Here is a 56,948-nt window from a genome sequence, read left to right as displayed (position 1 = left end):
ACGGCGACGGAGCCGCCCTCGATCATCTGTGCCGGACCCTGGAGCACAACGGCCGCGCCGACGAGGCCGTGGCGCTCTGGCGCCGGGCCAGGGCAGCGGGAGACGAGCAGGCCCGGACCTCGCTGATCGGTCTCCTCGAACGGCTGGGCCGTGAGGAGGAGTTGCTGGCTCTGCTCCGCGAGGAGACCCGGCCCTTGGGCAAGTACGACGCACGGCGGCTCGCGCAGCTGCTCGTCAAGAGGGGCCTCCTCGCCGAACTGGCGGACCGGGCCGCCGCGGGCGACGTGCACGCGGACACCGAACTGGTCCATCACCTCGCGGACGCGGGCCGGTTCGACGACCTGCGCCGCCGCGCCGTCGCGGGCAGCGGCTCGGCCACCCGGGCCCTGCCGTACGCGGCCGAGCAGGAGCCCGTGGCCGCCGCGGCCCTGAGGGGCCTGACCGAATACGGTCTGCGGCTCGACGGCACGGTCGCCGCGCCCCGCGAGGGCGGCTGACTCCCCGGGGGCGACGACCAGGAGGCCCGGCTGGACCGCGGAACGTCGACGTCACAGCCCCGTCGTGGCCGGAGGCGACTGGCCCGCCCGGGAGCGGTCGGTGTCCCGGAGCCGCCGCAGAGCGAGCAGGCCGCCGACTCCCGGGACGACGGACCGCCGACGGGCGCCCGGCGCGGCGGCGCCGGGGGCCGGCCACGTGGCCGCGACGACGACGAGATAGGCGGTGCCGTGGATCGGGCCGACGAGCGTCGAGACCGCGGCTGTGTGCGTGGTGAGCAGATTGGCCGGCAGGATCAGGAGCGAGGCCGCCTCGGCGGCGGCCGCGATGCGCAGCGTGCGCACCGCCCTCACGCTCCGGTGGTCGAGCCGGGGCGGACGATCATGAGGACGACGACGACCGCCCAGAGCGTGTTGAAGACACCGGTCAGCATGGACAGCCGGGCCGCGCCGGCCGCCGCCTCGGCCGGGCCCCCGAGGAGAAGGCGCTGCTGGCGGGGCAGGATCGCCAGAGCGAGGACGGCCGCGGCGATCGCGGTCAGCGCCAGCGACGTGAGAAGCCAGGCGTCGGTCAGGACGCCGAGCTGGGCGGCGGTGGCGAGCCCGAAGACCGGGACGGCGACACCGGCGACGGCGTACCCGCGGCAGATCCGGTGCAGCAGTGCGGCGACGGACGCGGCACGCCCCTCCGGTTCCGGTTTCGGTTCCGCTCCGCCCAAGGCCGACTGCCGCGCATGGCGCGGGAACAGCGACGCGGCCACGGCGATCGGCCCGACCACCAGAATCGCCGCGAGTACGTGTATGGACAGCAGCACCTTGGTCACTGCGGGCCCTCCAGCCGAGATCCATCGATCACCAATATGTTGGCTGCCAATAGATAGTACGCCTACACCTCCATTGAGTAGGCTGCCTACCTATGAGGACGGATGCGGTACGAGGACACCTGGACGGCCTGCTGCTGGCCGTCCTCGAACAGGGCCCGCTGCACGGGTACGCGATCATCGCCGCGGTCCAGCAGCGCAGCGGAGGCGTACTGGACCTGCGGACAGGCACGATCTATCCGGCGCTCAACCGGCTGGAACGGCTCGGACTGCTGAGCAGCAGCTGGGAATCGGTCGGCGAACGCCGCCGGCGCTGCTACGCGCTCACGGACGCGGGACGCGGCGCCCTGGCCGGTGAGCGTACGGCCTGGCACGAGTTCACGACGGCCATCGGTTCGGTCCTCAACCCGTCCGTCACACCCCGGCCCGCCTCATGAGCGCCGTCGCCCCGGCAGCGGGAGACGCCATCGAGGAGTACGTCGTGGAACTGACGGGCACCCTGCACGGCCCGACCCAGGCCAAGACGCGCCTGATCGAGGAGATACGCGACGGCCTCGCCGACACGGCGGAGGCCCTCACCCACGAGGGCCTGGCCTACGCCGACGCCGTCCGCCACGCGGTGCGGGACTTCGGCACCCCCGGCGAACTCGCGCCCGCCTGCCAGCGGGAACTGACCATCGCCCAGGCCCGGCACACCGCCCGGTCCGTCGTCCTCACCGCACCCCTCCTGATCGCCTGCTGGTACACCCTCCTCGGGACCGGTGCCGCCGCCGGGCACGACGGACCACTGCAGCGCACGGCTCACCTCCTGGCCGTCTGTCTGGCCGGCGCCGCCGGCGGCGCCGCACTCCTCGCCGCGGCCACGCTGGCCGCCACCGGAGCCCTCGCCCGCCGACTGCCCACCCCGCACCGACTGCCCCTCGTCGTCGCCTGGGCGGGCACCACCACAAGCGTCGCCATGGCCCTCGCGGCGCTCACGCTCGCCGTCGCCGCCCTCATGGCCGCGAACTGGCCCCTCATCGCGCTCGCCTGCTCCCTCGCGGCCGCGTCACACGCCCTGACGGCCCCCTCGGCCCGCGCCTGCCGACGCGTCGCCCGTCTGCCTGCCTGACGGTCCACCGCCACCGCGGACACGGAAAAAGCGCCTGACTGCGAGCCCGTCACGGCGCTGTCGTCGGCGCTCCCGACCAGCCGCTTCGCGGCAACCGACCTGCGATGAGTGATTCCCATGACCAGCCTGCAGACCACGACGACGACCTTGTGGCGCCCGACCGGCCCCGAGGAGCTGGACCTGGTCCGGGAGCTGAACTGGCGTGCGTGGCCGCCCCGTCTGCCCGAGCAGCCGATCTTCTACCCCGTCCTCGACGAGGACTACGCGATCAAGATCGCCAGGGACTGGAACGTCAAGCACAGCGGAGCCGGCTTCGTGACGCGCTTCGAGGTCGAGTCGGAGTTCCTGCGCCGGTACCCGGTCCAGCAGGCCGGCGGACGGACGATCCTCGAGCTGTGGGTTCCGGCCGAGGAGCTCGACGACTTCAACGCCCACATCGTCGGAGAGATCCAGGTGGTCCACGAGTTCCGCTGACGGTCACGCCGTCGGTGACGGCGAGACCCTGACCTGGAGAGGTGCCCGGAACGACAACAGGTCCAGGACCGGCGGTGGCGGCGCTTCGGGGGTGAGGCGGACGCCAGGAAGGCGGCGGGCCGCCGCGCGAAGGGCGACGGCAGCCTCCGTACGGGCCAGGGACGCGCCCGGGCAACGGTGGCGGCCCACGCCGAAGGCCAGATGGTGCCGGGCGTTGGCGCGGTAGGGCCGCATCTGCTCGGGGGCGTCGAAGACCTCGGGGTCGGAGCCGCTGCCCATGAGCATGAGCAGCAGCTCGGCGCCGGCAGGAAGCGGGACGCCGCCCAGCTCCACCGGCCGCGCCGTCACCCGGCGCCACGTGGTCACGGGCGGCTCGCGCCGCAGCACCTCCTCGACCCACGCCTTGGCCAGGCCCTCCTCGTCCGCCGCCCGCCGCCACAGGCCGGGCTCGGCGAGCGCGCTGCGCAGGACGGTGGAGATGAGCTGACCGGTCGTGGACTGCCCCGCGATGAACACGAAGAAGCACGCGCCGACCACGGTCTGCAGGTCCACCAGCTCCCCGTCCGGCAGACGGTGGCGGACCAGCGCGCCGACGAAACTGTCCGGTGGGACCGTCCGGTCACCGACGACCGACGTGAGCCACTGGTGGAACTCGCCGACCAGCGCCGCCAGTTCGAGCGCCCGCTCCGGCGTCGGGCGCCCCCAGAAGAGCTCAAGCGAGGCGTCGCTCCAGCGGACCAGGGTCGTGGTGTCCAGCCCGTCGATGCCCAGCAGCTCCATCATGACGCGGCAGGGCAGGGAGTGCGCGAACGCGCCGAACAGGTCGCTGCCGTCGTGCGCGTCCAGCTCCGCCCGTACGGTGTCCAGCAGTTCGTCGGCGACCCGCTCGATCACCGGCACCGCCGCCGCGACACGCTGGGCGTTGAAGAACCGGGTGACCACCCGGCGCAGCCCGGCATGCCCGGGGCCCGCGTTGTTGGCCAGCGCGGGACGGAGCCGGAAGCCCGCCCGCGCCAGCACCCGCAGGACGGGAACACTCAAGGGGGTGACCGCGTGCTGCGCGTTGTCCGGCCGGAACACCGCCGGATCGAGCAGCACCCGGCGGATGTCGTCGTAGCGGCTGACCAGCCACAGCCCCGTCGCGGGATCGTGACGCACCGGCGCCTCGGCCCGCAGCCCGTCCAGCCAGGGGTACGGGTCGCGGACGAAGTCCTCACCGAACAGGTCCAGCAGCCCGAACGGATCCTGACCGCGGGTCGAGGCCGCGAGGGACGAGTCGGCGGCGCCGGTCGCCTGACCGTACGGGCAGGGGCCGGCCGTTCCCGTGGGGGACGCGGGCCCGGTGAGGGCGGAAGTCACGCTCGCGGACGCTAGCACGCGGCCGTACGCCTACCGGCCGGTCTGTGCGAGGGATCACGCCGGGATCAGCGCAGGCCAGGACAGGTGACGCACGAGGAGGCGCCGCCCCGGAGCGCGGCGGCGTGGCGCTCGAGCGGGGGGTGGGCTTCCGGCAGGAGGACCCGGCCGTCGTCCTCGGGCTGAGACGCCGTGCAGCCGTTCCGGCCACGCAGCAGGGCGCGGCGACGGGCCGTGACGGCCCGTCGCCGCCGGGCTGAGGGCGAGCGTCGGCGACGCGACCGCCCCCCACCCCCCCCGGCTCACCGGTCCTGGGAGAGAGCCAGGAGTTCCGCGAAGGTGCCGCCGGCGCGGACGAGATCGTCGTACCGGCCCTGCTCGGTGATGCGGCCGTTCTCCATGCAGACGACACGGTCGGCGATCTTGGTGTTCTCCAGGCGGTGCGTCACCACGATGGTGATGCGGTCGCCGGCGATGGCTTTGATGCGCTCGAAGATGCCGTGCTCCCCGCGCGGGTCCATCTGCGAGGTCGGCTCGTCCAGGATCAGCAGATCCGGCCGCCGGTACAGCGCCCGAGAGCAGGCGAGTCGCTGCCACTGCCCGCCGGACAGCTCCACACCCCCGAACACCTCCCGGGCCAGCAGCGTGTCGAGGCCGTCCGCCAGGCCCTCCACGGCCTCCCGCATCCCGACCGCGTCGACCGCATCCCACACAGGCCCGTCGTCGAAGGTGCGGGGCTGGCCGAGCGTCACGTTCTCGCGGACACGCAGCGGCCACTGGGCGAAGATCTGCGGGACCAGACCGGTCCGGCCCCAGACCGTCGCCGGGTCGACGGCGGCGAGGTCGGCGCCGTTCCAGGTCACCCGGCCCTTGTCCGCCAGGTAGATCCCGGTGATCAGGCGGGTCAGGGTGCTCTTGCCCGAGCCGTTCACCCCGACGATCGCGAGGATCTCCCCCCGGCGCAGCGTCAGCGAGAGACCGTCGACGGCCGGCCGCTCCTTCCCGGGGTACTGGTAGGTGACCTCCTCCAGCCGGATCTCCTCCACCGGCGCTCCGACGGCGAGTTCGCCCCGCCGTGGCGCCCTGCGACCGGCGTCGTCCAGGAAGGCCTCCATGTCGCTCAGGTAGAGGCTGGTGTGGAAGACCGCGGCGCCGTTGACGACCACCTGCGACAGCGCGGCCAGGGTCGTCTGCACGGCGACGACGGCCGTCGCGGCGACGGCGAGCCCGATCCGGCCCGTGACGGCGAGCCAGGCGAGCGCGGCCCAGGCGGCGACGAGGAACACCCCGCCGACCAGCGACGACAGCAGCGCGATGCGCAGCGTCCGCGGGGCGGCGGCGAGCGTACGCCGGTCGACCCGCTCGGAGAGCGACCGGTACCAGTGCAACAGGTAGTCCGTCATGCCGTTGGCCCGGACCTCGTCGGCGTACTTGGGCGTCGTCGACCACCAGCGCATCATGCCCCGCACGTTGCGGTCGGCGACGTTCGCGTAATGGATCTCGTAGTCGACGCGGGCGGTGAGCACGGCGCCGACACCGGCCGGAAGGACCGCGAGGAGGAGCAGCGGCAGCATCAGCACGTTCAGGACCGACAGGACGCCGGCGGCCGTGACCATCCTGATCAGCGCCGACATGAAACGCTGGGCGTCGGCGACCATCACATGCGTACGGATCACCCCCATCTCCGCCGCCTCCTGCCGGTCGGCGAACCCGTCCACCGCGTAGGCCGCGGCCTCGACACGACAGACCGCCTCCACGAGGGCGGTGTCCGTCACGCTCGTCAGCCTGGGCGTGATCCGCCGCTCCGCGTACGTGGCGAGAGCCGCCGCCCCCCGGGCGAGGGCGGCCGCACCGGCCACGACGAGCAGCGCCGGCAGAGCCTCCCGCAGCCGGTCGGCGACGGCCCCACCGCCCAGGACCGGGCCCATGGCCCTGGCCGTGGCGCTCAACAGCACGGCGGCCGCCACGCCGGTGACCGACTGGCAGACCAGGAGCAGCAGCACCGCCCGGCGGTCGATGGCCCAGGACATGACGGCGATGCGCCGCAGAACCGAGGGGAGCCGACCGCACATCGCGCGGAAGGAGACGTCCCCGAGGGGGTTCACGGAGTATTCACCCGAGTACCTGATCTCGGCGGGCGGCGGCGGTGGCGGTGTCGGCAGCGGAGGGGGTGATGCCGGGCGTGGTGTCCGGTCCTGCGTGGTGTTCTCGGTGTCGGCTGAGGTCAACTCGACTTCTCCTGCACGGTCGTTGGGTCCACTCGGCGTGGGTCACCGGGGTCAACGACGACGACAGGGATATCGAACACACGTCTTTGAGCCGGAGCGCGATCCGTGGGGGAGCGCACCGGCTGCCGGATGCGGGGTGCATCCATCCTTGGAGCGAACGGGGCGACGCGTCGTACGACGATGGCCGAAACGCCGACCTCGATACGCGTGGGACGGATGGGGTTACGGTCGCGGGGCCGGCCGGCCCTTCAGCCGCTCCGTCAGCTCCTCGACATCGTCGAGGAACCACGTCTGCCGACCCCGGTTGCACTCACGGACGAAGTCCCGCAGCGCCGGACTGGCGGCCGTGTGACGGGAGATGTCACCGACGACGGCGAGCCCCACCCGGTAGTTCACGAACTTCTGGATGATGTCCCCGGCGACCCGCGTCCGCAGCCTGAAGAACCCCTCGTCGAACCGCCCCACCGGGACCACGACCCACGCGGCGCCCTGCCACGCGGCATTGCCGACCAGATCCATGACGTCGCCTTCACCGCCGATGGCCTCGCCCTCGGAGCCGCACATCAGGACCGGTACATCGTGGATCGTCCGCAGGATGCTCATGGACACCGAGGCTAGTTCGGAACGCGGACACGGTCGACGCGATATTCCGATGTCCCCGACGGGAGGCGGCGAGCCTCACCGCGCCCACGGGCCCCACCACTTCGGTGCGAGCGGCTCCGCCGGACGCGATGTCGGTTGATCAGGATGGAGTCCGTGCCGTCGCAGGACGTCCGCGCGGACGCGGACCACGATCGTGCCGTGCCAGTGTCCGTCCGCCCGCACCCCGCACATGAGGTCGATCACGATGTCGCGATCGTCGAAGAGGCGCCAGTCGATGCCCCGGTCACGCAGTCACACCGCCATCAGATGTCCCGGCCGCGGGCAGCCGGGGACGTTGTCGAAGCTGAACAGAGTCACCCAGTCGGAAGTGTGTTCGCCCATGTCCGCCATCATGCCGGAGCCCACGATGACGGCGCGAGCCACCGAGACGACCGTCGCCGAAACCCTTTGAAGGAGCCCCGGGCTGACGGCCATGATGACGGCATGATCCCTGGCGTGACTCCCGTGGAAGCACTGCTCGTCGTGGACGTCCAGTCGGCCTTCGTCTCCGGCGAGGGTTCCGTACCCGAGGCGGACCGGCTCGTGGACCGGACCGCGGACCTCATCGCGCGGGCGCGGCGGAGCGGAGCGCTCGTCGTCCACGTACAGAACGACGGACCGCCCGGATCGGACTGCGAGCCCCACACGCCCGGCTGGGAACTCCACCACCCCGTCGAGCCCGGACCCACGGAGACGCTGATCCGCAAGCGCCGGGACGACAGCTTCGAAGGGACGCCGCTGAAAGGCCTGTTGACCGACGCGGGCGTACGGGCGGTCGCCGTCTGCGGAATGATGTCCGAGATGTGCGTCCAGGCGACGGCCCGTACGGCCCTGGAACTGGGGTATCGCGTCGTCCTCCCGTACGACGCCCACGCGACGCACGACATCCCACCGGCCCCGGGAATCGGCGACACGGTCCCGGCCGCCACGGTCTCGAGGGTCGCCGCCTGGGCCCTCAGCAGGGAGGCCGAGACCACCCTTCTGTCCTCGGCCGTGACCTTCACGGCCAGCCCCATCCGCTCCGGCGCCCTGAAGCCCTGAGCGGCCCGCCTGAACGGTCAGTGATCGACGCGGTCCACGACGGGCTGGAAGGCGCCGGTGCGCGGGCCGGAGGCGACGAACGCCTCTGCCCGGCGCAGCCGATGGTGAAGCCGCGCATGTTCCGCCCGGCCGTGGTCGCCATCGGGGGAGGGGCCGCCGGAGGTGAGCGTCCCGGCCAGGACCACCACGCCCGGACCGGCGACGGCGTCGAGGACGAACTAGGCGCCCCGTCCGCCGGTCAGGCCGAGGACGCTCGGCGATGTCCTCCTCGTCGGTGTAGATCACGTCGGCCGCTCCCGCCTCGCGGCGAGGCCCACGCTGCCGGAGGCGGCGGTCAGCACGACCGTGTCGCCGGCCGCGTCCAGGGAGTCCGGGCGACGGACCACCGCGGACGCGGGGACGATCGCGCGCTCCGCGCAGACGCCGTAGTCGTTCATGGAGAACACTCCCCGTCACGTGCGCTCCCACCGTCTCGACCTCTCCCGCGGCCTCGGCGCCGAGCCGGGCGGGGAACTTCTTCACCGGCTCGATGTACCGGTCGCCGCGGAAGGGCACCTCGGCGCGGTTGAGGCCGATCACGTCCACGCGGATCGACAACTCGTCCGGACCGGGCTCGTCGAGCTCCACCTCCTCCAGCCGCAGCACGTCCGGAGTCTGACCATCGCGCAGGACGCGCCACCGCGATTCACCCAAGCGGAAATGATGCGCGTCGAACTTTGAGGGGTGTCCTACGATGTCGGCGGGAGGTCGACGGACGATGGTGGCGGCACAGCGAAGCGGGCGGGGACGCGTCCCACCCCACCCGGACGTCCGGACGATCAGCCCCCAGCAGGTGCTCGAGGCCCTCGTCGACCCGGTACGCCGCCGCATCGCGCGCGAGCTGTACGCCACGGAACAGGACCTCGGCCGCGACACGATCGACCTGCCGGCGAGCACGTCGTTCCCGGGGCTCCTCGAAGCCCTGGTGACCAAGGAGTAGGCGCGATGGCGGTGCTCTCCCTGCGTATCGTCGGCCGTGATCTGCCGGGGCGCGCATGCGGTCCGTACCGGGACGTCCATGTGGCGATCCAGCGCGGACGTGACCCGGAGGATGCCGTGCCGGCGGACGCGGCCGAAGCGGTATGGGAGCTCACGGTGGAGACGGCCGGCGCCCCGGACGGGACGAGGGACTTCCGCGGCCCGCACGTCCACGGCCGGCGAGGGGCGCGGTTCCTGTATCTGACCTGGGGCGAGCAGCCGCCGGGCGGGACGTTCGAGATGTTCCGGCGGGCCAAGCTCTTCCTCGACGACCTTCCGGCACAGGCCGTCGAACGAGGGAGCGCAGAGGGGAGACTCGGCCTGACCGACGCGTGCGGCATGCCTCTGTGCGCCGCGGTACGCCCTCCCGCGATCCGCTGGACCTGACAGGCGCCGGCCGAGCGGCGGCGAGGTGTGACGACATCGCGATCGCGCCGACCGCCTGACCGCCCGACCCCACCCCCACCCCACCCCCACACAAGCAGTCACCCGCTCGATCGCGACGTCAGAGCGGCGCGCCGCCGACCAGTCGCCGTATCTCCTCTGCGGAACCGGCCGCGAGCCGGTAGATCCCCTGCACGCCGACCGAGTGGATCAGCCGCCCGTCCTCGACATGCTTGAGCGTCCGCTCACCCCTTCGGGAGGTGTACGTGAGCCGCTCCAGCAGCCCGCCCGGAACCACGGTGTCGAAACGGAGCGACGCTCCCGGCGGACCGATCACCACCTCACCGACACACCCCGCCTTCAACGGCCTCCAGTGCAGCAACTTCACGTAGTCGTCGTCATGCAGCAGCGATCCGGCGTCCTCGTACGGGAGGATCCCCGCCACCTCCAACGCGCCCAGGACGCACATCCGCGTGCGATGGACGCGCACCGGATAGATCCAGTCACCAGGCCGAACACCGGCTCTCACAAAGCTCGGCAACGACTGGTGACTCCCGCCGAACAACAGGGTCAGGCGCTGCCCGCCGTAGCCCGAGCGCTCAAGATACCGGCACAGGTCGTTGGTCCAGAAAGCCGTGTAGGAGTTCGACACCACGCCACCGTAGCCACACCCACTGACAACGCCCCGTACCCGCTCATGCGAGGGGATCGACCCGCCCCGCCACGACAGGGATCAACGCGGCCGACCGCCCCCGCGGGCGTACCGTATGACTGCGCGACGCCGTCCCTTCCGTCAACAGCCCCCGGCCGGGCGGCCGGGCGGCCGTGCGCCGCGACCCCGACGAACGACCAGGAGCCCCCGGACCGTGTACGACCGCATCCCTCGCCCCCTCCGCAGCGCACTGCCGGCCCTCGCCCTGGTCGGCGTCCTCGCGGCCTCGGCCGCCGGATGCGCGGCGACCGGCGACCGGCAGGGCACGGGCGACTCCGCCCCCTCCTCCACACGTCCGCCGACAACCGAGGCGCAGGTGGTACCGCCCGAGCCCCACGTCGGCTTCGACTACCAGATCGGCGGCCCCTACCCACCAGCCCCAGGCGTCGGCGCGGTCTCCCGCGACCGTACGGCGAAGCCCGCGCCCGGGCTGTACAACATCTGCTACGTCAACGCCTTCCAGGCACAGCCCGACGCCCTCGACTGGTGGCAGGCGAACCATCCCGACCTCCTCCTCCGCGACGCCACCGGCTCACCGGTCATCGACGAGGACTGGGACGAGGCCCTGCTGGACGTCTCCACACCGGCCAAGCGCGAGAGGCTCGCCACGATCGTCGGCGCCTGGATCGACAGCTGCGCCGCAGACGGCTACCAGGCGGTCGAGGCCGACAACCTCGACTCCTACGAGAGATCCCAGGGCCGCCTCGCACCCGAGCACGACCTCGCCTTCGCACGGCTCCTCGTCGCCCGCGCCCACACGGCCGGACTCGCCATCGGCCAGAAGAACGCCGCCGACCTCGCGGAGCGGGGGCGGAGCCTGGGCTTCGACTTCGCGGTCGCCGAGGAGTGCGGCCAGTACGAGGAGTGCGGTCCGTACGCGACCGCCTACGACAACCGCGTCCTGGTCATCGAGTACGAAGCGGCCGGCTTCCGCAGAGCGTGCGCGACCTGGGGCCGCACCCTCTCGATCGTCCTGCGCGACGCGGACGTCCGCCCCGCCGGCGAACCGGGCCACCTCCGCCGCACCTGCTGACACGCCCTGCGGGCCGAAGCCCAGATCGGGCGAAGCACCGTCAATCCGCTTTCCGCGCTGGCAAGATGGCCGCACAGCAAGCGCCACGAGCGCGGTACGCCGAGGGGAGCGCGATGGCAGAGCCGACCACGACGGGACCGGGTCTCGGCACCACATCACGTACGACGTCAGGCATGGCGTCCGCGGCGGTGCCGGACACGCGCCCCGGGCCCGTCGTCCGCGTCGAGACCGTGGAACTGGAACCGGGCGGGGCCCGCCAGATCGCCCGCCGCTCGCGTACCACCTCCTCCCTCGCCGACCGGTCGGACGAGATCAGCGCCGCGATCGTCCAGGCCTCCGAGATCGCGCAGGGCTCCCTCGCCCAGGTCCCCGAGGAAGGCGGCTGGAGGGTCTCGTCGCTGGAGGTCACCTTCGGCCTGACACTCGCCGCCGAGGCCGGGGTGATCCTCTCCAAGGCGTCGGCGGAGGCCTCCTTCGAGGTGACGCTGACCCTGGAACGACAGCCGACCAGCGAAGCCGCCGCACCGCCCTCAGCCCCTCCTTCAGTCCCTCCCTCAGTCCCGCCGGCCCGCACCGAAGGTGTCCCGAGCACACCATGACCCCCGAACCCTGGGTACGGATCCACGAACAGGACGTGCTGCTGGGCGCAGGGCTCATGGTCACCCGGGGATTCGTCCTCACCGCGCTGCACTGTCTGCGGTACGCCTCCGCCGACGACGCGGCGCTGTCCATCGAACTCTCCGACGGGCGGCGGGTACCCGGGCGGCTCTGCGATGCCATCAAGGACGCGGACCTCGCGCTGCTCACGGTGGAATGGGCCCACGCCCAAGGCCTGCCCCCGGCGCCCCCGACCGACTGGGCGCGTCCCCGCGTCCGGTGGCGCGGCCCGTACCGGCCGCCCGGCGAGACCTCCCGTCTCAGCGGCTGGGTGACGCACGCCCCCATCGACCATCAGAGCCTCGCGGGAGGCACGTTCACGGCGATGCAGCTCACCGTGGACCAACTGCTCGGCGACTACTCCGGATACTCCGGATCGCCTGTCGAACACGCCGAGGAATGCGAACAGCCCTCGGTCGTAGGGATGCTGATGGAGCAGCAGCTCAGCCGACAGAACGCGGACGACGGCACGAACGTGCTCTACGCGGCCACCGTTCGGGGAATCATGGAGCGTTTCCCGCACTTCGGGACCGAACAGCTCCTGAGGCGGGCCCGAGGCGAAACTCTGCCCGATCGGACACCGACGGCTGCCCACGCGGTCCCACGGGCGAGACGGGAGTACGAGCAGACACCCGCACCTCAGGCCCGGCCCGCCCTCGTGGAGGACGCGAGTGACTTCCTCCGATCCTTGCGTCAATGGGAGGAGGCCGGGCTGATCAGCGCCGCCGAGGCCCAGGAGCAGCGAAGACTGACCATCGAGGCTGTACGGGAACGGATCCTGGGGGGCGGACCGAACCATGACCAGCAGTGAACGCGCTCCCGAACCCGAGCCGTGGGCGCAGGCCATCGCGCGGGCCGAGCAGGCCGTCAGAGGCGAAACGAGCACGGCCGTCGATCTCGACGACCTGCGAGGCCTCCTCGCCGCCGCCGAGACCTGGAGCACACCGGAGGCGTTGACCCGGTTCGGCTACTACGGCGCCTTGTTGAGGGAGGCCGGCGCCGACGTGGCATGGCGCACGCTCAGGGACGGCGCCGAGAGCATCCTCGACCACAGGACCGGCGATCCGGAGCGTCTGGCCGACCTACGGCTGCGGCTGGGCAGTGTCTTCCTCGAAGCCGGCGAGTCCGAGGCCGCCCGGCGCGTCCTGACCCGGCTGCTGAACGCTCCGCTCACCTCCGAACAGGCCGCCCAGACCCACGCCCGCCTTGCCCTCCTCGCCGCCGAGGCGGGGGAGTGGGCGGTCGCGGTGCCTGACGCCGAGCGGGCGCGCGAGCTGTCGGCGGCCTTCAAGGACGCCGCACACACCGACGCCAGACTGCGCGCCACCACCGTGCTCTTCCAGGACGCCCGGCGTCGCGCGGACACCCACGACGCCCGTACCTTCGTCCGCGAACTCGAGCCGCTGTGCGTCCGGCTCATCGACCACTGGGGCGAGGAACACCCCCGCTCCGTCGCCGCGTTGGCGACCCTCGCCTCCGCACGCCACGAGATCGCCCGGCAGGACGGCGACGAGGAGGGCATGGCCCGCCTCACGGACGTACTGGCGGTGGCCGCGCAGCGCACCGCCACGATGCTCGGAGCGCGCCACCCACAGACACGGGCGGTACGCGAGACCCTGGAGCGGGCCCACGCCGCCACCGAGCACGCCGCGACCGAGCACACCGTGAACAGGCGCGGCAGCCGGTCCGCACCGGAGGCAAGGGAGACTCCGAACCCGAGACGACCTCCCCGCCCCCCAGCGCCCGACCCCGCCGAGCCACTCCACCGGATCTCCCTCGAACTCCTCGTCCACGGCGTCAACGGCCCCACCCCCGAGTCCGCGCTCGGCGACCCGAAGGTCACCCAGGTCGGCGGGGACGACATCGCCGGCGTCTACCGCAAGGTCGAGGACGTCGACGCCGAATCCCGCCCCGAGCAGTACCAGGACCGGCCGGTGACCGAGGCGTACAGCTGGTCCCCTCTCGTCACCGGCGACCGCAGCCGCGCCCTGTGGCTGATCCTCTTCCCCTTCCTCGCCGTCAACCTCGCCTTCTGGATGGTGCCCACCACCAAGGGGCCGCGCTACGCCCACCGCGTGCACCGCGCGCTCGTCCGGCTCACCGCCCTCACCCTCACCGTCCTGCTGGTCGCAGCCGCCTGCGAGGTGGCGATGGACCTGGTGGCCTGGCAGTGCGCGGGGAGCTCCTCCTGCGCCCGGGAGCAGAGCTTCTGGATCGGCTTCATGTCGGCCGACAGCGGCGGCTGGTGGAGCACACCGGGGCGACGGCTCGTGGTCGCGTCCGTGATCCCGCTCGCCCTCACCGCCCTGCTGTGGTGGCTCTCCCGGCGTACGTGGGCCGCCTACGAGGGACTGCCACCGATCCGGGAGGATCCCGAGTACGACATGGCCGACGACGCCGGGCTGTCGGACGTCGGCTTCTGGTACGGCAGGCGCCAGGTCGCCCGGCTGCGCGCCGCCCACACCGCGGCCGCCCTGCTCACGGTGGCCGCCGCCCTCACCTCCGCGACCGAACGCGCCGACCACGGCGGAACCGCCGCCGTCACGCGCAACGCCCTCCTGGCCGCCATCGCTCTCTGCGCGGGCGCCGTCCTCGTCCTGACGCTCCATCAACGGGGAACGCGCGGCTGGTCCGTCTTCCGCCCCCGGGCGGGGAAGGCGCTGCAGAGAGCCGTCGCCGCCGGCTCCCTCGTCTGCCTCCTCGGGGCCGTCCTCCACGCCGCCGCGCCCCGGCCCGGCTGGATCTCCTCAGGCGCGCTGCCGGCCGCACGGTTCCTCACCCTCGTACCGCTGACACAGAGCGTGCTGATCGTGGGGATCGCCTTCACCGGATGGCGCCTGCACCACGCCCTGCCCAGCGTGGCCACCGCCCTGCGCGGCTTCGCCCCCGCCGCCGTCGCCCTCATCGGCTGCGGCACCGCGGCGCTCATGGCCAGCGGGGCATCCCAGGGCGCCGCCGACTGGCTGCGCCGCACCTCGGGCGACGACGTCCACACCCTCCCCGGCGTGCCCGCTCTCGTCACCTGGCAGGTGGCGGCCCTCCCGGCGGTGCTGTCCCTGCTGGTCATCCTCTACGGGACGTCCGCCGTGCGCCTGAAACTCCGCGAGCGGCAGCTCGCCCGGACGGTCGAGCACGAGTACCCCGACGAGAGCCCGGACCGGATCCGTAGCAGCCGTATCGCCTCCGCGCAGGCGCGGGCGGGAAGCACGGACGGTGCGGCGGTGTGGGTGGTGAGCACGGCAGCCACCCTGTGGTGGCTCTTCGGCGTCCTCGCCCCCTTCGGCGCCTGGCTGGGCGGAACCGACCCGGCCGCGGTGATCGACGACACCGACGCCCTCGGCCCGGCGCAGCACATCGGCTCCTGGCTGATCGCCGTCTGCTTCCTGCTCCTCCTCAACTCCGGCTTCCGCGCCTACCGCGACCCCTCGCACCGCTCGATCACCCGAGTCATCTGGGACCTCGGCACGTTCTGGCCCCGCGCCGCACACCCCTTCGCCCCACCCTGCTACGCCGAACGCGCCGTCCCCGACCTCGCCTGGCACATCGAGGCCTGGAAGCACCGGAACCCCTCCGCCGCCCACGTCGTCCTCTCCGGCCACTCCCAGGGCAGCATCCTGGCCGTCGCCGCGCTCGGGCAGCTCGCCCCCCGCACCCGCCACCGCGTCGCCCTGCTCACCTACGGCTCTCCGCTCGCGCGCATCTACGGACGCTGGTTCCCGGCCTACTTCGGCCCGGCGAGGCTGCGCGCACTGGAACACGAAGTTCTCGTCTGGCGCAACCTGTGGCGCCGCACCGACCCCATCGGCGGCCCCATCGGCATCCCGGACCCGCCGGTGGATCACCCACCGCTCAAGGACCCGCTGTCGTACGGACGTACCCTCGCCCACCCCCTGGCGACCCCGATCCGCGGCAACGCCGACTACGAGGCGGACCCCGAATTCGACCGGGCACGCGAAAGACTCCTGGCGCGCATCACCCCGGCAGGCCCACGGCCGCCCGTACACGACCCGCCGGAATGACGTCCCCCCGATCCCGCACACTGTAAGGATGATCAGCGTCCAACCCGTCCTCGAGGTCTACGCCGGCGACGACTTCACCCTCTGGCCGGTCACCATGCGCAGCACGTACGGGTTCCTACCGCTCAGCGGCGAGCTCGATCCCGCCGAGGTCGGTACGGCGGTGATGCGCATCGCCTCCTGCAACGACAGCGACCCCGAGACCGAAGCCCACCCACCGCGGCCCACCGACCCACTCGACGGCTTCCTGCACGGCCTGCTCACCACGGACAGCCTCTACGCGCCCGGCGGCCTGCGCGTCACCGACACCGCCACCGGAACCTCCCTGCTGCCGGGCTGCTGCAACGGCCTGGACGAACGGCGCGACTGGCTCGACGTCCTCGACGGCGACGGCTGGGCCTCCTTCGGCCACGATCCCTTCCCGCTCGCCGAACGCGTCGGCGACATCGTCCGACTCACCGTCGACGCCGATCAGAACGACAGCCCGACGATCGAGCTGCCGGCACCCGAGCTGCGCCGCCTGCTCGCCGAAGCGGAGCGCGACCTGGCGGACTTCCTCCACCTGGCCGCGGCATGGGCAGCCCACCATCTGCCCGACCAGGCCACCCCCGTCACCGCGGCCCTCGCCCGAGCCCTGGACCTGGCCCGCTGAGCCCCGATCTCGCGGAAGTGGACGATCTCGTCGACCTGCTTGTCCAGTTGTGCGCCCGCCGCACCGACGAAGCTGTTGCTCAGGACGCCCAGCCTGGGGTGCTGCACGCCGTCTGGGCCCCTCTACTCGAACCTGGCGTCATGCAGCTCGGCGTCCTCGGGAACCCAGGGGAACGCGATCAAGGGGTACGCAGCCGATCCGGATGCGCGCGGGTCGAAGGCGAGCACGGTGTCGACGAACTCCTGGGGCGGCAGGTAGCCGTGGTCGGCGACGTAGTGTCCGATGAGATCGGGGGCGGCGTACGCGACACCCGGCGCACCAGGTATGCGTATCTCGCCGGCTCCGGCGCTCGCACGGTGGTGTCCCGGCCGGGGATCGAACCGCTGATGGCGCTTCGTCGAGCGGGGTCGGGCAGAGGTCGCATTCGTGGAGGCCCATCGTCTCGTTGACCGCTTGGCACTCCAGGATGGCGAGCAGCGCGTCGACGAAGCCGCCAGGCGCCTCTCCCGCGGTCCACGGCCCCGAAGCCTCCAACCAACCGATGTTGACCCGCTGGTACGTGGGCTGGAAGGAGACGAAACGCATCTGCGTGGTGCGGTCGGTGAAGGTGACTCCGTCGTGTTCCCACATCCACTCGTAGGAGCTGAGGTCTTCGTGACGGACGAGGACATCCCACCACCTCAACAGGTCCACCGCGAACGCGTCTCGGCGCCGCGGCGGACTGGGGCGGGCCAGGGGCTACGACGGCGGCACGGGTCGATCGCCACGATGGCGCCCCAGCGATCCACCGAAACGACGCGTCAGCTCAGGCATGAGGCTCTGCCCCTCGCCGGGGCGGGCCAGGCCGAAGACGTAGCCGGGGAAGTCCAGATCCTTCTGCACCGCCCAGATCGACTCGTGCCGGTCCGGCGGCAGGACCTGCGCCGGGTCGCCGACCGCGACCCACCCGATCGGCACCGTGCTGTCCGGCGGCAGGACCGTGCGCAGGTGTACGACGCCGTTGATGCGCACCTCGGAGCGGGTGCCGATGCGGGCCCCGTTGAAGACGCGGCTGCCGGTGGCCAGGAACACCTCGTCCTCCACCGTGCAGCCGGTCAGATACGAGGTGGGCCCGACCAGGACCTGCCGGCCCACGTGCAACGGGTCGCGGCGGGTCCCGCGCAGGACCGCGTTCTCCATGACGATGCTGTCCTCGCCGAGTTCCACCGGCCCGCCCTCGGCGGTCAGCACCGCCCCGAACAGCACCCGGCATCCGGGGCCCACGCGCACGTCGCCGCACAGGGTCGCATTGGGCGCGACGTAAGCGGACGGGTGGACGCTGGGCGCAGTGCCCTCATGGTCGATCAGCATGACCGTGATGGTGCCTTGTTCAGTCGCGCAGGGGAACGCCATTCCGAGGAGTGAGAGCGACAGCCACCCGAACGCCCCTGACCGACCCGCCCGTCCCGCCCACGCGGCTCACTGATCGCCCTGTACGCGCGCGTGCAGGTGCTCGTCGTGCCACCCGTCGGCGTGGAGAAGAGCGCTGCGCATCGTCCCCTCGAGGAGGAATCCCGCCGCCGTCGCCACCCGGCACGACGCCGGATTCGCGACGGAGTGAGTGATACGGAGCCGGTGCAGGCCCAGGTCGTCCAGCGCCCACCGACTGATCCGGACCGTAGCCTCCACCATGAGTCCCCGCCCTCGCCCCTCGGGCAGAAGCCAGTAGAGCAACTCGGCGTCGCCTGCCGCAAGATCGAGGTCGCCGAGTCCGATCAGACCGACAGGCCGGGCGCCGGCGACCGGTGCGATCGCCCAGATCGCCGCCTGTTCACTCAGCCATCGTTCACCCCACCGCACGATCCTCGCGCGGGCCTGGTCCAGCGACAGCAGACCGGGCCGGTTCCACATCTGGATGTCCGGGTCGTGGCACGAGCCGACGAGGACATCCACGTCCTGCTGCTCCCACGGACGCAGCACGCAGCCGCTGTCGAGCGTGAAGGCAGGCTGCTCGGTCCGACACATGCCGCCGGCCCGGACCACGGGAGGTATCGCGTTCATCGCGACATCAGATCACACGAGCCACGAGGACATGGGCGGCCCTTCGGTCTCCACCTGCTCAGGAAGCCGCAGTCGCCCCGGGCTGCGAAGGGCGTCGAGAGACAGACGTCAACTTCCCGACGCACCATGCCCTTTCCGAGCAGCGCGCTCAGCCCTGCTCGTACGGGAACCGCGCGAGCGGCGCCTCGCGCCGGAAGAAGGTCGTGGCGCGGATCAGCGCCTGCTCGTCGTCCCGCACCTGACCGGGACGCGAAGCGCTGCCGCACAGCAGCCCGCCGAAACGCATCCCGAGATACGCGGCCGTGTGGTTGAGGGTCGTCTCCAGTCCGCCGGCGACGCTGTCCTCGCGGTGCGCCATCACCGTCACGCCCCACAGAGTCCGGCCCGCCATCCGCTCCTTGAAGTCCGAGCCCGGCGCCGTCAGCCAGCCCGACCAGTAGTCGAGGTAGCGCTTGGTCTGCGCGGACAGGGTGTACCAGTACAGCGGAGAGGCGAGGACGATGTCGGTGGCCTCCAAGGTCGCCTGACGCAACGTCTCCTCGTTCTCCCCGGCCGACCAGCCGGCGGTCTCGTGCCGCCCGTCCTGGAAGTCCGGCAACGGCAGCCGGGCCAGGTCCACCCACCGCTGCGGGACATCGGCCGGCAACCGCTCGGCGGCCGCCCGCGCGAGTATCTCCGTATTGCCGTCTGCGCGGGAGCTGCCGAGCACGAAGAGGAACGAGCGGGTTCCCGCCGTCCGACTGTCGCGGTGATCGACGATAGAGGTCACAAATTTCTCCTGCGGTGTGGGAACGGCCGTCTCAGGTCAGGACGTTAAAGGTTCACACCGGTGGGAAGGTCAAGTGGGTCTCCCGCCGAACCGGTGCCGGCGCACAGCGACTCCTCGAAGCCCGGCACGGAGCCGAGCCGCAGACGGGCGCATCGCGATGTCCTGCGTGGCCCCCGCAGCCCTGAGAACCCACGCCGCCCGCTACGCACGTGTCGCGTACCGCGCCCGGTACCGCCCCGGCGTCGTCCCGAACTCCCGGCTGAAGGCATGCGAGAGGGCGTACGGGGTTCCGTACCCGACGCGGCGGGCGATGGCGGCCAGGGAGTCCTGGGTGTCGCGGAGCGACGTGGCCGCGAGGGTCAGGCGCCACCAGGTCAGGTACGTCATCGGCGGACGGCCGACGAGGGCAGCGAAACGGCGCGCGAGGGTCGGGCGGGAGACGCCCGCCTCGGCGGCCAGGCGGTCGTTGGTCCACCGGCACCCGGGTCCGCGTGCAGCGCCCGCAGGGCGGCGGCCGTCACCGGATCCCCAAGAACGGCCGGCCACACTCCGCTCGTGTCCTGGGCCACCCACGAACGGATCATGTACACGAGGAGCAGGTCCACGAGCCCGGGAACCGCGATACCGGACCCGGGCCGCCCGGCGCCGAGCTCGCTGCCCAGCAGATCGATGGCGGCACGCAGTTCGGGGTTGCTGCCCACGCGGTTCGGCAGATGGACCAGCGTCGGCAGCTCCGCCATGAGCGGGTGCGCACGAGCGTGGTCGAGCCGGTACTTCCCGCACAGCATCTCCACCCCACCGCCCGCGACGTGTGGCCCGTGGGACGAGCCCCTGTCGTCCCACCGCTCGAACGGCACCGCCCGCGCCACGGTCGCCGCGTCGGCGGGGGAGTCGGCGATCACATGCCCCGTACCGTGCGGCAGAAGTACGGCGTCGCCCGCACCGAGCGAGACCGGCGAACTGCCGTCGGGCAGCAGCCAGCAGCTCCCCTCCAACACCACGTGGAAGCCCGCACCCGCGTACGGGGCGAGCCGTGCGCACCAACTCCCGCTCACCCGCACCCGGTCGGAGAAGGCCCGCCCGATGCGTACCGCCGAGATCGCGTCACTCACCACATCCACCACCGCAGCGTACCCCCGCTCGCCTCACACCTGAGACGTTCGCGTATTCACCAGAGCAAAACAGGCATTGAGCAGCTCACTTCACCTCTCCTACGGTCGACGGCATGAAGAGTCAAAGCCCGCAGAACATGATGCTCGGAGACGTCGAGATCATCCGGGTCGTCGAGTGGCAGGGCGCGTTCGCGCCCGCCCGAGACCTCGTACCGGAATCCGGGACCGCACTGTGGAAGGACAACGAGGACTGGCTGGCACCCGACCACTGGGACCCGGACAGCGACGGGGCCGTCATGGCGCTCCAGACCTGGGCGCTGCGCAGCGGCGGACGGACGGTCCTGGTCGACACCGGAGTGGGCAACGGGCGCGAGCGGCCCGGCTCACCGCAGTTCCACCACTGGCAGGGCGACTTCCTCGGCTGCCTGGCACGCGCCGGCATCCACCCCGAAGACGTCGACGTCGTCGTCAACACCCACCTCCACGCCGACCACGTCGGCTGGAACACCGTCGGCGTCGAGGGGGAGTGGGTCCCCACCTTCCCCCACGCCCAATACCTCATCCCGGCCGCCGACGACGCCTACTTCGGCCCGGACAACGCCCACGACACCGGCCGCCACGAGGACGACCGCCGGGTCTACGAGGACAGCGTCGCGCCCGTCCACCGTTCCGGCCAATCCGTACTGTGGGACGGCTTCCACCGCATCGACGACCACCTCACCCTGGATCCCGCACCCGGCCACACCCCCGGCTCGTGCGTGCTGCGCCTCGAATCCGAAGGCGACCGAGCGGTATTCGTCGGCGACGTCCTGCACAGCCCCGTACAGATCCTCGCCCCGACCTGCAACAGCTGCTTCTGCCGGGACGCCCGAGCAGCGGCGTCCACCCGCCGCCGCATCCTCGAACGGGCCGCCGCTGAACGGGAACTGATCGTGCCCGCCCACTTCGGCGGCGCGGGCTTCGCGGAAGTACGGCGGGAGGGCGACGGATTCACGTGTCACATCCGGGAAGGCCGTCCGGTCCCTTAGGGGGGTGTACCTGTCCGCCGCGCGGATCCGGGGACCGCGACCGTGCCCCGCACGGAGGCAATGACCCGTGACGCATCGGATTCCGCTGACGAGCGGTACCGGCAGACTCAGCCGTGCCCGCAGCCCGCGTGCTGAGCCGCACGCACACCGCGGCAGCGCTGCGCCGACGTACCCTTCCAGCTCTCGATGAGGGGTCGCAGGGCCGAGCGCACGACACGCCCGGACCCGGGGTGCGCACCCTCACGGCCCCCCGCGGAGTCGGGCGGCAGATCACCGCCAACGAGCAGGGCGAACAGCTCTCTCCGGCGAAGCCGAGCATGCAGCGCGCCGAGACCTTTGGGGCTCGGAGGACAGCGGCAGCGGCCGACGCCACCAGATGCTGAGTCCGGCAGTCGGACTCCTTGGTGGCGACATCGGCACCACAGCCTGCACAGATGAGATGGGGGCCGTCCTGGCCGTCAAGCCCGCAGCAGCCGTCGAGTCGCCCGTGGCCAGGGTGCGGCGCCGTTCCCGGTACGTCGTGTGGAGGGGGTGATCCGATGACCGGACCGCTCTCCCGTGAGCGACCGGCGGCAGGAACAGTGTGCCGTTCGGCCGCACCCGGCACGGAAGGCACCCCCCTGCATGGCAGCATGTGCCCGCCCCTGCCCGCCCCGTCAGCACACCCGAGCCGACGCCTTCCCCCAACCCCGTCAGCTCAGCCGCCGCTCACAGCCGTACGCGACATGCACGACTCTCGTACGGTCGACGTGCGCGATCCGTACGGTCCACGGGGCTAGGCTGTGAGCCAGGAGGTGTTCCATGTCCGAGTTGTTCGACGCGGTCGACGCGCTGGTCGCGTCCCGTTCCGCACTGCCGCCGCCGGAGGAGCGCAAGCGCCTGCGCCAGGCGCACGGTCTCACGCTGGACGAGGTGGCCGCAGCGCTGAAGGTGCGCCGCGCCACGGTGAGTGGCTGGGAGTCGAGCAAGACCAGGACGGAACCGCGGATGCCCGAGCGCGAGGCGTACGCACGGCTGCTGGAGAAGCTCGCGCAGCTCTACCCCGCCCCCACCAACACCGTCACGCCCGCCGCGCAGGACACGGAGCCGGTGCCACCCACCCCCGCCCCGGAGACGCGGACTCCGTCCACAGGCGCGACGTCCGACACTGCGATCGACACTGCGATCCCGATCGACTCGGACAGCACCCAGCCCCATCCCGCCGTCACCACCGCCTCCACCGACACCGTCGCCGCTCCGGCCGCCGTGCCGCGTCCAGCGCGCACCACCAGGCCGTCGCCGACGTCGCGTCGCCCAGGTGCGAGGCAGGCCGCCCCCGCGAGCACCCCCGCCGGCGCCGACCCGCGCTTCGAGAACGGCCCGCTCGCGGTCGTCGACGTCACCGACGACGGCGAGGTCCTCGCGTACTGCGTCGGCGGCCTGGTCCTGGACGTCCCGGCCAAGTCCCTCCCGACCCTGGTCGACTGGACCCTCACGGAGGCCAAGCTCGGGCAGCCGAAGCTGTCCGGGCCCGGCAAGGACGCCGACCCGTTGCTCGTACTCACCGAGGCCGCGCTCGAGCGCTACGGACTCCCAGTCCGCCTCACCGAGGAAGAGCGCCTCGCCGGGCGGCTGCCGGAGGGCCACAAGGCAACCAAGCAGCTGGCGCGCGCGGACTGGAAGCTCACGAAGAGAGGCTTCGGCCCGTGGGCGAGGATCTACCGCCCCGCGCAGGGATCGGAGCGCTCCTGCGTCCAGCTCTGCATCCCCTCGTGGGACGCGCTCGACGCCCGCCACTGGGCCGACGCCGCCCAGCTTCCGCCCGCGGAACTCGCGCGGCTGCTCGGCACGTACGCGGAGCGGGTGATGACCCCGCGCGGCTCGACCGCCGTGACCGGCCTGGAACTGATGACCGCCCTCCACCCGCCGACCCGCGCCTCCGAACCGGGCGCGGACGGCAAACGGCACTCCGAGCACAACCCCGGCTCGCTGGGGAAGGACCCGGTCGACCCCGCGCCGTGCGAGGCCCCGGACGGACACCCTGTCCTCGCCGGCCTCCCGCGCTTCCACAGGCGGACCCCCGCGGAGAGGCTCTTCGAGGAGGCGTACGACTGGGCGAGGCCGCTCACCGACGACGAATGCACCAGGCGGCACCTGGTCGGCATCGACGTCAACATGGCCTTCGCCGCCGGCGCCAACGGACTGATCGTCGGCCTCGGCGCACCCACCCACGTCAAGAACCCCGTCTTCGACCCCAAGCTCCCCGGCTCCTGGCTCGTCGACCTGTCCCACGTCGACCTGTCCCGGGTGAAGTCCGGCAAGGAGTGGGTCCAGCTGGACAGCGAGCTGCTGCCCAGCCCGTTCACGCCGAAGGGCGATCGCCCCGAGGGGCCGGCCTGGTACGCGACGCCGACCATCGCGTACGCCGTCGAGCTCGGCTACCACGTCGCGCCGATCGAGGCGTACATCCGCTACGAGAACGGCCGCTACCTCGACGGCTGGTACAACCGGCTGCGCGACGCGTACATCGCGACGATGGCCGACCTCGGGGTACCGGCCGACGTGAGCCCGGAGGACTTCCTGAAGGCGATGGACGGCTACCGGCAGCGCGACCCGCAGCTGGCGATCGTCGTGTCCGCGATCAAGGCGACCGTGAAGGGCGGCATCGGCAAGCTGCGCGAGCGCCCGCGTGGCGAGGGCTGGAAGCCCGGCGAGCCCTGGCGCGCTCTCGCCCGCCCGACGTGGCGCCCGGACATCCGCGACGCGGTCATCTCCCGCACCCGCGTCAACATGCACCGCAAGATCGTCAAGCACGCCGCCTTCACCGGGCAGTACCCGGTCGCGATCCTCTCCGACTGCGCCGTGTACGCGGCCGACGGCGAGTCCCCGCTGGACTTCCTTCCCTACCGCGAGGGCAAGCCGCTCCCGGGCGGCTTCAAGCTCGGCGTGAACCCGGGGCTGGTCAAACACGAGGGCACCCAGACCGTGCTGTGGGGCGAAGGCGTACGCGAACAGTTCGACGCCCCCGAGCTCAACCTCGCCCGGTACATCAAGGACGGCACCGTCACCAACGTCGACAGCGGGGAGTAGATAGGCGATGAGCATGTTCGGTGACGGCCTGGACCAGGCGGTGCAAAAGGCGTTCACCCGCCCCATCCCGAAGTCGGCAGGGGCGCAGATGCGCTACCTCGTCAAGCAGCTCAAGGGCACGAAGGCCGTCGCCCAGATGCTCCGGGTGTCCCAGCGCACCGTCGAGCGGTACGTGAAGGACCAGATCAAGAAGCCCCGCCCCGACCTCGCCGCCCGGCTGGAGAACGAGGTCAAGCGGCGGTGGCAGCCACAGATCCGTGCCAAGGCCCGGCAGAAGGCGGCGGCCACCGACGGCATCGTCATCGACACCCGCGCGCGGATCGGCTACACCGCTCCGATCGGCTCCACCGACGAGGACCGGATCCGCCACCTCACGGTCGCCCTGCCGCCCCGGTACGCCGCCCGCCTCTTCGCCGCCCAGGAACAGGGCGCCACCGACCAGGAACTCCAGGACATCACCGCCGAAGGACTCAAGGAGGTGTACTTCCAGGACAGCGGCCGCCGCGCCGGCTCCCTGGAAGAGGTCCGCTTCACCGACATCCAGCACCTCGAGTTCGACCTGTAGGGCTCAGGTCTTCTGAACTCAGACGTGCGTGAGAAGGTGCTCCAGCGGCCGGGGCACGCGCTCGAGGTCAACGTGCGCGACCAGCGCCTGCGCGTAGAGCGCCTTACGACCGCTGTGCGTGCCCATGAAGCGTCGCAACTGGTGCTCCACGGGCCGTTCCCGCTGCGCCGGCTGGCCCTGGAAAGTGCGGAAGGGGCGCATCTCGCCCTGGGCGTCGATCACCTGCTGCACCCCCTCGGCCCCGAGAGCGCGGATCAGCTCGTCCTCCAGGTCCGCGACGCACACATGGAACCCGAGCGTCTCCAGCCCGGCCTGCGTGAGACCGGACGCGAGCCCGACCCGCTCCAGATGACGCCGGAAATGCCGCTCCTCGCCGATGTCACAGAGACCGGCCAGCGGGAGGCCGAGCCCAGGAGGACCGCACACATCCAGAAAACGCCCGATGTTCGTCGCACCGCCGAGCGGTACCACCGAGACGCCCTCCGCACCGAGGTCGCGACCGAAGCGCGCGGCCAGCACTTCGAGCGCGACCTGATCACTGCTGCCCTCGACGAGCACGATCTTCCGCACATCACTGGCCGACTCCCGCGCCACCGCGGCCGCCGCACCCGCCCCCGCTCCGCCGGCCGCCCATGCGGCCAGCGCCAGGCGGAATCGCCTCAACTCGTCCACGAGACCTCGCTTCCCGACGCCATCCTGGCACGGCCGAGATCCCGTACGCACGCGCGTTTTCCGCGGGAGGAGATGGCGGTCTGGGTGACTGACCTGCTGGGACGGCTGAGATCCGTTGAGGTTCTGTCCGGCGGATCATGTGATCACTAGGCTGCATCGATGGACCGAGTAACCGACATCCCCGAGAATCTCGCCCGGGCTGCCGATCCGGCCCGCGTGAATGACTACGACAGTTTCGCCGAGGCGTACTCGGCGGAGAACGAGAACAACCTCGTGAACGCGTACTACGAGCGGCCCGGGATGTTGGCCCTCGCCGGAGACGTGGCCGGCCGCCGGATTCTGGACGCGGGCTGTGGCTCGGGCTCTCTGTCCGCTGCACTGCGCGACCGCGGTGCGGTCGTCACCGGCATCGACGCCAGCGCCGGGATGCTGGCGTTGGCCAGGCGGCGACTCGGTGCCGACGCGGCCCTGCACGTGGTCGACCTGCGCGACCGTCTGCCGTTCGCCGCCGGTGCGTTCGACGACGTGGTCGCGTCGCTGGTGCTGCACTACCTGGAGGACTGGGGGCCGACGCTGGCCGAGTTGCGGCGGGTGCTCAGACCTGGCGGCCGTCTGATCGCGTCGGTGGACCACCCTTTCGTCGCCTACACGATCCAGGCTCCTCGGCCCGACTACTTCGCGACCACCAGCTATGGCTTCGACTGGACGTTCAACGGGCAGTCCGTCCCGATGATGTTCTGGCGCAGGCCGTTGCACGCGATGACTGATGCCTTCACCACCGCCGGCTTCCGCCTTTCCGCCATCAGCGAGCCGCAGCCCGACCCGGCCGCCCGCGAGCTGTTCCCCGACGACTTCCATGCCCTTTCGACCAAAACCTGCTTCCTCTTCTTCGTCCTCGAGGTACCGCCGTCGGCTGCGGGCTCGGACGACCGGCCAGCCGGCGGATCATGAGCGGAGCCGGAGCCGGATCGAGGCAACGGTGACTGTGCCGTGGAAGACGTCGGGCGGGCGTCATTCTCCCGGCAGGTAGATCCCGCCATGGCGTCCCGGTGTCCGGGCGCCCGGAAGCCCTGGCCAGAAGCCGGGATGGGAGGATCTTGCCGAAAGTTCTGTGCGAGGAGGCAAGGTGGACGACCGCTCGAAGCAGCATGACCACTCCGGCTGGGACGCGGTCGTGCTCGCAGCTCGGGAGCGTGCCCGCTCGCGGCAGGCACTGATGGTCGAGCGCTTCGGGCTGTCAGGGGACGTGCGGTACGACTGGTCGATGGACGACGCGCAGATCACGTGGTCGCGGCACGGAAAGGTGTTCCTCGTCGGCCGACTCACGATGATCGGCAGCGTCAGCCTTGCCCAGCAGACCTGGCTGTGGTCCTGGGCTAACGAATCACTGCCGCACGCCGTCTTGGGCGACATCGAGCGGGTGCGGCAGTTCGGCGAGGAGAACGACTACCCGGTCCTTCCTTGGCCGGGCTTCAATTACCACCCCGAACTCGTCGCAGAGGCACGGATGGTCGCGGCCTCTGTGCTCGACGCGGAGGGACTGTGGGCGGAGTCGACGGATGACGTGCAACTCCACTTCACGGTCCATGACCTGGTACTCGCTGACGAACGACGGTGACCGTCGGACGTGAACGACAAGCTCGGCTCCATCCGCAGGCCGCCCCGCGGCGCGTCGCCGCTCCGGGAGGAGCTTGTCCGTCAACAGCGGACGAACAAAGGCAAAGGCAAGGAGGTCACCCACTCCTTGCCATGCTCAACATATAGCGCACTGGGGGCCTTGCGGCAAGGCCCGGGTCGTGGCCCAGAATGTTCGGCCAAGGCCAGAACTCGCGGAAATGGCGAGGGTGTTCACTCGGGCGCGTTGCGCGTACTCGCCGCGGAAGTGCGGGTGTGCGCGCCGCCGGACTTACGCGAAGTGGCTGGCCGAAATCCAATCTCGTTGAATGGGCGTTTTGATGATTGACGTGATCGTGGTCGGCGGCGGACCGACCGGCTTGATGCTGGCCGGCGAGTTGCGGTTGCACGGCGTGCACGTGGTCGTGCTGGAGAGGTTGACCGAGCCGACCGAGCAGTCCCGCGGCCAGGGCCTGCACGCCCGCAGCGTCGAGATGATGGATCAGCGCGGCCTGCTGGACCGGTTCCTCGCGGTCAGTGAGAAGTTCCAGGTCGGCGGGCTCTTCGGCGGCATCATCAAGCCGTGGCCGGACCGGTTGGACACGGCTCACCCGTACGGCCTTGCCACCCCACAGCCGGTCACCGAGCGGCTGCTCAACGAACGTGCCCTCGAACTCGGCACCGAGATCCGGCGCGGCTGCGAAGTGGTCGGGCTGAGCCAGGACGAGGACGGGGTGACCGTCGATCTGGCGGACAGCACGCACCTGCGCTCGCGCTACGTCGTCGGATGCGACGGCGGCCGCAGTACGGTGCGCAAGCTGCTCGGCGTCGCCTTCCCCGGCGAGCCCGCCAAGGTCGAGACGCTGCTGGGGGAAATGGAGGTCACCGAGGATCCGGCCACGATCGCCGCCGTCGTCGAGGAAGTCCGCAAGACCCAACTGCGGTTCGGCGTCGCCCCCGGCGAGGACGGAGTGTGCCGCGTCGTGGTGCCCGCCGACGGGGTGTCCGAGGACCGTGCGGCCACGCCGACCCTCGACGAGTTCAAGCAGCAGCTGCGGGCCTTCGCGGGCACCGACTTCGGCGTGCACTCGCCGCGCTGGCTCTCCCGGTTCGGCGACGCCACCCGGCAGGCCGAGCGCTACCGGGTCGGCCGCGTACTGCTGGCCGGCGACGCCGCGCACATCCACCCCCCGACCGGCGGGCAGGGCCTCAACCTCGGCATCCAGGACGCGTTCAACCTCGGCTGGAAGCTGGCTGCCGAGGTCAACGGCTGGGCGCCGGAGGGGCTGCTGGACAGCTACCACACCGAACGGCACCCGGTGGGCGCCCGCGTGCTCGACAACACCCGCGCGCAGATCACGCTGCTGGGAACCGATCCGGGTGCGACCGCGCTGCGGGAGCTGTTCTCGAAGCTGATGGACTTCGAGGAGGTGAACCGGTACGTGACCGAGATGATCACCGCGGTCGGGGTCCACTACGACCTCGGCGAGGGCCACGAACTGCTCGGCCGACGGCTGCGGGACGTAAAGCTGAAGCAGGGCCGCCTCTACGAGCGGATGCACGGCGGCCGCGGACTACTGCTCGACCAGACCGGCCGGCTCTCGGTGGAGGGCTGGGCGGATCGGGTCGACCACGTCGTCGACGTCAGCGAGGAACTGGACGTGCCCGCGGCGCTGCTGCGGCCGGACGGCCACGTGGCGTGGGTCGGTGAAGACCAGCAGGATCTGCTCAGCCAGCTGGCCAAGTGGTTCGGCGCTCCCGTCAGCTGATCGCGCAGCTGCGGCGCGAAACGGCGGGACCTGTCCCCGACCACGTTCGGCGCGGCCCGGTACCACCGGGCCGCGCCCAACCGCGACGCTCAGCGGGGCCAACTCAACAAGGAGCGGGTCCGTGGGCTGTGGAAGCCGCCCGCAAGGAACGCCTTGACGGGCACGGCCCCAGGCCCCGCCCCCCATCGGGGTAGGGCAGGTTGCCAGACACAGGCGTTGGCGACGGTCGGGGCGGCCACGGGAGCGCCGGCGCCGGGGCGGCCGCCAGCCCGCCGGAGCATGTCCATACCTCGTCGCTGGACGCGGACAGGGCGGTGTCCGTCCGCCAGGGGCACCTGACACACGCAAGGATGCGTACTTCCTGAGGCTCGCCAGGACGCAGCGTGGATGTGCGGTGAAACGGCGCTGGCTGCGTCTGGTCTCCAATGCTCACGGTCGTGATGCGCTCCTTTCACATCCAGTGGCGCGCAGCCCCGGCCGCGGTGCCCACCTCTCGTGTGCCAGAAGACCACGACCCCATGCTCAATCCAGTGGCGCGGTGGGCCGGAAGGGCGCGGCAGGCGGTGGGGCCGCCGTTGCGCATCACCTCGGACGGCAGAGGCTTCCGGCGGTCCGCGTAGCGCGCCTCACCATAGCGTTCACCTCCAATCCGTTGCAACGAACCGAGTGAGTGCTGTTGCGTTAGCCTCGAAACCGTTGCAACGATTTCCCCGCATCTACCTGCGGTGATGGCAATCATGCGCAACGAGTATGTTGCTCGATCCTTGAACGCAACGTAGCTTTTCCCTCATCGGAAACGACGAGCTCAAGGAGAGCGCGATGCAGAAGTTCACCACCCCCGCCCCGATCACCACCGTCCTGGACATCCCCGCCGGACACATCCGGTTCATCGCCGCCGACCGGGCCGACACCACCGTCGAGGTCCTGCCCGCCGACGCGTCCAAGAACCGCGACGTGAAGGCCGCCGAGCAGATCGAGATCGCCTACGCCGACGGCGTGCTGCGCATCGAGGCCCCGGCGGCGAAGAGCCGGATCCTGGGCCACCCCGGATCGGTCGAGGTGACCGTCCAGCTGCCCGCCGGCTCCCACGTCGAGGCCAAGGCCGCCGCCGCCGAACTGCGCGGCGTCGGACGCCTCGGCGACGTCGCCTTCGACGGCGCACAGGCCACGGTCAAGCTCGACGAGACCGCAACCGCCCACCTCACCCTCCAGGCCGGTGACATCGCGATCGGCCGCCTGAACGGCCCCGGCCGGATCAGCACCCAAAAGGGCGACCTCCACATCACCGAGGCCGTGCACGGCACCCTCACGCTGGCCACCGAGCACGGCGAGATCACGGTCGGCGCCGCCCGTGGCGTCTGCGCGGCCCTGGACGCCGGCACCGCCTACGGCCGCATCAGCAACACGCTCAAGAACACCGACGGCACCGCCGAACTCCACATCCACGCCACCACCGCCTACGGCAACATCACCGCCCGCAGCCTCTAAAAAGAACAGACCTGGGAGAAAGCCCATGACGAAGAACAGCACGTCCGCGACCAGGTCGAAGTGGACCGGCATGGTGCCGGTCGACGACACCGCCCTGGCCGTCACCGACACCGGCGGCGACGGAATCCCCGTGGTCTACCTCAACGGCCAGTTCGCCACCCAGGGCTACTGGCGCCGCGTCATCGCCGAACTGGGCACGGGATGGCGGCACATCACCTACGACGAGCGGGCCCGCGGCGCATCCAAGCGCTCGGCGGACTACTCCTTCGAGGCCGCCGTCCGCGACCTCGACGCCGTACTCGCCGCCCGAGGCGTGGACCGCGCCCTGGTCGTGGGCTGGTCCTACGGCGCGGTCGTCGCGGCGCACTGGGCCGACCGCAATCCGCACCGCGCCCTGGGCGCCGTCCTGGTCGACGGCGCGTTCCCCTACGACTGGCTCGACGAGGCCATGGAGCAGCGCATCCGCAAACTGTTCCGGCGCATGAGCTGGTTCCTGCCACTGCTGCGCCCGACGGGCCTGGCCCCGCGGATGACCGCCGAACAGCAGGCCGACAGCAACATCGAGCTCGGCCGGCTCTCCCGCGAACGCGAGCTGGGCCCCGTCCTGGACGGCATCACCGTCCCGGTGCGGTACGTGGTCGCCTCGGGCGCGTCCTTCGGAAGCAAGGGAGACGAGCACGAGCGGATCCGCACCAGCCTCGACGCGGTCACCGCCCGCAACCCCAACATCCGGATCGGCGCGAAGGTCGCCGGCAACCACGGCGCCCTCCTCAAGAAGGACTTCCCGGCCATCGCCGAATCCGTACGCGACATCGCCGCACCCGACCACCACGGACGCTGAAAACACGACCAGCCCCCGGTGCGCCAGCGCCCAGATGCTCGCCTTCTGTGGTCACGGGATCCTGCGGATGACGGACCCGGCCGACTCGAGGCCGACCCGGTGGCCGCCGAGACCGCGTTCGCCTTCGGCGCGCTGCAGAGCGCGGCAGCAGGTGGCCCCGGAGTGCGAGCGGTGGTCGCTGGCGATGCGCGGCCGCACCGGCGAGCCCGAGAAGGAGGCGCGCCGCGCGTAAGCTACCGAGCGCGGCCGCCGAGGCGCCGCCCGCGAGGTCCGGATGCGGACCCGCCGAGCACCTCCTGGCCGTACGGCTGGAGCAGCTGCGTGGCCAGGCCACCGAGGCGCAAAACGGGCGATCAGCCGCCCCGCCCCCTGGCCGGAGTGGCTGATCGAGCTCGCCGCGCGCCCGCTCGACAGCGAGACGGCCGCGGAGGTGATCGCGTGAGCGCGGAGCTGAAGTTGAGCGGGTCGACCTCGCCCGCCAGGCGCTGATCGCCGACCGCGAGGCGGCGAAGAAGCGCGGTGCCGGCCGCCAGGACAAGCCGCGGCGCCGTACCCGCGTCCTCCAGCGGGACGGGGGCGATCCACTCGGCCTCGGCGCGGCGATCACCCTGGTGATGACCGAGCGCCACCTGGCCACCCTCGTGGCCGACGGCACCGTTATCGCCCAGTTCGAGCTCACCGGGCACGTCCGAGCCATGAACCTCGATCCCGAAACCGGCCGCCTGGACGCCGCCCCCGAAGCTCATGGCGCGGCCCAAAACCGCACTCCAGTAACGATCTGCACGTCACGGCCTCGGTCTCGGCGGGCATCGCCCCGACCGACGGCGGATCTCCGGCTCAGGGCACCAGGTGACCAGGGCGGCGGCGATGTGGGCGGCGGGCCGCCCGAACGGCCATACACTCGCTTCATGGGTCGCACGAGTTCGACGAGGCAGTGCCTGCGGCAGGCCGCGTCCGGAGTGCGTCCGGCGATCGTCGACCCGGCCGCCGCCGCTGACGTCGAGGCGCCCCGGACCCGCCGTATCGCGCTGCACGGCCACGGCTAGCGATCCCTCTCCCGGCGCCCCGCTCTCCATGTCGTACGCCGGGCCCCTCCCCGGCCGAGCCCGCCTCGCCCGCCTTCCGCCGGGCGATCTCCGGGTCTCCGCCCCTGCTCCACGTCACCACAGCAGTCTTCCGGCACTCGCCGGTGCTGCCGCCTGGCTACGGCCGCACGACCGGGCCGGGCCACCTCGAAGGGATCATTGTGAAGCTGAGCGAGTTGCTGGCCGGGCAGGAGCACCACGTACTCCAGGGTGACCCGAGCAGAACACTGATCACCGCGGGGACGACCTTCGACGTGGAGCGGGTGACGCCGGGTTGCCTGTTCATCGCCGTGCCCGGACACCGGGAGGGCGGGCCCGGCTCCGTAGCGCCCGCGCTCGCTCGCGGGGCGGCCGCCGCGCTCGTCGACGGCCTGGAACCAGCGCTGTCGGCGTCGGTGTGGCCGCCGGGCGCGTGTGCCGTGCGGGTGCCGGACATCCGGAGGGCGGCCGCGATCGTGACCTCCCGCTACTTCGGTGAACCGGGGCGGCAGATGGACGTGGTGGCGATCACCGGCACCAACGGCAAGACCTCGGTCTCGTACATGGTCGAGTCAGCCCTGCGGATCTCCGAGGGCACGAAGGTGGGAGTCATCGGGACGGCCGGCAGCCGGATCGGCGACGAGTTGATCCCGATGCCGCGATCGGTGCTGACCACCCCGGAGTCGCCGGACCTGCAGTACCTCCTGGGGTGCATGCGCGACCGCGGGACCGGCAGTGTGGTGATGGAGGCCACGTCGATGGGCCTGCTGACGCACCGGGTGGACCGTACGTTCATCGACGTCGGCGTGTTCACCAACCTGACGCAGGACCACCTCGACGACCACGGAACGATGGCGAACTACCGGGACGCCAAGCTCCGCCTCTTCCAGGGGCTGTGCCGGCGCGCTGTGGTCAACGCCGACGACCCGGTGGGCGCCGGGATCGTGGCGATGATGCCGGGTGCGGTGACCACCTACGCCCTCGATGTTCCGGCGGACTACCGGGCGACCGACCTCGCCGTCAGCGCTTCCGGCACGCGGTTCACCCTCCACCACGGCGGGCGTACGTATCCGGCGTCGATCCCCGTCCCGGGCCGGTTCTCGGTGGCCAACGCGCTCGCCACCCTGGCCACCTGCCACGTCCTCGGACACGAGCTGGCCGCCCTCGTCGCCGCCCTCGACCGAATGCCGCCCGTCCCCGGCCGGTTCGAGCGCTTCGCGACCCCGGCCGGTACCTCCGTGATCGTGGACTACGCCCATTCCCCGGACTCCCTGGACAAGGTCCTGACCACCATCCGCGGCTACGCGCGAGGCCGGGTGATCACCGTCTTCGGCTGCGGCGGCGACCGGGACACGACGAAGCGGGCCGACATGGGGCGGATCGCCGGGGCCCACTCCGACCTGTGCGTCCTCACCTCGGACAACCCGCGCAACGAAGACCCGCACTCCATCCTGGACCAGATCGCCCCCGGCCTCACCGCGACCGGCACACCGTTCGAGCGGATCGCCGACCGCCGCGAGGCCATCTCGTTCGCCCTGTCCGCGGCGGGCCCGGAGGACACCGTCCTGATCGCCGGCAAGGGCAGCGAGCCGCACCAGATCGTCGGCGAGGAGCTGCTGCCCTTCAGCGACATGGCCACCGTGCGTGAACTCACCTTGGAACGGCCGGCCGCCCGGTCCCGCGCCCCTCAGTCTGCCGCTTGATCCGTTCGTAGCCGGGGGAAGACCACTGGCAGGGGCGGCAGGATTCGAACCTGCGGCGTACGGGTTTGGAGTCCGCTGCTCTGGCCAGCTGAGCTACGCCCCTTCGGTGGGGTGAGCTTGGCATGGTGGCGATCCGATGCGCCACCGGATATCGCGGCAGGACATGACTCTGAGCGACGAGACCACACTCGACCGGCTGGATGAATCGGTACGCGCCCTGGTCCTGGCCGTGGCCCCGAGGGGAGCGCGGATGTGGTCACCGTCCTCGCGTCTCTGGGCATGCTCCCGACCCTCGAAGGCCCGGATGGTGATCCCGACGCGTTGCTCACGATCCCGCACGCCCGCATCAGCGTGCTGAACAGCGTCTACGCACCCAGGGGACGTGACACGAGTCGGCGGGGTCACCTCGTCAGTTTTCGCGTACCTCACGGCTGCCCGCGTGTCCGGATCCGGACCGCCGCGTACACACGGCATTGGGGCACCGGAGCGTAGGACCTCGACAGGCCTGCTGTGAGCGCCCTGTTTCGCTGGCTCGGCTCGGTTCTCGCCGCAGAATCCGAAGCGGAGCTCGCGGTCGCACATAAGCACAGAACGATGCTCGGCCCGGTGCTCGAACAGTCAGCGGCCCACCCCGTGAGGTTGACCGGGCCGCAGCCTGTAGATGCGCGCACCTCTAGGCATTGGTCGTCGGCGCGGGTTCCCGGCGATGCTCCAGCCAGGTGCGGCTCAGGTCGTGCCAGATCGTCTGGTACCGGCCGAAGATCTCGTCCAGCTGATCGAACGTGAGCTCGTCGGCGGGCGTCGATGCCACGAGATACTCGAGGTCATCGGCAAGCCGCTGGAACCGGTACTGCGCCTCCTCCATCAGAACCCACCGGGAGCGCCAATTGAAGAACGGTTCGACGGCCCCCAGCAATGTCACCAGCGCCACACAGGCCAAGGCCAGACCGGCCCACGCATTGAGATTCTGCAGGCCCAGGATGACGGTGGACGCAGCGGACAGTCCGAGCGTCGCCATCTTGGTGACGGAGGCGCTTCGACCGAACCGCCTTTTCTTGCCGCGGGCGTAGCCGTTGCCCTGACGAATCTTGTCCAGCAGGAGGGTGGCTGCCTCCCTTGGGCTGAGCCCGACACCTAGTCCACTGTCCGGCTGCACTCCGCCCCCAAAGCTCTGTCGCAACCTTGCAGCTCGCTCCCCGGCAGAAGCTGCTCTGGCATCGCGCGGTTTCTCAGCGTCGCCGCTCGATAGCCCCTACCGCGGAAGGTTATCGAACGGTCAGGTTCTGTTGGCACACGGTCAAGATGCGATGGCACAGGACAGCCGGCTGCTGGACCGGACTGCTCTTGGTCCTGCTGATCATCGTGGTGTGCAGAGCGGCGGTGCCGCTGCTCTGCGGTGGTGAGCAGCCGGCACGGGAGCAGAGTGATGCGGCCATGGCACTGAAGCGGGGCCGAGTTCGATACGCGAGGGTTCGGGTGGTGGGCGCTCGAATGCCCCGAGGGAACCAACGGTCGCCGGCCGGCAGTCTGCTCGGGCATGACCTTCCAGCGGATCGCCCACGGCTGCGCCCAGTTCTGGCGCTTCGGGCTCGACCAGGTGCTGGCTGTCGCCTTCGCCGTAGTCCTCGTCGGCGGCATCGGCGCCTCGCGGTTGCTACCCGGCGACCTGCCGGTCGCGCGCTATGACCTGCTCCTGCTCTACGGCGTGGCACTGACCGTCCTGGCCCGCAAGGTCGGCTGGGACGGCCCCCGGGACACCGCCGTGATCCTGGGCTGCCACCTCGTGGGCTTGCTCTTCGAGCTCGTCAAAGTGCGCATGGGCTCGTGGAGCTACCCGGAGGACGCCATCTCCAAGATCGCGGGAGTTCCTCTCTACGGCGGATTCCTCTACAGCGCCGTGGGCAGCTACTGCTGCCGGGCGTGGAAGATCATGGATCTGTCCCACCGGACGCGACATCGCCGTACGCATCGACGTACACGGCCGGCAAGCGACCTGGTTCCTCGACGGCCGGCAACTCATGCGCACCGACCAGCTGCAACGCTCGAGTGACGGGCACTGGCACTCCTCGTCGACGGGGCGACGGTCTCCTTCGACGACGTGAAGGTCACCGCACTCGACCCCAACCCCTACATCCGCCCCACGAACACCCCCCTCACCGTGATCGCACACCGCGGCGCCTCATCCCTCGCCCCGGAAAACACCATGTTCGCCCAGGAAACCGCGCGCCGCTCCGGAGCAGACTTCATCGAGAACGACGTCCAGCTGAGCAAGGACGGCGTGCCCTACCTGCTCCACGACTCCACCGTGGACCGCACGACCGACGGCACCGGAGACATCACCACCCTCACCGCCGCACAACTCGACACCCTCGACGCCGGCTCCTGGTTCTCACCCCTCTACACCGGCGCCCGCATCCCCACACTCGCCACCCAACTCGCCGACCTGCGCACCCGCGGCGGCAACCTCCTCCTGGAAATCAAGCGAGCCGACACCAAAAACGACGTCGCCGCAATGATCGACGTCGTACGCGCCCACAACATGACCGACCGAGTCATCATGCAGAGCTTCGATACGCGACACCTGCGCTGGGTCCACGACCTCGCCCCCGAACTCCCCCTCGGGCTGCTGCGCAGCACCCTCGACACCGACCCCGTCGCCATCGCCGAAGACCTCCACCTCACCACCTACAACCCCAACGGCAACGCCCTCGACACCACACCCGGAATCGTCGCCGACCTCCACGCCGCAGGCATCGCCGTCATGGCCTGGACCGCCGACACACCCGCAAAGTGGAACAGGTACGACAACTACGGCGTCGACGGGATCATCACCAACCGCCCCGCCGAACTCACCGGCTGGAACTGGGCCCGCAACGGGTCCACACCCTGACACCCCACCCCCTCACACCCACCACCGCCACCGCCACCGCCCCGCACCCGCCACCGCCCCACACCCGCCACCGCCCCACACCCGCCACCGCCCCACACCCGACCACACGCCAGGCCCAGGGCCGAAACACGGCGAAACCGTCGCCACGGGGTCCCATGACTGCGCTGTTCCCAGAAACAGCCGGCCGGCGTGCCGGGGCGTCCAAAGGGCCGATGAGCGGGACGGATACCGTCCGGGCATGACACAAGAGTTCGATCTTGCTGCCTCACTCGCAAGCGGCATCGAAAACCGCAACGGCGCATGGAACTTCATCCAGGGCTTCGCCGCCCACTGGGCGAGCGGCCTGGAGAAACAGTGACGAGTGGACCGAGGCCGATCTGGCAACAGCCGAGGACAGGCTGAGTATCCGGCTACCGGCGGCGATGCGTGAGGCGTATCTACTGCTCGGACGCCGCCGGGATCTGACCAGCAACCACGATGTACTACTCACTCCGGCCGAACTGCATATGGGTGAGGACCAGGAGGCCCTGATCTTCCGGCACGAGAACCAGGGAGCCGCGTCCTGGGGCATCCTCCTCGACAGCCTCCACGACGACGACCCCGCGGTGTTCATCCGGTCCGACCTCGCCGACAAGAACACCGAGCGGTGGGAAGGCTGGCTGGAGCGTCTTTCCCTCTGCTTCGTCGAGATCGTCCTGTCCGAGTCCCTCCAAGCCGATGGCGACCTCTGCGACGTCCTCGACCCCGATCAGAACAGCATCGAGGTGCTGGAAGCGAACTCCCTCCGGCTGCCGTTCCCCGCCTATCCGACCGGCGAGGAACAACACCGGATCCGGGTGGTTCCTGGGACACGACGTCCTCCTGCGCGATGACGACGGCACGGCTGTTCTGGCCCGCGGCCGGACAGCAGAAAACCTCGACCGCGTCCGTGACCTGATCCCGGGCGACTGGCTCAACCACCACCGCTGACCACGTCCAAGACCCCCTGCCCGGCCCAGCCGTCCACGCCCCAGCCGGCCCACAAGCTACCGCCACCGAACCAGAAACGATCGATCCCATGACGGCGCACAGACCGGCGTCGGTGCGCCTGCACCCAGCCGCCGACGAGGCGACGAACAGCCACGAGGCGACGAACAACTACGGGGGCGCGCCGGGTCAGTCACCGGGAAGCAAACGTGCCTCGGCGGCCGGCAGACCCTTGGCCCACCAGTGGCCGTAGCGGCAATAAACACCCGACTCACGACCGGCAAGAAACCCCATCACAGACCTCGCTTCCCCGGCCAAGTCCCGCCAAATGTGACCGGGGAACGGGTCAAACGCGCCCGCCCCGATCCCTCCCACAACACGACGCCAGACACCGACGAGGATGCGGTGGCTGCCGTCGACCAGGCGCTCGTAGCTGAGAGTGCTCCCGCAGTGAGCGAGCCGTTGGCCAGGCGCCTGCTCCAAGGACACCCGATGTGGGGCGCCGAGTACTGGTGGTTCGATACGGACGAGCGAAACTGGATCTGCGAAGGCGATCACAGCCCACGCAAGCCGCCCTTGGGCAACCACCTTCCCCCGCAACCGCGGGCTGCTCTCGAAGCCTGCCTCACTCCTAGCTGACGGGCTCAGACCGCGCTCGCGGCAGCGGCAGCGGCAGCTGGACCAAGACCGAAGGCAAGCGATTCGTCATACGTTCTGCCTGCAGGCGACAGTGGTCGAGCCGGCCGATCATGCAGTTGAACATGTTGCGACGCCGGGCGGCCGCGTGCCAGCCCTCTTGTTCTCGACCGTACCGGTAGTGGGCGTTTGGCCCCGGTAGATGCCCATAGGGAAGCAAAGGCCCACAGGTAGCCAACACGGCTGAACCGGTCGTTCCTCACCCACCGTCCCGTGATGGCGGACCTCTTGCCCGAGGCACGAGTGATGGGTGATGGGTGATGGGTGACAAGCCAACGTAGGCCTGACGCCGCGAGCGCCGGAGAAGCCCGTACGGTCCCCCCGACCTCGGCCAAGACCCAGGCGGCGAGCTGGACGCCAAGCCCGGGAAAGCTCACCAGAATCTCGACGGCCCGGGTGCACCCGGATGCCACGGCCTCTCCCGCTGCACCGCATTCAACCCGTCGGCGATGCCACCACACCTAGGCGCTCCGGGCGTTCGTACCGCCAGTGCCTCCGCGGGCAAACGGGGCTGCCGCGAAGTCGCGGCCGATCCCTGACCACCCTCCCCGGACACCCCTTTCACGGACGCTCGCCCGCAGGGTGGCTTCGCCAGTCAGACCATGGAATGCTCGTCCCGCCACTTCAACAGGCGCCGCCAAGGCGCCCGAGGCGCCACGGCCGAACCAGTGACAGTAGAGAGCGGCGCCGGCGGCCGCCGCACGCGTGACGCGCGATCGGTCTCCTGCACAACCCACTGGACCCCGCCCTTCCCGGCGGCACTCCCCGTCACCTCGTCGAGGGCCACCCGGCCGCGCTGATCCGGCGTGCCCCGGGAACGCGCAACCAGGACGAAGGTAACGCTGATCAACAGAGCCCACGCGCCGAACTTGGTGAGTGGCACGGGTTGCCAGCCGCCGAGTTGGTGGGGGTAACTCCAGGCACCGACGTAGGCGGCCGCGTTCTCCGCAACCCAGAGAAAGAACCCGATCAGCGCGAAGGCCATTCCCAGCGACATCCAGTGGCAGGAGGGGCCCACCGCAAAGCGGACCCAAGCACCGGCCATCGCCACGAACATCAGCAAAGCCAGCAACAGCCGTCCATCCGCCAACCAGTAATGGGTGCCAGCTCACCCCCGTCGACCGCCACCGCCCGCAGGACAAGACCCCCGACAGCACCGGACCACGCCCGACAAGGCCACCACCCCCACACGCGGCCCCCAACAGCCCGACCGTGCCACCCCATCACCACCACGATCGACGCCGGACCAGCACCTGCAGAAGCACCCACCCCACCCACCCTCACCATCGGAAGCACCACATAGCTGCGTAGGTGGCAACAGAGAGCGCTCGTCACCAGGTTCCGCGAGCGAACGATGACCTGGCGCCGGGAACATGCTGTCGAGACCTGGCAGCACCAGCGCGCCAGCAGCCAGCTTCCTGGCCGTGGCCAAGGAAGCAAGCCGGCCAGTCATCCCACGGCTCTGCGAAAGCTCTCACCGCAGAGCCCGGCCCGTAAGACATGATCACCAACATGAGCGAATCAGAACCGGACTTACTCTCACGACTGTGGGACGGGGAACGTGGGGAGCGATGAGCGCGCGAGGACCCGGCGGCCGAAGGTCGCGATCTGGTTCTCGTCGACCGGATCTCGGCGGTGAGCGGGCGGCGCGGAGGCGTGTCCGGAGACGGCACGTGCTGCGGTGAGTACAGCCGGACGCGCGGACGTCGCCGGTACGTAAGCCCGGTAGTGCACCCAACGGCGTGCCCGAAAGGGCACACGCCCGGCACGTGTGGGGTCGACGTATCACCAGCTGCGGTCCAGCACGTACGTGAACAACGCGTCCAAGTCCCCGGCGGCTTCAGGCGCGAGTGGCGTCTCCCGCAGGCAGTGGCGGGCGCTGTCCAGATGACGGCGTGCCTCGGCACGGGTCGCGGCCCGGCCGCCCGCCTCCTCCACGAGTGCAGCGGCATGTGCCGCTGCCGTGCCTTGCAGTTGCCCGGGGGACTCCAGCAGCGCCGTCAGCTCGCGGGCGGCCTTACCGCCTGCGGCCAGCGCGGCGAGGACCGGGTAGGTCTTCTTGTACTGCCGCAGGTCGCTGTGGACGGGCTTGCCAGTCACCTCCGGGTCACCCCAGATGCCGAGCAGGTCGTCCACCGCTTGGAAAGCGACGCCCAGATGACGCCCGGCCCGCTCCAGCACCGACACGGTCCCGGCAGGAGCACCGCCGAGCACCGCACCGAGCCCGATCGCACAGCCCAGCAAGGCCCCCGTCTTCAGTTCCGCCATCGACCGGTACTGCTCCCACTCCACCGCACCGGATCCACTCCACGGGCGCTGCTCGAACCGCAGGTCGTCCGCCTGCCCGTGCACCAGCGCGTTGAGCGTCCCGCACAGGTTCCGGACCGCGGCTGCTGCCCAGGGGCTCGGCGCCTCCGCCAGAGTCTGCACGGCCATGGCGAGGAGGGCGTCACCGGCCAGGACGGCCGGACCTGTTCCGTAGGCCTTCCACACCGCCGGACGCTGCCGCCGCAGGCCGTCGCCGTCCATGATGTCGTCGTGGAGCAAGGAGAAGGTGTGCACCAGTTCCGTGGCCACCGCGCCGGCGACGGCGACGCCGCCGTCCGCTCCCACGGCCTCGGCCCCCAGCACGGCGAGCGCCTGCCTCACTCCCTTGCCCTCAGAGCCGCCCGGATCCGGCGTCCCGGCCGCATCACTCCAGCCCAGCGCGTACGCCGCCATCTCACCGGTCCAGGGATGCAGCCGCCCCACCGCCTCCACCAGTGCGGGCCGCACGAGCTCACGACAGCGCGCCACGGCACAGGCGGCCACGCCCTGTGAGTCGATGGGCGAGGACACCGTCTCCGGCGCCGGTGACGCCGACGTCAAGGAGGAACTCACCGCAGTCCCTCCACATCGGCCGCCCGCAGCGCCTCCACCCCCGCCGCCGGCAGCACCGGCTCCCGTGCGCCCGGCCCGTCTCCGGCCTCGTCCGGCAGCGGCCCCACGCCCAGCTCGGCCGCCGCCTTCTCCACCATCTCCCGGGCGTGCCGCAGCCCGATGCGGTCCAGCATCGAGCGCAGCTCCGCCAGCTCGGCGGCGCTCTGCCCGGCGTCCCGGCCCAACCGGGCACGCGCCTTGACCAGCCCCAGCCTCGAAAGCGCCGTTCCCCGCGGCTCCTCCATCTCGCGGAACTCCTCAAGGGCCCGCGTATACAGCTCACGGGCCTCCGCGTACCGGCCCGCCCGGTAGAGCACGTTGCCACGCATCTTGTGGTTGTAGGCGAGCGCGCTGGACAGCCGCATCTCCAGGCAGGCCTCCTCCGCCTGCGACAACAGCGACAGGGCACGCTCCACGTCCCCGTCTCGCGCGGACACCACATCGGCGACGCCTCGCAGCGCCCATGCCCACCCGCGCCGGTCCTCGGCACGCACCGCCGTCTCGGCCGCCTCCTCGAACAGCGCCAGCGCCTCGTCGTAGGCGCCGGTGTTGCGGTGCATCTGCGCGATGCCCTCCAGCGCCCACACCGTATGCCGGGCCTCACCGCGCCGACGGGCCTCGGCCAGCAGCTGCTCGTGCAGCCTGCCCACAGCCGCGTAATCGCCCTGTATGCGCCCCGTCTCGGCAAGCCCCGCCAGGGAATAGCCCCGCACGACGATGTCACCGCCCCGCTCGCCCATGTCGGCCGCCAGCCGCAGCAAACGGTACGCCAGCCGGAACGCCCCCCGCTGCCGGGCCAGCGTGCCACCGCTCCACAGCGCCCACGCCATCGCCCCCTCGTGACCGGCCGAACGCGCCGCCCGGTAGCTCGCCTTCCACGCCCGGTCGGCCTCCTCGATCCGCCCCAGCCTCCGGCAGGCCTCCGCGACGGCGAGCCCGCAGCGCGCCGCCCCCTGCCGGTCACCGGCTCGCTCCGCCGCCCGTAGCTCCTCGACGCCCCGGGCGAGTACCTCGGCCAGTGGAGCGTTCACCGACAGCGACCCGAGAACCCCCTGGTACTCCGGCGCGGACGCCTTCGTCCGTCCCGCCTCGCCTACCTGACCTGCCATCAGAACCCTCCTTGAGTCGAACTTGGTGATCAAGACGACGACGGAAGGCTGAGGTTCCCTCAAGGCTGCAAAGTCCATCTCCGTACGGGCGCCGGGTCATCCCGAAGTGCTACACAGCCCACCGATGACTCCTCACCAAGACGTACGACACCCTCCGGTCCAGGTGGTGGCTGAACCGCTTCAGGGCGCGGTTGTAGTTGCTGGGATTCCCGGTCTTGCTTGCCGTGCCGGTTGCCGGCGGGCCGAGGTGCCACTGCTCGCGCACCCATGACTGCTGTTCCCTGACGGTCTCCACGACGTCGCGGCCGACGAGAATGTGTTCGGCAGCCCGTCCTCGGGAACGGTGGCGGCGTCCAGGCTGTCAGTGAGGCTCCACCCAGCCGTGTCGGACGGCATAACCGCCGAGCTGCATCCGTGTCCGGACCCCGGCCATGTCCATGAGGTGGCGCAGGCGTCGGTGCAGCGTGCGTGGTGACAGGCCGAGTTGGGTCGCGGCCGTCAGGTCGGTCAGGCCGGCCAGGAGGAGTGCGAGGATCTTTCGGTCGAGGTCGGTCGGGCCTTGCTCGCCGACTTCGACGGTGGGGTCGGCTTCTCCGGCGGGGGCCGACAGTTCGAGCGGGTGGGCGGTGCGCCATACCGTCTCGAACAGGGCGTCCAGGGCGTCCAGCAGGCCGCTGCGGTGCAGCAGGACGGCGCCGGGCTCTCCGTCCGGTGTGACCGCGAGCGGGACGAGGCCCAGGTCGGCGTCGGCCAGGACGAGTTTCATCGGCAGCTGGTCGGCGACACGTAGTTCCACGCCGTTGCGCAGGGACGCGATCGCGTCGTCGATGATGCCGGGCTCTGCCAGCACGGCCCGGTCCAGTACCGCCCGGAAGTGCACGCCGCGGCCGATGGCCACGGGTTCGGCCGTGTTCTCGTCGGGTGGCAGGGCGACGAACGGGGCGGTGATGAAGCTGCGGACCTGCTTGCGGGCCGCCTGCTGTACCTGGAGGAAGCGATGGCGGATCGCGTCGACGCCCGTGACCACCTCGATCAGATCGCTGATGCTGCTCCCGGCCATCGCCGCCCGGTGTTCCTCGGCGAAGGACACCAGTGCCTGCTCGGCCATGCGCAGCCCGTCCCGGCGCTGGCTGATGAGGGCTCCGAGCGCCATGGCCGGCGGCGCGGCGGTGAACCGCTCGTCCGCCGATCTGACCACCAGGCCCCACCCGACGAGGCGGGCCAGGACCTTGTCCACGTCGGCCTGCGATACGAGGAGCAGATCGGACAGCAGCGGCGCGGTGGAGTGGGGTCGTCCGAGCAGGGTCCGGTAGACGAGCTCGTCATCGGGTTCGAGGCCCAGAACACCCAGCATGGGCGACCGCCTCCCTTCCGCCTGCGGCAGCGGGGAGAGTATGCGCCACGGCGGCAGACCCTGAAAAGTCCCTGCTGGGAGCAGGTGGGACGGGGAGGGCCCCGGGGAGTCGCCTCCCCGGGGCCCGATGGTGGAGCTCATCGCAGGCCGTACGCCCGGATGATCTCGTTCTTGACGCCGAAGCCGCTGTCCGTCTCGGCGCTCGCGCGGACCGAGATGAAGCCGCCGGGCTTCTTCGCCGTGGTGAACGACCCCGTCCAGTAGCCGTCGGTGCCCTTGGTCAGGGTCACCTTCTGCCAGGTGGCGCCGTCGTCGTACGACACGTCCAGCGTCACCCCGGTGAGGGTGCCCGGTACGGTGCCGAGGTCCATCGACACCGGCTTGAGCGCGATTCTCTGGGGCGTGTTGGCCTTGACATCGCCGTGCAGGTCCGTCTCGAGCTTGTAGTCCAGGTTCAGTACCGAGAACCGCTCGAAGAAGTCCGAGTCGACGGTGTCGGACATGAAGGTCCACTCCGTGTGGGTGCGCGTCGACAGCCGGAAGGCGTCAGTGGGCCGCTCCGCGTCGAGCACGGCGCGGTAGGGCAGGTTGCCCGCCGGCACCTCCACCCACTGCATGTCCGTGCTGTACGGGTTGTCGTGAATGAGCGTGTCGCCCTGGAAGACCTGGAGGTGGGTCGGCGTCGCAGCCCACGGCAGGAAGCCGCCCAGCCGCATGGTGTCGCTGGAGGAGGCCCACGCCTGCACGTTCCAGATCATGTAGTTCTGCCAACGGGAGTTGTACACGCCGAAGGACTCGCTCTGGCCGGGCCGGATCGCCGGGGCGAACCAGTCGAGCCGGGTGGTGCTGCCCTTGGCGTACGTGTTGTCGCCCGACACCATCACCCACGGCAGGTCTCCGTCGACGCCCTGAGCGTGGAACTCCCTCCAGACCTGACCCGGGGTCACCCATTCGGTGCGGGTGCCCGGGTGCCACTCGAGCTCGGGGAAGTTGAGCGAGGGGCTGAGGGTGAAGTCGGACCGGTAGCCCTCCGCCAGCCCGCCGTCCGTGGCGGAGTAGTAGCGGGCGTCGATCCGGGCGAGGTCGTCCTTGGTCGGCTTGTAGGTGAGGGCCCGGTCCGGCACCTGGCCGGGGTACTCCCGGGTCAGGTCGTAGACGAAGGGCGTGTACTCGGTCTGCTTCGCGGTCAGCTTGAGGGTGCCGGCCTTGGCCATCGCGATGAGGGTCCTGCCCGCGTCGCGGTGCACGGAGGCGACCGGGATGGTGGACTGGCCGACGTACTCCATCAGGGCACCGATTCCGTCGTTGACCACGATCAGCGCCTTGGCACCGGCCGTGGCCGCGGCCGCGGTGCGCTCCTGCGGCGAGACCTCGTCGCTGCGGTCGACGACGACGACCTTGCCCTTGGCGTCGACCTTGTCGTAGTCGGCCGTCGCGCCGTTGCCCGCGTAGACGGCGTCCAGCTTGTCCGTGGCGGTGCCCAGGGCGCTGCCGGCCTGGACGAGTGTCTCGAAGCGGAGCCGACCGCCCGTCGCGCTCAGGCCGAGCAGCGGCTCGCCCTTGCGCCAGCGGGTGATCAGCATGAACTCGCCCCGCGTCATCGGCTCCGTGGGCGAGACGTACACGTCGTCGTACGTCAGCGGCAGGATGTACGCGCCGCGGTAGTCCATCCACGAGTCGAAGCCGTCGTAGTGGACGTTGAAGTCGACCTTGCGCTGGCGGTCCTCGGTGAGCTGCGGCGCCTCGGTCTGCAGCAGGCGTGCCTTGCTCGCGTCCAGGACCACGTCCGCGGAGCCGTCCTTGAGCACGGTCTCCGGGTCGACGAGCACGGCCAGACCCGAGCGGTCCGCCTTCTCGCCGGCCACGTCGAGGTACGCCGTGACGGTGTACAGGCCCGGTGTCATGCGCATGGTGGTCGAGCCGTCGACGTAGAGCGACCACGGCCAGAAGTCACCGGCCAGGTTGACCACGACCCAGCCGGCGGCGGGCTTGCCGTCGCGGCCGACGAGCTTGATGTTCAGGTCGTAGCGCTCCTCCTCCTTGAGGAGCGCGACGGAGGTGCGGGTCACCGGCTGACCGGTGGTCGCGTCGGTGGCTGTCACGTAGCCGACGTGCCGTCCGGCCGAGGCGGTCCGCGGGTCACCGGTCACCGGGACCGCGGCGGTGCCGCCCGCCGGGACGGTCACCGTGGTGGCGCCCAGCGTGAAGGGGCCGTCGGTGCCTGTCAGCGCGAGGTTCAGCGTGACGTCGGCGGAGCCGGTGTTGGTGAAGGTCAGGTCCTTCGTGACGGCTCCGTCGCTTGGCTCGTGCGGCCACGTGTAGTTGCCGAAGAAGAGCGATCCGGTGCCGCGGACCGTGGCGCGCGCGGCGGCGGCCACGTCGAGACGGCCGGTGCCGACCTCGTACGGCGAGTACCCGTCGGCCAGGCCCTTCGCGGTGCTCATCAGGTGTTCCTTGAGCTGCGCGCCGGTCCAGTCCGGGTGCTGCTGGGCCAGGATCGCCGCCGCGCCCGCCACATGCGGGGTGGCCATCGAGGTGCCGCTGATGGTGCGGTAGAGGCCCTGGCCACCGTCGGTCATCTCCTGCGAGCGGGCCGCGGTGATGTCCACGCCGGGAGCCGCGATGTCCGGCTTCATGCCGCCGGAGTGGGCCAGCGGGCCGGTGCTGGAGAAGTACGCGAGCCGGTCCTGCTTGTCCGTGGCGGCCACGGTCAGCGCGGAGGCGGCCGCGCCCGGGGCGGAGATGCTCTCCGGGCCGGAGTTGCCGGCGGCGATGACGAACAGCGTGCCGTACTGGGCGGACAGCGCGTCGACCGTCTGCGACATCGGGTCACTGCCGTCCGTCGGGTAGGAGTCGCCGAGGCTCATGTTGACGACGTCCGCGCCGGATTCGGCGGCCCACTGCATGCCGGCCATGACCCAGGAGTCCTGGCCGTAGCCCTCCGCGCCGCCGAGCACCTTGCCGACGAACAGGTCGGCGTCGGGGGCGACGCCCTTGTGGTCGCCGCCGGAGGCGGCGCCCGAGCCGACTATCGTGCCGGCCACGTGCGTGCCGTGCCCGTTGACGTCGGTGACGGCCTCACCGGGCACGAAGCTGGCCGTGCCGTCGATCAGGCCGGCGAAGTCGGGGTGGTTGGTGTCGATGCCGGTGTCGAGCACCGCGACCTTGACGCCCTTGCCGGTGTGGCCGGCCGCCCAGGCCTCGGGCGCGCCGATCAGCGGCACGCTCTCCTTCAGGTTGGCCTTCACGCGACCGTCGAGCCACAGCTTCGCCACGCCCGCGCTCAGCTTCGCGCTGCCCTGCGGCGCGACGGTGGTCCAGAAGGTGCGGGCCTGGCGCTTGTCGGTGCTGAGCGCGGCACCGCCGATGCCCTTGAGCTTGCGGGTCAGTTTGCTGCCCCGGGGGGCCGTCGGCTCAGCGGCCGCGCGGGACTTCGGCTGGGTGTACGTCGCGATCAGCGGTACCGCGGACGACTTCGTGTCGTCGTAGCCCATCTCGATCAGGTCGGTGACGTTGAACAGCCGCCGGTCCAGCTTGTCCGTGCTCAGCAGCGGCACGGCCTCGTCCGGGATGACGAACAGGTCACCCTTGATCTGCTGGAGTTTCACGCCGCCGACGGCGCTGTCCGGCCGGTCGACTTCGGCGGACTGCTTGCCGTCGGCCATCGTGGTGACCGTGACGACGTCGCCGGTGACCAGGGTGACCTTGTGGGTCGCCGAGGGCTTGGCGGGAACGGTCGGCTTGCTCGGAGCGGCTTGGGCGGGCGCTTGCAGGATGGCGAGCCCCGAGGCCAGCAGCGGCGCCGCGGTGGCGACTGAGATCAGCTGCCAGCGCCTGCGGCGGAAGGCGGAGAGGTGAGAGGGGGAGAACATGCCATGGGTCTATCGACCTGGTGACGCCGGCGTGAAGGCCCGGTGGCGGCAAGTGCTTGCCATGGCGAGGACTTGCCAGCCGTGGGCCGCGCGAATCCGGGCACGATCGGACTTTTCGCACGTGGGGCGGGTGTTCAGTCAGGGGGTGCGGCGCGGGGCCAGCGGGTGTTGGGGGGCTGTCGCCGTCGTGGCGACCGCCCCACCCCGGGGGCTTGCCGTGCAGGTGGTGCGAGGCCGGGCCCCGGACTGCGGCGGGCTCGCCGGGCTGGTCGGCGCCCAGCCACTGCGGCTGACGGCGGGCCTGTGGGAGGAACTCGCCTCGGTGGCCGACGAGATGACCGCCGGCCTCTTGACGATGTGCGTCGGCGGCGGCGAGGGCACGCCGGGCTGCCTGTCCACCGTGTCAGCGACGGGCAGTTCGGGCGGATGTAGGCGCCGCGTACAGCACCGCAGCGTGTACGTCGCCACCCGCCTCAGCCCACGCTCGCGGCGGATGGAGCCGCGGGCCACGGCCTTCGCGTACGCGCTTGGGCCGCCGACAGGCCGTCACCCGATCGGCCCTGTCAGGGCGCCCCGTGTCGGCGGTGAGGGGAGGCTGGTATGACGGCTGTTCACTTCCGGGCGGTACGGGAAGGCGGGGAGGATGACGGTGAGCGGTTCCACGTCCTCGGCAGGTGCCCGCCTGTGGGCGCGGTGCGCGCTGCTCGCTGCCGTGGCGGCGGTTGTCGTACTGCTCCTCGCCATCGGGGACGGCGGGCTGTTGATGCTCGTCAGCGGGCTCGCGGCGCTGGTCGTCTCCGCCTCAGGCACCTGGTGGATGCTGTCGCGCCGTGGGCCGATGCGGTGGGTGGGGGCGTTGCTCATGGTCGGTGCGCCCGTCGGCCTGATCGTGCTGGGGTTGCGGCGTGACCTGTGGGTGACGGCGCTCGTCGCGCTCGCTCTGTGGGGTGCGGCCCTGGTCTGTGCCCGGGCCGCTCTGCGCGGGCCGAGCCATGCGCACTCCGTGCGGGCGGTTCGCCGAGCGCCTCCCGGGCGGCCCGTCGTCATCATGAACCCGAAGTCCGGGGACGGGAAGGTCGAACGTTTCGGGCTGGCGGAGCGGGCCGAGGAGCTGGGTGCTCGGGTGATCCTGCTGGACACGTCGCGGCGGTCCGATGTCACCGCGCTCGCCCGCGAGGCCGTGTCCGAGGGCGCGGACCTGCTGGGGGTCGCGGGCGGCGACGGTACCCAGGCGCTCGTCGCCGCCGTGGCCGTCGAGCACGACCTGCCGTTCCTGGTGGTCGCCGCGGGGACCCGTAACCATTTCGCCATGGACCTCGGACTGGACCGTGCGGATCCGTCCCGCTGCCTCGACGCCCTGACCGACGGCGAGGAGATCCGCGTCGACCTCGGCTGGGTGGCGGGCCGGGCGTTCGTCAACACGGTGTCGTTCGGGGTGTACGCGGAGGTCGTGGAGCGCCCCGAGTACCGCGATGCCAAGGCGGAGACCGCGCTGGGCGCCATGCCCGATCTGCTCGGCGGGTCCGGATCACGCCTCGACGCGGTCGCCGACGGCACCTCGCTCCCTTCGCAGCAGGCGCTGCTGATCAGCAACAACCCGTACGGGACGGGGGATCCCTTCGGGGCGCGCCGCCGTGCCCGCCTCGACCGGGGGAAGCTGGGCGTCATCGGCATCCGTGTGGACAGTGCGGCCGAGGCGGCCGACCTCGCTCTGCGGGGATCGATGTCCAGCGGCCTCAACGTCCTCACGGCCCGCCGGGTCGAGGTCACCGCCCCCGCCGAGACCGTCCCCGTCGCGGTGGACGGCGAGGCTCTGACGTTGCGTACGCCGGTGACGTGCACCATCCGTCCGCGCGCTCTGCGGGTGCTCGTACCGCGGCACCGGCCCGGAGCGCCTGCGGTCGCCGCGCCACTGCGCTGGCGGCGGGTCATCGCACTCGCCTTCGGCCGCGAGGAGGCGGGGCCAGAGTGAACAACCGGAGGAGAGGGAGATGAGTGACGACCCGCACGACCCCGGGCCTGCGAAATCCGCCAAGCACGACAAGCACGACAAGCCCGAGAAGCCTGGGAAGCCTGGGAAGCCCAGGAGCCGGCGTGCCGGGCTCAGGCTGAGGAACGCCGTGGCCTCCGTCCTCACGGACCTTCGCGCCGTCGATGGTGCCGTGTACGCGGCGGTGGCGGCGACGCCCACTCCCGCGCTCGACTCGGGGCTGCGCGGCCTGTCGGGCGCGGCGGACCACTCCAAGATCTCGTTCGGGATCGCCGCCGCTCTGGCCCTGCGCGGGGGGAGGTTCCGGCGCGCGGCGATCCTCGGTGTCGGGGCGGTCGCCGTGGCCTCGGCCTCCGCGAACGTCCTGGGCAAGCGTCTGGTGCGCCGGCCGCGCCCGGACAGGGAGGCGGCCCGGGTGATCGTGGACCGTCATGTCCCGATGCCCACCTCCGCCTCCTTCCCCTCCGGGCACACCGCCTCTGCCGTCGCCTTCGCCACCGCGGTGGGTGTCGTCCTTCCTCCGGCGGCGATCCCTCTCGGGGCGCTGGCGTGCGCGGTGGGTTACTCCCGTGTCCACACCGGCGTGCACTATCCGGGCGATGTCGCGGCGGGCGCGGTCCTCGGCGTCGCGAGCGCGGCCACGGTCCTCGCTCTGGACGCCTTGCCGCCGCGGTGAGTCACAGCAGTCTGTTCGCCGCACAGGCGGTCGAGTCGCATGTCCGGGTCTACTTCGCGGGCGGTTCCTGCGAGGCCGTCGACCACGACCTCGGACCGGATCGGCGCGACGTGGTGCCCCAGCTGCGTGACGGTCGGGTGCTGGACGGAGGAGGCGGACGGCCCGGGGCTCGAGTTCGTCATGACCGGCCACGTGCGCGACCGGCGCTTCGTCGAACTCATGGCGGTGATCGCGTACTACCACCGTGGAGGGCATCGGCTCGACGTGGAGCACAGCCTGCCGATGGGCGAACCCTGGATTCCGGGCTCGAGCTGCGACCACCTGCTCGTCAGCCTGCCCTACCATGCCACCGCCGCCCTGCGCACGCGCGCATCCTGTGGACCCCGCCCGTCACCGCCGCCGAGATCGTATTCCGGCGGCAGCACGGTCATGAGGCACTGGAGCAGCACTTCGAGGAGGCGGCGATCGATCCCGTCGATCCGTTCAGGGACTCGGTCGTCTGAGGCGGCGTCAGCGTGCTCCCCTCACAGGCTCGCGTCGCGGTGGGTGGGCCGGCCGGCCAGGAGCGTGAGGCGGACCGGGAGGTCCGGGAGGTCGGTGGCCGGCGTGGTGAGGGGGTCGTCGGCCAGGACCGTGAGGTCGGCGCGGTGACCGATCGCGATCCGGCCCCCCACGTGCTCCTCGGCCGCCGCGAACGCGGGGCTGACGGTCATGCCCTGGAGGGCTTCCAGGGGTGTGAGTGCCTGTTCGGGGCCGTGCGGGGGCTGGGTGAGGTCGTGGGTCGGGCGGCGGTGGCGGGCGCCCGCCATGACGCCGAGGGGCGGGAAGGGGGCGATCGGCCAGTCCGAGCCGAGGACGACGGTGGCACCGGAGTCCCGCAGGTCGCGGCAGCGCCAGGCGCGGGAGGCGCGCTCTTCGCCGAGGCGGCGGGACCAGTTGTCGGTGTGGTCGGCGCGGGTGAAGTCGCAGCAGTGGGTGGGCTGCATGGAGGCGACGACGCCGAGCTCGGCGAAGCGGCGCAGGGTGTCGTCCGGCACGCTCTCGATGTGTTCGATGCGGTGGCGGACTCCGCTGCCGGCGCCGGCCTGCGCCTTGGCGAGGGAGTCGAGGACGTGGCGTACGGCGGCGTCGCCGATGGCGTGGGTGGCGGTGGGGACGCCGGCCCGGTGGAGCTCGCCGACGATGTGGGTGTAGGCGTCGGGGTCGGGCCAGAAGGCGTGGGTGGATTCGCCGTGGCGGTCGGGGTGTTCCAGCCAGGCGGTGCCGTTGTCGATCGTGCCGTCCATGAATTGCTTGACGCCGGCGGTGTGCCAGAGGGCGCCGCCGGTGCCCTGCTGTGCGATCAGGGCGCGCACTGCGTCCGCGTCGGTGCCGGGCCGGCACCAGGGTGCGACCCGCAGTCGCAGCGGCAGGTCACCGGCCGCGTCGAGCTCGGCGTAGAGGGCGAGGCTCTCGCCGTTGGCGTCCATGACGTGGCCGCCGGTGAGTCCGGCGGCGGCCATGGCGCGCAGTGCGGTGGCGAGGCGGGTCAGGCGTTCGGTGTGCGTGGGCTGCGGCGCGGCGCGTTCGACGAGTTCGCAGGCGGCGTCCTCCAGGAGGAGCCCGGTCGGCCTGCCCGCGTCGTCGCAGACGATCTCCGCGGCCTCGGCGAAGGTCCGCGGTCCGTCGACGCCGGCGAGTTCGAGGGCGCACGGGCTGGCCAGCATGGAGTGGGCGTCGAAGAGCTGCAGGAGGGCCGGTACGCCGTCCAGTACGGGGGCGAGGGCGGCCGACTCGACGGGCCGGTCGCCGAAGGCGTTCGGGTCCAGGCCCCAGCCGAACAGCCACGCGCCGGGCTGGAGGGTCCGGACCTCGCGGGCGAGGGCCTCGCGTACGGATGCGAGGTCGGCGCAGCCCGACAGGTCCAGTCCGTGGGTGAGTTCGGCGCCGGAGACGGGGTGGAGGTGGCCGTCGGTCGGGCCAGGGGTGACCACGGCTCCCTTGAGGTCGACGACCGTGGTCGAGGAGTCGGCGAGGGCGCGTATCTCTCGGTCGTCGCCCAGGGCGGAGATCCGTCCTCCTGACACGGCCAGGGCGGTGTGGGGCAGGAAGTGCCCGGTGGCCGGGTCGAGGAGGCGGGCGGAGAGCAGGACGAGAGGGGTGCGCACGGGGGCTCCGGGAGGAAAGGGAGAGGGAGGGGGTCAGTGGGGAGGGTTGCGGAGGGGGGTGGTCGCCGACGGGGGCGAGGGCGCCGCGTGGCAGGCCGAGTTCGCGCTCGGCGGTGGTGACGGCCATGCGGGTGACGCGCTCGGGGCGGTTGCTCCGGTCGGTGTTGGCGTGGGCGCCGAGTCCGTCGATGACGACGAGGACCTGGATGGCCGTCGCGCGTGGGTCGTCCGTACGGAATTCGCCTGCCTCGACGCCGTCGCGGATGAGTCCTTCCAGCCGGTCGTCGGACGCGAGTTCCATCTCGGCGACGCGGTCACGCAGGACGGGGCGGTAGCGGCTGAGGTGCCGGGCGTTGATCCAGAGGCGGCTGATGCCGTCGTACGCCGCCACGGAGGGGGCGGTGGTGGCACGCTCGGATGCGCACGGCACCGCCCCCGTCGATTGCCCGTCTCGCTAGCCGATACGACCAGCCGGCGTCCGACGACAGGACGAAGAGATGGCCGGGGCCGGGCAGGAGCACTGTGCACGCTCCTGCCCGGCCCGGACGGCCTGTCCGGAATGCCAGCTCAGTCGTAACTGACGTCCGAGGCTGTGTACCTGCAGTGGGTGCCATCGGGACCCCTGCCCAGTTCGACGGGCTCCTTGCCGTGTTGTTGCCCTGGAAGCGGACACACGGCTTGATCTTCTTGCTGCTGTCGCCGTGGATGCGCATGTTGCGCAGCGCCGAGGTGTCCCCGTAGTTGGCGCTGATGCCCACGAGGGACTTGCCGGGGCGCGGTCACGTCCACGTCGTTCACGATGACCGAACGGCGGTACTGCTTCGAGCAGTTGCCGCAGGTGCGCACCAGCTTGCCGGCCCCGTTGAACAGGACGACTTTGACCGAGGGCCTCCCGGCGCCACCGCCGTACATGGTTTGCGCGGAGGTCGCCGAGATTCCCTTGAAGGGGTCTGCGCCCTCGCCGAGGTCTTCCTACCAGGCGTTCGGGGGCGTGCAACTGCCCATGCATTGACTCCTCCCCCATTTAGAGGCGGGGATTCCTGGCTCACGTTGCCTGGGGACCGGCGGTCCGTCAGGGCTTGCACGATCAGCACCAGTCGGGTTGAGACCAGCCCGGACCAGCATCACACGTGCGGAGTTCTTGTCCCTGGGGGATACGACTCCGCACCCGGTGCAGTTGTAGGTAAACCCGGATGCGGGCGAGCGTGCCGCGTGGATGCGGGGTGAAGGTGTAGGTGACGTGCATGGGCATGGGGCCGGCCACGGAGATCATGTCGAGCAGCTCCGGCGGGTCGTAGGCGGCGACCCGCAGGACGTAGTCGATGCGCCGGCCCAGGAAGTGCGCGGTACGGGTGACCTCGGCGCCGACGCCGAAGCCGCCCGACTCCGCCTCCCGGGTGAGGGCGGCCTCGCGGATGCCCTGGGTCCATTCGGCATCGTGGCGCCAGTCCATGGCGTAGGCCGCCACCCGTGCGGGCGGGAGCGGGATGACCCGCTGCGCCGTTTCGTCGAGAGTCATGGTGTGCGTCTGTCCCGTCGGAGGGTGGACAAGGGCCGTGGGGTGGTCGCTACGTCGGCCGTATCGGGGTGCGCTCGGGGGGCGGGGATCCCGGCGCCGGCGTACGACGAGAGGGATCGCCGCCGTCCACGGGGCCGGAGCCGCGGGCGCGATGACGCAGCAGCGCACCGGCCACGACCGCTGCGGCGGCGACGGCGTACACGACCGTTCCGACCATGTTCGGATCGTCGAAGGCCCTGCTGGTGACGTACTTGGCCGCCCCCGCCACCGCGACGAGCAGCCATTCCCAGCGTCCGTCCAGGGCGACCAGGGCGACGAGCAGCAGCGCGTACCAGGAGTATCCGGGGGTCAGGAGCAGGAAGGCCGTGCCGGTGACCAGGAGCGCGCCGCTCCAGGGGCGTTCGGGATCGCCGCGCCGCAGGACGTGGGCGCACAGGACGAGGAGGACGGCGATCAGGGCGGGCAGCGCCCAGGAGGCGGGCAGGACGAGGCGCAGCAGGGCGTAGCGGTTGCGGGAGTCGGCGTCGTCGTAGCCCTCCTCCTCGACGTAGCCTCCGAGGTAGCCGAGGACGGAGCCGTCCGAGACGAGGATGTACGGGAGGTAGGCCAGGGCGGTGACCGCGGCGGCCGGCACGAGGACCGCGGCCGCGTCGCGCACGCGCCGTACGCCGGACAGAGCACCGGGGAGCACGATCGCGGGCATGAGTTTGACGGCGATGGCAGCGCCGAGCAGTGCGCCTCCCGCGACCCGGTGGCGTACGACGAGACCGAGTCCGGCGACGGCGAACAGCACGCCGAGTACGTCGGCGTGGGCGTTGTTCACGGCCTCGACGGGGACGGCGGGACACCAGGCCCAGTAGGCGGCGGTGCGGGGATCGCCCCGGCGGCGCAGGATCAGCAGCAGAACGCAGGTGACGCCGACGGACAGCAGGGCTCCGCCGATCTGGAAGGGCTTGAGGCGCGCGCCGTCCGGGGAGAGCAGGTGCACGCCGTAGAAGTACGCCTCGGAGACCGGGGGGTAGATGGTGTGCACGGTGGGGCGGTTGAGTCGGGTGCAGTGCACCGCGGCGGGTGAGGCGGGTGAGGCGGCCGGGACGCGTGCCCGGTCGGGCCCCGCGCAGGCGGCGCCCTGGGGGAAGAGCCAGTCGTCGCGCAGGGGGGCGAGTTCCGGGTCGGCGGGAGCGTGGTCGTAGGGCGAGATGCCCGCCGCCTGTACGCGGCCGTCCCACGCGTACCGGTAGGCGTCCGTGCTGGTGCGCGGCGGCGCGACCAGGCCGGTGGCGGCGACCACGGCGGATCCGGCCAGCAGGAGCACGACGGCCTGACGGACCGGCACCGTGCGCACGGCCCAGGCCGCGGCGGCGAAGAGCGCCCAGCCGGCCGCGTACCACCACGAGAGCCCGCCGGGGTCGCGGTAGTAGCCGTCGTGGCGGACGGTGAACACGAGAACCGTGGTGAGAGCGGCCAGGAGGACGCCGGTGAGCGCGGTGCGGGGACTGATCACATGCGGCAGCGTGGCAGCCGTCCGCGCCGCCTGGGGGTCCGGCACTCCGGCCGTCCGTGTTTCGTAAGGAGTCGTTGCGGCCTTCGGGGGCCTTTGGGCGGTGAGATGGAGGGCATGAAACCGCGCATCGCGCTCCCGCCCTTTCCCAGGTTCCGGGGCCGCCTCCATGACGCGAGGACGGCGACCTCGATCGGTCGCTGGCTCGGTCTTGCCATCACCGTCTGTTTCCTGACCGGAGTCACCAGCCACTATCTGCAGCGCCCACCGGACTGGCTCGCCGATCTGCTGCCGAGCCGCCCGACGTGGGGGTATCGCTTCAGTCAGGGTCTGCACGTGGCGAGCGGGATCGCGGCGATCCCGCTGTTGATGGCGAAGCTGTGGGCCGTCTACCCGAGGCTGTTCGTCACCCCGCCGCTGCGGTCGGTGCGGCACGCGCTGGAGCGTCTGTCCGTCGCCGTCCTGGTCGGGGCCGGCGTCTTCCAGCTGTTCACCGGCCTGCTGAACATCGTCGAGTGGTATCCGTGGCCGTTCTCCTTCGTGCCGGTGCACTTCGCCGTGGCCTGGCTGCTCGCGGGGGCGCTGCTGTTGCACATCGTCGTCAAGTGGCCGGAGATCCGGTCCCATTGGGGGCTGCGGTCGGCGGGGACGCTGGAGCTTCCGGCCGAGGACGCGGCGGACCGGCGGTCCCTGCTCACGGCGGTCGGGGCGGGCGTCGCCGCGGTCACTCTGACCACGGTGGGCCAGTCGTTCACTCCGCTGAAGAGGCTGGACCTGCTGGCGCCGCGGCACCCGGACCACGGTACGCAGGGGCTGCCGATCAACCGTACGGCGTACGCGGCCGGGGTGAGCGCGGAGTCGGCGCGGGGGTGGCGCCTGACGGTGGCCGGGCCGAAGCCGTACGGGCTGAGCCTGGCGGAGCTGGAGGCCCTGCCCC

Annotated in this window: 51 protein-coding genes, 1 tRNA gene and 4 pseudogenes (2 of these 56 cut by a window edge); 29 read left to right on the top strand and 27 right to left on the bottom strand. The window is 71.3% G+C overall.

The genetic code is table 11. The features are described 5' to 3' along the window. Positions 1-497, top strand: the 3' end of a protein-coding gene (locus FDM97_RS18305) for a hypothetical protein (RefSeq protein ID WP_175439156.1). The gene continues 2,629 nt to the left of window position 1, outside the view; the window shows 497 of its 3,126 coding nt (coding positions 2,630-3,126); its start codon lies beyond the left edge, outside the window; the stop codon is at positions 495-497. 51 nt (positions 498-548) lie between these two features. Here the strand turns inward: FDM97_RS18305 and FDM97_RS18300 are convergent, their stop codons facing one another. Together FDM97_RS18300 and FDM97_RS18295 are read right to left on the bottom strand one after the other, a co-directional pair. Then, positions 549-839 carry a DUF3817 domain-containing protein gene (locus FDM97_RS18300; RefSeq protein ID WP_137991472.1) on the bottom strand — a complete coding sequence of 97 codons (291 nt, stop codon included), beginning with the start codon at positions 837-839 and terminating at the stop codon, positions 549-551. 5 nt (positions 840-844) lie between these two features. Next, positions 845-1,318, bottom strand: a complete 474-nt coding sequence (locus FDM97_RS18295) for a hypothetical protein (RefSeq protein ID WP_137991471.1) — start codon at positions 1,316-1,318, stop codon at positions 845-847. A gap of 92 nt (positions 1,319-1,410) precedes the next feature. Here FDM97_RS18295 and FDM97_RS18290 point away from each other — a divergent pair, with 92 nt between their 5' ends. The 3 genes from FDM97_RS18290 (at position 1,411) to FDM97_RS18280 (ending at position 2,900) form a co-directional block, all read left to right on the top strand. Next, a complete protein-coding gene (locus FDM97_RS18290) occupies positions 1,411-1,752 on the top strand; it encodes a PadR family transcriptional regulator (protein ID WP_137991470.1) in 342 nt (113 codons plus the stop codon). Further along, positions 1,749-2,426, top strand: coding sequence for a permease prefix domain 1-containing protein (locus FDM97_RS18285; protein ID WP_137991469.1), 678 nt, complete (start codon positions 1,749-1,751; stop codon positions 2,424-2,426). The genes FDM97_RS18290 and FDM97_RS18285 overlap by 4 nt, the downstream gene beginning before the upstream one ends. A 117-nt stretch (positions 2,427-2,543) precedes the next feature. Further along, positions 2,544-2,900: a hypothetical protein gene (locus FDM97_RS18280; RefSeq protein ID WP_137991468.1), complete on the top strand. Its 357-nt coding sequence runs from the start codon at positions 2,544-2,546 to the stop codon at positions 2,898-2,900. Positions 2,901-2,903: 3 nt separating this feature from the next. Here the strand turns inward: FDM97_RS18280 and FDM97_RS18275 are convergent, their stop codons facing one another. Next, on the bottom strand, positions 2,904-4,259 hold the full coding sequence (locus FDM97_RS18275) for a cytochrome P450 (RefSeq protein ID WP_137991467.1): 1,356 nt from the start codon (positions 4,257-4,259) through the stop codon (positions 2,904-2,906). A 122-nt stretch (positions 4,260-4,381) separates the two neighbouring features. Between FDM97_RS18275 and FDM97_RS36865 the strand changes: the two genes are divergently transcribed. Next, a complete protein-coding gene (locus tag FDM97_RS36865) occupies positions 4,382-4,516 on the top strand; it encodes a hypothetical protein (RefSeq protein WP_284440294.1) in 135 nt (44 codons plus the stop codon). A gap of 42 nt (positions 4,517-4,558) precedes the next feature. Here FDM97_RS36865 and FDM97_RS18270 read toward each other — a convergent pair whose 3' ends face one another. Together FDM97_RS18270 and FDM97_RS18265 are read right to left on the bottom strand one after the other, a co-directional pair. Next, a complete protein-coding gene (locus FDM97_RS18270) occupies positions 4,559-6,484 on the bottom strand; it encodes an ATP-binding cassette domain-containing protein (RefSeq protein ID WP_432816224.1) in 1,926 nt (641 codons plus the stop codon). 222 nt (positions 6,485-6,706) lie between these two features. After that, complete coding sequence (locus FDM97_RS18265; RefSeq protein WP_137991466.1) at positions 6,707-7,087, bottom strand: DUF4180 domain-containing protein; 381 nt, start codon at positions 7,085-7,087, stop codon at positions 6,707-6,709. A 483-nt stretch (positions 7,088-7,570) separates the two neighbouring features. Here FDM97_RS18265 and FDM97_RS18260 point away from each other — a divergent pair, with 483 nt between their 5' ends. After that, entirely contained in the window at positions 7,571-8,167 is a 597-nt protein-coding gene (locus FDM97_RS18260) for a cysteine hydrolase family protein (RefSeq protein WP_137991465.1), read from the top strand. Between the two features lie 281 nt (positions 8,168-8,448). On the opposite strand, the gene FDM97_RS35850 is transcribed toward FDM97_RS18260, so the two are convergent. Together FDM97_RS35850 and FDM97_RS37110 are read right to left on the bottom strand one after the other, a co-directional pair. Then, a complete protein-coding gene (locus FDM97_RS35850) occupies positions 8,449-8,604 on the bottom strand; it encodes a hypothetical protein (protein WP_175439155.1) in 156 nt (51 codons plus the stop codon). A 70-nt stretch (positions 8,605-8,674) separates the two neighbouring features. Next, positions 8,675-8,722 (bottom strand): annotated as a pseudogene (locus tag FDM97_RS37110) (hypothetical protein); the annotation flags it as partial. 202 nt (positions 8,723-8,924) lie between these two features. Here FDM97_RS37110 and FDM97_RS18250 point away from each other — a divergent pair. Then, positions 8,925-9,146, top strand: a complete 222-nt coding sequence (locus tag FDM97_RS18250) for a hypothetical protein (protein ID WP_137991463.1) — start codon at positions 8,925-8,927, stop codon at positions 9,144-9,146. A gap of 5 nt (positions 9,147-9,151) precedes the next feature. Further along, entirely contained in the window at positions 9,152-9,571 is a 420-nt protein-coding gene (locus FDM97_RS18245) for a DUF5990 family protein (protein WP_137991462.1), read from the top strand. A 118-nt stretch (positions 9,572-9,689) separates the two neighbouring features. Here FDM97_RS18245 and FDM97_RS18240 read toward each other — a convergent pair whose 3' ends face one another. Further along, the gene (locus FDM97_RS18240) at positions 9,690-10,220 is read right to left on the bottom strand and encodes a hypothetical protein (RefSeq protein WP_254705652.1); all 531 of its coding nucleotides are present in this window, start codon (positions 10,218-10,220) and stop codon (positions 9,690-9,692) included. A gap of 214 nt (positions 10,221-10,434) precedes the next feature. On the opposite strand from FDM97_RS18240, the gene FDM97_RS18235 reads away from it, so the two are divergent. The 5 genes from FDM97_RS18235 (at position 10,435) to FDM97_RS18215 (ending at position 16,638) form a co-directional block, all read left to right on the top strand. Further along, positions 10,435-11,313: an endo alpha-1,4 polygalactosaminidase gene (locus tag FDM97_RS18235; protein ID WP_254705651.1), complete on the top strand. Its 879-nt coding sequence runs from the start codon at positions 10,435-10,437 to the stop codon at positions 11,311-11,313. Between the two features lie 113 nt (positions 11,314-11,426). Next, on the top strand, positions 11,427-11,912 hold the full coding sequence (locus FDM97_RS36455; protein ID WP_254705650.1) for a CU044_2847 family protein: 486 nt from the start codon (positions 11,427-11,429) through the stop codon (positions 11,910-11,912). Further along, positions 11,909-12,781, top strand: a complete 873-nt coding sequence (locus FDM97_RS18225) for a serine protease family protein (RefSeq protein WP_137991460.1) — start codon at positions 11,909-11,911, stop codon at positions 12,779-12,781. Before FDM97_RS36455 ends, FDM97_RS18225 begins: the two co-directional genes overlap by 4 nt. Further along, complete coding sequence (locus tag FDM97_RS18220) at positions 12,768-15,989, top strand: hypothetical protein (RefSeq protein ID WP_254705649.1); 3,222 nt, start codon at positions 12,768-12,770, stop codon at positions 15,987-15,989. The genes FDM97_RS18225 and FDM97_RS18220 overlap by 14 nt, the downstream gene beginning before the upstream one ends. 28 nt (positions 15,990-16,017) lie before the next feature. Beyond that, positions 16,018-16,638 carry a hypothetical protein gene (locus tag FDM97_RS18215; RefSeq protein ID WP_137991459.1) on the top strand — a complete coding sequence of 207 codons (621 nt, stop codon included), beginning with the start codon at positions 16,018-16,020 and terminating at the stop codon, positions 16,636-16,638. 122 nt (positions 16,639-16,760) lie between these two features. Here the strand turns inward: FDM97_RS18215 and FDM97_RS37165 are convergent, their stop codons facing one another. From FDM97_RS37165 to FDM97_RS18190, 5 genes and pseudogenes are all read right to left on the bottom strand, one after another. Next, positions 16,761-17,135, bottom strand: a complete 375-nt coding sequence (locus FDM97_RS37165) for a DUF7919 family protein (protein WP_463408241.1) — start codon at positions 17,133-17,135, stop codon at positions 16,761-16,763. 241 nt (positions 17,136-17,376) lie between these two features. Then, entirely contained in the window at positions 17,377-17,988 is a 612-nt protein-coding gene (locus FDM97_RS18205) for a gamma carbonic anhydrase family protein (RefSeq protein WP_137991458.1), read from the bottom strand. Positions 17,989-18,096: 108 nt separating this feature from the next. Next, the gene (locus tag FDM97_RS18200) at positions 18,097-18,678 is read right to left on the bottom strand and encodes a GNAT family N-acetyltransferase (protein WP_137991457.1); all 582 of its coding nucleotides are present in this window, start codon (positions 18,676-18,678) and stop codon (positions 18,097-18,099) included. Positions 18,679-18,826: 148 nt separating this feature from the next. Beyond that, complete coding sequence (locus FDM97_RS18195) at positions 18,827-19,447, bottom strand: flavodoxin family protein (protein WP_137991456.1); 621 nt, start codon at positions 19,445-19,447, stop codon at positions 18,827-18,829. Between the two features lie 201 nt (positions 19,448-19,648). Continuing rightward, positions 19,649-20,568, bottom strand: a pseudogene (locus FDM97_RS18190) (AraC family transcriptional regulator). Positions 20,569-20,672: 104 nt separating this feature from the next. On the opposite strand from FDM97_RS18190, the gene FDM97_RS18185 reads away from it, so the two are divergent. The 3 genes from FDM97_RS18185 to tpg all read left to right on the top strand — a co-directional run bounded on the left by FDM97_RS18185 (position 20,673) and on the right by tpg (position 25,221). Further along, complete coding sequence (locus FDM97_RS18185; protein ID WP_137991455.1) at positions 20,673-21,587, top strand: MBL fold metallo-hydrolase; 915 nt, start codon at positions 20,673-20,675, stop codon at positions 21,585-21,587. Positions 21,588-22,388: 801 nt separating this feature from the next. Beyond that, positions 22,389-24,656 (top strand): telomere-associated protein Tap, encoded by a 2,268-nt coding sequence (tap, locus tag FDM97_RS18180; RefSeq protein ID WP_137991454.1) that lies wholly within the window; start codon positions 22,389-22,391, stop codon positions 24,654-24,656. Between the two features lie 7 nt (positions 24,657-24,663). Continuing rightward, a complete protein-coding gene (tpg, locus tag FDM97_RS18175; RefSeq protein WP_137991453.1) occupies positions 24,664-25,221 on the top strand; it encodes a telomere-protecting terminal protein Tpg in 558 nt (185 codons plus the stop codon). 18 nt (positions 25,222-25,239) lie between these two features. Here tpg and FDM97_RS18170 read toward each other — a convergent pair whose 3' ends face one another. After that, entirely contained in the window at positions 25,240-25,893 is a 654-nt protein-coding gene (locus FDM97_RS18170; protein ID WP_137991452.1) for an ATP-dependent endonuclease, read from the bottom strand. Positions 25,894-26,052: 159 nt separating this feature from the next. On the opposite strand from FDM97_RS18170, the gene FDM97_RS18165 reads away from it, so the two are divergent. The 5 genes from FDM97_RS18165 to FDM97_RS18145 all read left to right on the top strand — a co-directional run bounded on the left by FDM97_RS18165 (position 26,053) and on the right by FDM97_RS18145 (position 31,605). Then, complete coding sequence (locus FDM97_RS18165) at positions 26,053-26,844, top strand: class I SAM-dependent methyltransferase (protein WP_137991451.1); 792 nt, start codon at positions 26,053-26,055, stop codon at positions 26,842-26,844. 175 nt (positions 26,845-27,019) lie between these two features. Then, a complete protein-coding gene (locus FDM97_RS18160) occupies positions 27,020-27,511 on the top strand; it encodes a DUF6882 domain-containing protein (RefSeq protein WP_137991450.1) in 492 nt (163 codons plus the stop codon). 337 nt (positions 27,512-27,848) lie between these two features. Then, the gene (gene rox, locus FDM97_RS18155) at positions 27,849-29,276 is read left to right on the top strand and encodes a rifampin monooxygenase (protein WP_137991449.1); all 1,428 of its coding nucleotides are present in this window, start codon (positions 27,849-27,851) and stop codon (positions 29,274-29,276) included. A gap of 819 nt (positions 29,277-30,095) precedes the next feature. Continuing rightward, a complete protein-coding gene (locus tag FDM97_RS18150) occupies positions 30,096-30,764 on the top strand; it encodes a DUF4097 family beta strand repeat-containing protein (RefSeq protein WP_137991448.1) in 669 nt (222 codons plus the stop codon). 25 nt (positions 30,765-30,789) lie between these two features. Further along, entirely contained in the window at positions 30,790-31,605 is an 816-nt protein-coding gene (locus tag FDM97_RS18145) for an alpha/beta fold hydrolase (protein WP_137991447.1), read from the top strand. A 353-nt stretch (positions 31,606-31,958) separates the two neighbouring features. Here FDM97_RS18145 and FDM97_RS18140 read toward each other — a convergent pair whose 3' ends face one another. Then, complete coding sequence (locus tag FDM97_RS18140) at positions 31,959-32,351, bottom strand: hypothetical protein (RefSeq protein WP_137991446.1); 393 nt, start codon at positions 32,349-32,351, stop codon at positions 31,959-31,961. Positions 32,352-32,513: 162 nt separating this feature from the next. On the opposite strand from FDM97_RS18140, the gene FDM97_RS35845 reads away from it, so the two are divergent. Continuing rightward, positions 32,514-32,651: a hypothetical protein gene (locus FDM97_RS35845; protein WP_175439154.1), complete on the top strand. Its 138-nt coding sequence runs from the start codon at positions 32,514-32,516 to the stop codon at positions 32,649-32,651. A 200-nt stretch (positions 32,652-32,851) separates the two neighbouring features. Then, positions 32,852-34,372, top strand: a complete 1,521-nt coding sequence (locus FDM97_RS18135; protein WP_137991445.1) for a UDP-N-acetylmuramoyl-L-alanyl-D-glutamate--2,6-diaminopimelate ligase — start codon at positions 32,852-32,854, stop codon at positions 34,370-34,372. 26 nt (positions 34,373-34,398) lie between these two features. Here the strand turns inward: FDM97_RS18135 and FDM97_RS18130 are convergent. Both FDM97_RS18130 and FDM97_RS18125 read right to left on the bottom strand, forming a co-directional pair. Next, positions 34,399-34,475, bottom strand: a tRNA-Trp gene (locus FDM97_RS18130). A 570-nt stretch (positions 34,476-35,045) separates the two neighbouring features. Continuing rightward, the gene (locus tag FDM97_RS18125) at positions 35,046-35,528 is read right to left on the bottom strand and encodes an SLATT domain-containing protein (protein WP_137991444.1); all 483 of its coding nucleotides are present in this window, start codon (positions 35,526-35,528) and stop codon (positions 35,046-35,048) included. Between the two features lie 381 nt (positions 35,529-35,909). Here FDM97_RS18125 and FDM97_RS18120 point away from each other — a divergent pair, with 381 nt between their 5' ends. From FDM97_RS18120 to FDM97_RS36450, 3 genes are all read left to right on the top strand, one after another. Then, positions 35,910-36,422, top strand: coding sequence for a DUF817 family protein (locus tag FDM97_RS18120; protein ID WP_137991443.1), 513 nt, complete (start codon positions 35,910-35,912; stop codon positions 36,420-36,422). A gap of 48 nt (positions 36,423-36,470) precedes the next feature. Then, entirely contained in the window at positions 36,471-37,262 is a 792-nt protein-coding gene (locus FDM97_RS18115; RefSeq protein WP_254705648.1) for a glycerophosphodiester phosphodiesterase, read from the top strand. A 506-nt stretch (positions 37,263-37,768) separates the two neighbouring features. Further along, positions 37,769-38,134, top strand: a complete 366-nt coding sequence (locus FDM97_RS36450) for a hypothetical protein (protein WP_254705647.1) — start codon at positions 37,769-37,771, stop codon at positions 38,132-38,134. A 1,385-nt stretch (positions 38,135-39,519) separates the two neighbouring features. On the opposite strand, the gene FDM97_RS18105 is transcribed toward FDM97_RS36450, so the two are convergent. The 5 genes from FDM97_RS18105 to FDM97_RS18085 all read right to left on the bottom strand — a co-directional run bounded on the left by FDM97_RS18105 (position 39,520) and on the right by FDM97_RS18085 (position 48,178). Next, on the bottom strand, positions 39,520-40,014 hold the full coding sequence (locus FDM97_RS18105; protein ID WP_284440293.1) for a DUF817 family protein: 495 nt from the start codon (positions 40,012-40,014) through the stop codon (positions 39,520-39,522). 695 nt (positions 40,015-40,709) lie between these two features. Further along, the gene (locus FDM97_RS18100; protein WP_254705932.1) at positions 40,710-41,762 is read right to left on the bottom strand and encodes a polyprenyl synthetase family protein; all 1,053 of its coding nucleotides are present in this window, start codon (positions 41,760-41,762) and stop codon (positions 40,710-40,712) included. Between the two features lie 38 nt (positions 41,763-41,800). Further along, positions 41,801-42,952: a tetratricopeptide repeat protein gene (locus FDM97_RS18095; protein ID WP_137991441.1), complete on the bottom strand. Its 1,152-nt coding sequence runs from the start codon at positions 42,950-42,952 to the stop codon at positions 41,801-41,803. Between the two features lie 361 nt (positions 42,953-43,313). Further along, positions 43,314-44,306 carry a transcriptional regulator TrmB gene (locus FDM97_RS18090; RefSeq protein ID WP_137991440.1) on the bottom strand — a complete coding sequence of 331 codons (993 nt, stop codon included), beginning with the start codon at positions 44,304-44,306 and terminating at the stop codon, positions 43,314-43,316. A gap of 137 nt (positions 44,307-44,443) precedes the next feature. Beyond that, positions 44,444-48,178 carry a S8 family peptidase gene (locus tag FDM97_RS18085; protein ID WP_137991439.1) on the bottom strand — a complete coding sequence of 1,245 codons (3,735 nt, stop codon included), beginning with the start codon at positions 48,176-48,178 and terminating at the stop codon, positions 44,444-44,446. A 643-nt stretch (positions 48,179-48,821) separates the two neighbouring features. Here FDM97_RS18085 and FDM97_RS18080 point away from each other — a divergent pair. Next, entirely contained in the window at positions 48,822-50,150 is a 1,329-nt protein-coding gene (locus FDM97_RS18080) for a diacylglycerol/lipid kinase family protein (protein ID WP_137991438.1), read from the top strand. A 19-nt stretch (positions 50,151-50,169) separates the two neighbouring features. After that, complete coding sequence (locus FDM97_RS18075; protein ID WP_137991437.1) at positions 50,170-50,844, top strand: phosphatase PAP2 family protein; 675 nt, start codon at positions 50,170-50,172, stop codon at positions 50,842-50,844. A 524-nt stretch (positions 50,845-51,368) separates the two neighbouring features. Here the strand turns inward: FDM97_RS18075 and FDM97_RS18065 are convergent. The 5 genes and pseudogenes from FDM97_RS18065 to FDM97_RS18045 all read right to left on the bottom strand — a co-directional run bounded on the left by FDM97_RS18065 (position 51,369) and on the right by FDM97_RS18045 (position 56,023). Beyond that, on the bottom strand, positions 51,369-52,991 hold the full coding sequence (locus FDM97_RS18065; RefSeq protein WP_137991436.1) for an amidohydrolase: 1,623 nt from the start codon (positions 52,989-52,991) through the stop codon (positions 51,369-51,371). 157 nt (positions 52,992-53,148) lie between these two features. Continuing rightward, positions 53,149-53,382, bottom strand: a pseudogene (locus FDM97_RS18060) (TetR family transcriptional regulator C-terminal domain-containing protein); the annotation flags it as partial. 176 nt (positions 53,383-53,558) lie between these two features. After that, a pseudogene (locus FDM97_RS18055) lies at positions 53,559-53,999 on the bottom strand (pectate lyase); the annotation flags it as partial. Between the two features lie 79 nt (positions 54,000-54,078). Next, positions 54,079-54,510 (bottom strand): SRPBCC family protein, encoded by a 432-nt coding sequence (locus FDM97_RS18050; protein ID WP_137991435.1) that lies wholly within the window; start codon positions 54,508-54,510, stop codon positions 54,079-54,081. Positions 54,511-54,559: 49 nt separating this feature from the next. Further along, positions 54,560-56,023: a glycosyltransferase family 87 protein gene (locus tag FDM97_RS18045; protein ID WP_432816285.1), complete on the bottom strand. Its 1,464-nt coding sequence runs from the start codon at positions 56,021-56,023 to the stop codon at positions 54,560-54,562. 96 nt (positions 56,024-56,119) lie between these two features. Between FDM97_RS18045 and FDM97_RS18040 the strand changes: the two genes are divergently transcribed. Further along, positions 56,120-56,948 carry the 5' portion of a molybdopterin-dependent oxidoreductase gene (locus FDM97_RS18040; RefSeq protein WP_137991433.1) on the top strand. The gene runs 323 nt beyond the window's last position, so only the first 829 of its 1,152 coding nucleotides appear in the window; its start codon is at positions 56,120-56,122; its stop codon lies beyond the right edge, outside the window.

Origin of the sequence: Streptomyces vilmorinianum, from assembly GCF_005517195.1 — a bacterium.
GTDB lineage: Bacteria > Actinomycetota > Actinomycetes > Streptomycetales > Streptomycetaceae > Streptomyces > Streptomyces vilmorinianum.
Note: the sequence above shows the minus strand (reverse complement) of the source record. Positions and strands in the feature narration are given on the sequence as shown.

Coding starts and splice junctions, on each gene's coding strand:
- FDM97_RS18290 (WP_137991470.1), top strand. CDS start 1,411: ATGAGGACGGATGCGGTACGAGGACACCTGGACGGCCTGCTGCTGGCC.
- FDM97_RS18285 (WP_137991469.1), top strand. CDS start 1,749: ATGAGCGCCGTCGCCCCGGCAGCGGGAGACGCCATCGAGGAGTACGTC.
- FDM97_RS18280 (WP_137991468.1), top strand. CDS start 2,544: ATGACCAGCCTGCAGACCACGACGACGACCTTGTGGCGCCCGACCGGC.
- FDM97_RS18265 (WP_137991466.1), bottom strand. CDS start 7,087: ATGAGCATCCTGCGGACGATCCACGATGTACCGGTCCTGATGTGCGGC.
- FDM97_RS18260 (WP_137991465.1), top strand. CDS start 7,571: ATGATCCCTGGCGTGACTCCCGTGGAAGCACTGCTCGTCGTGGACGTC.
- FDM97_RS35850 (WP_175439155.1), bottom strand. CDS start 8,604: ATGAACGACTACGGCGTCTGCGCGGAGCGCGCGATCGTCCCCGCGTCC.
- FDM97_RS18250 (WP_137991463.1), top strand. CDS start 8,925: ATGGTGGCGGCACAGCGAAGCGGGCGGGGACGCGTCCCACCCCACCCG.
- FDM97_RS18245 (WP_137991462.1), top strand. CDS start 9,152: ATGGCGGTGCTCTCCCTGCGTATCGTCGGCCGTGATCTGCCGGGGCGC.
- FDM97_RS36455 (WP_254705650.1), top strand. CDS start 11,427: ATGGCAGAGCCGACCACGACGGGACCGGGTCTCGGCACCACATCACGT.
- FDM97_RS18225 (WP_137991460.1), top strand. CDS start 11,909: ATGACCCCCGAACCCTGGGTACGGATCCACGAACAGGACGTGCTGCTG.
- FDM97_RS18220 (WP_254705649.1), top strand. CDS start 12,768: ATGACCAGCAGTGAACGCGCTCCCGAACCCGAGCCGTGGGCGCAGGCC.
- FDM97_RS18215 (WP_137991459.1), top strand. CDS start 16,018: ATGATCAGCGTCCAACCCGTCCTCGAGGTCTACGCCGGCGACGACTTC.
- FDM97_RS18205 (WP_137991458.1), bottom strand. CDS start 17,988: ATGCTGATCGACCATGAGGGCACTGCGCCCAGCGTCCACCCGTCCGCT.
- FDM97_RS18200 (WP_137991457.1), bottom strand. CDS start 18,678: ATGAACGCGATACCTCCCGTGGTCCGGGCCGGCGGCATGTGTCGGACC.
- FDM97_RS18185 (WP_137991455.1), top strand. CDS start 20,673: ATGAAGAGTCAAAGCCCGCAGAACATGATGCTCGGAGACGTCGAGATC.
- tap (WP_137991454.1), top strand. CDS start 22,389: ATGTCCGAGTTGTTCGACGCGGTCGACGCGCTGGTCGCGTCCCGTTCC.
- tpg (WP_137991453.1), top strand. CDS start 24,664: ATGAGCATGTTCGGTGACGGCCTGGACCAGGCGGTGCAAAAGGCGTTC.
- FDM97_RS18165 (WP_137991451.1), top strand. CDS start 26,053: ATGGACCGAGTAACCGACATCCCCGAGAATCTCGCCCGGGCTGCCGAT.
- rox (WP_137991449.1), top strand. CDS start 27,849: ATGATTGACGTGATCGTGGTCGGCGGCGGACCGACCGGCTTGATGCTG.
- FDM97_RS18150 (WP_137991448.1), top strand. CDS start 30,096: ATGCAGAAGTTCACCACCCCCGCCCCGATCACCACCGTCCTGGACATC.
- FDM97_RS18145 (WP_137991447.1), top strand. CDS start 30,790: ATGACGAAGAACAGCACGTCCGCGACCAGGTCGAAGTGGACCGGCATG.
- FDM97_RS18140 (WP_137991446.1), bottom strand. CDS start 32,351: ATGAGCTTCGGGGGCGGCGTCCAGGCGGCCGGTTTCGGGATCGAGGTT.
- FDM97_RS35845 (WP_175439154.1), top strand. CDS start 32,514: ATGGGTCGCACGAGTTCGACGAGGCAGTGCCTGCGGCAGGCCGCGTCC.
- FDM97_RS18120 (WP_137991443.1), top strand. CDS start 35,910: ATGACCTTCCAGCGGATCGCCCACGGCTGCGCCCAGTTCTGGCGCTTC.
- FDM97_RS36450 (WP_254705647.1), top strand. CDS start 37,769: ATGGGTGAGGACCAGGAGGCCCTGATCTTCCGGCACGAGAACCAGGGA.
- FDM97_RS18095 (WP_137991441.1), bottom strand. CDS start 42,952: ATGGCAGGTCAGGTAGGCGAGGCGGGACGGACGAAGGCGTCCGCGCCG.
- FDM97_RS18090 (WP_137991440.1), bottom strand. CDS start 44,306: ATGCTGGGTGTTCTGGGCCTCGAACCCGATGACGAGCTCGTCTACCGG.
- FDM97_RS18085 (WP_137991439.1), bottom strand. CDS start 48,178: ATGTTCTCCCCCTCTCACCTCTCCGCCTTCCGCCGCAGGCGCTGGCAG.
- FDM97_RS18080 (WP_137991438.1), top strand. CDS start 48,822: ATGACGGTGAGCGGTTCCACGTCCTCGGCAGGTGCCCGCCTGTGGGCG.
- FDM97_RS18075 (WP_137991437.1), top strand. CDS start 50,170: ATGAGTGACGACCCGCACGACCCCGGGCCTGCGAAATCCGCCAAGCAC.
- FDM97_RS18050 (WP_137991435.1), bottom strand. CDS start 54,510: ATGACTCTCGACGAAACGGCGCAGCGGGTCATCCCGCTCCCGCCCGCA.